The following is a 56,533-nucleotide window of genomic DNA, read 5'->3' as shown; positions in this document are numbered from 1 at the left end:
ATCATCGTCGATTTGCCGGAGCCGGAGGGGCCGGCGATGACGATGCGCTCGCCCTTCATGACCTTGAGGTTGATGTCGCGGAGAACGTGGAATTCGCCATACCACTTGTTCATGCCGATCAGTTCGACGGCGACATCGGTCGAGGACACGTTCAGTTTCTGTGCGGCGTCGGTTGCCATTGTGTTTTCCCCTTTATCTCTTGTGCCCAGTATCGAGACGGCGCTCGATGAAACTGGAATAACGCGACATGCCGAAGCAGAACAGCCAGAACACGAAGCCGGCGAAGATCAGGCCCGTGAGCGGCGTCACCGGCGTCAGCCAGGTCGTGTCGCCGAAACTGTTCTTCACCACGCCGAGCAGGTCGAACATATTGATGATCGACACCAGCGACGTGTCCTTGAACATGCCGATGAAGGTGTTGACGATGCCGGGGATGACCAGCTTGATCGCCTGCGGCATGATGATGAAGGTGATCTTCTGGAAATAGTTCAGGCCCAGCGAATCCGCGCCTTCATACTGTCCCTTCGGAATGGCCTGCAAGCCGCCGCGGATGACTTCCGCCATATAGGCCGAGGCGAAGATCGACACGCCGATCAGGGCGCGCAGGAACTTGTCCATCGGAGTGTCGCCCGGCTCGAGGAACAGCGGCAGAAGCACGCTGGCCATGAACAGGACGGTGATCAGCGGCACGCCGCGGATCAGTTCGATGAAGGCGACGCAGAAGCCCTTGACGATCGGCAGCGTCGAACGACGACCGAGCGCCAGGAGGATGCCGACCGGCAGCGACACGACGATGCCGACAAAGGACAGGATCAGCGTGACCATCAAGCCGCCCCAGCGGGCCGTTTCGACATGGGTCAGGCCGAACCAGCCGCCGAGCAGCAGCACATAGGCGACGATCGGCAGCACGACGAGCAGCGCGATCGCGTTCCAGCCCTTGAAGGGTACCTTCGGGATCAGGAACGGAACCAGCAGGCCGACGAACAGGATGGCGACCAGGATCGGCCGCCACAGCAGGTCGCGCGGATAGGATCCGACCATGAACTGCGTGAAGTAGTTGCCGACATAGGCCCAGCAGGCGCCGGACCAGCCTTCGGGCTGGATGCCGCCCTGGGCGGGCGTGGCGCAGACGGTGCGGTCCGATCCGGTCCATACCGCCTGGATCACCAGCCAGTTGACCGCGTGATAGAGGAACCAGACGACGAGCGCGCCGAAAGCGACGGTCAGAAGCGAATCCAACGGCGTCGCAAACAGGTTGCGGCGCACCCAGCCGGCTGACGTCGCCTCGCCCGCAGGCGGCTTGTCCGGCGTGAGGAACGTCTGGCGGACGTAAGCGTAATCGTTTGCCATCTCAGCGCTCCACCAATGCCATCTTCGCGTTGAACCAGTTCATGAACAGCGAGGTGATCAGACTGATCGACACATACATCACCATCCAGATCGCGATGATCTCGATCGAACGGCCCGACTGGTTGAGGATCGTTCCGCCCACCGCCACGAGATCGGCGTAACCGACGGCGATGGCGAGCGACGAGTTCTTGGTGAGGTTGAGATATTGCGAGGTGAGCGGCGGAATGATGATCCTGAGCGCTTGCGGCAGGACGACCAGCCGCGTCGTCAGGCCATGGCGGATGCCGAGGGCCTCCGCCGCCTCGCTCTGACCCTTCGGCACGCCGCGAATGCCGGCGCGGACGATCTCGGCGATGAAGGACGCCGTGTAGAAGGACAGCGCCAGATAGAGCGACAGAAATTCCGGGCCGACCACCATGCCGCCGTTCAGATTGAACTTGCCGAGCACCGGCGTATCGAAGCTCAGCGGCGCGCCGAGCGCGATAAAGGCCAGCAGGGGCAGGCCGATCACAGAGGCCAGACCGATGGTGATGGTGGGATATTGCTTGCCCGTCGCCATCTGCTTCGCTTTGGCCCAGCGGCTGAAGCCGAAGGCCAGCGCTATGCCGAGCAAAAGCGCGACGATGATCAGGCTCGAACCATCCCCGAACATCGGCGCGGGCATGAAGACGCCGCGATTGTTGAGATAGACCGAAAACGGCAGTTCGAACGATTCCTTCACCCCGGGCAGAATGTCGAGAACCAGCTTGTACCAGAAGAAGATGACCAGCAGCGGCGGAATATTGCGGAAAAATTCGACGTAGACCGTGCAGAGCCGAGCGATCAACCAGTTGTGGGACAACCGGCCGACGCCGACCAGCAGGCCGAGGATCGACGCCGTAATTATGCCGAAAAAGGCGACGACAAGCGTATTGACCAGGCCGACGAGCAGAGCGCGGAAATAGGTGGAGTCGCTGGTGTAGGCGATCAGGCTCTGCCCGACGTCGAAGCCGGCGCGGTTGCCGAGAAAGTCGAAGCCCGCCGTCATATTGGCGCGAGCCAGGTTTTCCGCCGCGTTGGTGACGGCGGTGTAGATGAAAGCGATGACGACGATCACCGTCACCGCCTGATAGACGTAACCGCGGACTTCCGGGTTATATAAAAGTGATTGCGACGGACGGTCGTCCGCGACGCGCGTTGCGGCGTCTGCTGCCATGCATTTTCCCCGTTTTTTCGCCGCTCTCTTAAGAGAGCTTATTCAGATATGTTCTAGGCGAAATCGGGAGGCGGCGCGCCGCCTCCCGGAGCATCGGTTTAGCGGATCGGCGGAGCGTATTGCAGGCCGCCCTTCGACCACAGGGCGTTCAGGCCGCGCGCGATCTTGAGGTTGGAGCCCTGGCCGACATTGCGCTCGAAGGATTCGCCGTAATTGCCGACGGCCTTGAGCACGTTGTAGGCCCACTTCTCGTCGAGGCCCAGATCCTTGCCGATCGTCTGGTCCTTTTCTTCGCCGAGGAAGCGCTTGATGTCCGGATTGGTGGACTTCGTCATCTCGTCGAGATTGGCCTGGGTGATGCCGAATTCCTCGCCTGTGACCATGGCGAAGTGGACGTAGGAGACGACGTCGAACCACTTGGAGTCGTTCTGGCGCACGGCCGGGCCGAGCGGCTCCTTGGAAATGATTTCCGGAAGGATGACGTGATCGGCCGGGTTGGCGAGCGACAGGCGGATCGAATACAGGCCCGACTGGTCGGTGGTGTAGACGTCGCAACGGCCGGCGTTATAGGCGGCGTCGACTTCTTCCTGCTTCTCGAACACCACCGGCTTGTATTCCAGCTTGTTGGCGCGGAAATAGTCGGCGAGGTTGAGTTCGGTGGTGGTGCCGGACTGGACGCAGACGGCGGCGCCGGACAGTTCCAGCGCGCTCTTCACGCCGATGTCCTTGCGCACCATGAAGCCCTGGCCGTCGTAATAATTGACGGCGCGGAAGTCGAAGCCCAACTGCGAGTCACGGCTGGCGGTCCAGGTGGTGTTGCGGGCCAGGACGTCGATTTCGCCGGACTGCAGGGCCGGGAAGCGGTCCTTCGCGGACAGGGCGGTGAACTTCACCTTGGTGGCGTCGCCGAACACGGCGGCGGCGATGCCGCGGCAATAATCGACGTCGAAGCCGGTGAAATTGCCGCTGGCGTCCTGCGAGCCGAAGCCGGCCAAGTTGGCGTTGACGCCGCACTGGACGAAGCCCTTGGCTTTGACGTCATCGAGCGTTCCCGCCTGAGAAGCGGCGGCGCCGAGCGCCACGATCGCTGCTCCGAGGACGCCGGTCAAAAGCTGTTTCGTCATGTTACGTACCTTCTTGTTTGTTGTTTCCCCGCCGTTTCTCGCCAGGGCGAAAACGGTCGTCCATCGGTTTCCCTTTCCGGTGGACGTCGCTCTAAGACAATCGTAAACGCTGCGTTAGTCAAGTGTTGCCGAGGCTTTTGCGTATATTTGTGCCAGAACCTCCGAGTTTGCGGAAAAATGTGCAGATCCGGACCTAAAAAAGAGGCCAAAAGGCGAATTTTTTTGCGTTTTCTGGCTGGTATGGAAATAAGCCGCGAAAAGACGAGGCGCCGTGCTTGACCGAAAAGCCCGGCCTGTGGAAATCCGGCTTCGACAGTGATGGAGAAAGAGCATGGTCAAGAACGTCGGCGAGGATGAATTGGGCGTCAATACGCGGCTCGCCCATCAGGGTTACAGCCCGCGCGATTATCACGGATTCGTCAATCCGCCCGTCGTTCACGCCTCCACCGTGCTGTTTCCCGACGCCAGGACGCTGGAGACCAGCGGCCAGCCTTATACCTACGGCACGCATGGCACGCCGACCACCGATGCCCTCTGCGCAGCTCTGAACGAACTCGAGGGTTCGGCCGGCACGATCCTGTTGCCGTCCGGTCTCGCGGCGATCACGGTGCCGTTCCTCGCCGTGCTCAGGCCCGGCGATCACATCCTCGTGGTCGATTCCGTCTATTTCCCGACGCGGCGCTTCTGCGGGACCATTCTGGCGCGCATGGGCGTCGAGACGGAATATTACGATCCCGAGATCGGCGCCGGCATATCCGACCTGATCCGCCCCAATACGCGTCTGGTTCATCTCGAGGCGCCCGGCTCCAACACATTCGAGATGCAGGATGTGCGCGTCATCGCCGATGCCGCCCATGCCGCGGGCGCCATCGTGTCGATGGACAACACCTGGGCGACGCCGCTTTATTTCAAGCCGCTGGATTTCGGGGTCGACATTTCCATCCACGCCGCCACCAAATATCCGTCCGGTCATTCCGACGTGCTGATGGGCACGGTGTCGGCCAATGAACAATGGTGGCCGGCGATCGACGAGATGAACATGGTGATGGGGCTCTGCGTCGGCGGCGACGACGCCTATCAGATCCTGCGCGGCCTTCGCACCATGGGCGTCAGGCTGGAGCGTCATCAGGAAAGCGCCCTGAAAGTCGCGCAATGGCTGGAGGCGCGCGACGACGTCGCCTCCGTGCTGCATCCGGCGCTGCCGAGCTTTCCGGGTCACGCCATCTGGAAGCGCGATTTCAAGGGCGCGTCCGGGGTGTTTTCCTTCGTGCTGAAGTCCGAGGCGACCAAGGCCCGGGAGAGGGCGCACGCCTTTCTCGACACGCTGAAACTGTTCGGCCTGGGCTATTCCTGGGGCGGGTATGAGAGCCTGGCGGTGCCGGTCAATCTCGGCGATCGCAAGATCCGCAAGGCGCCGGATGGAGGCGCGCTCATCCGCCTGCAGATCGGCCTCGAGGATGTCGTCGATCTCCGGCGCGATCTGGAGAACGGCTTCCGCGCCGCTTCCGGTATCTGAATGAGCGGGAGCCGGGCGATCAGCCCGGCGCCTTGTACCCGTAGAGCCAGTCGAGATCGGCGGCCACGCTTTCCGGCTTGCGCAGTCTCAGCACCATGTCGCGGGCGACGCGGACGGGACCGCGGGCGTGATAGGCGAATTTGTTGAAGGCCCCGCGCGACCGGACGCGCGCGACGCGCGCCTGCCGGCTGCGTTCGAAGAAGGCGAGCGCGTCGGCGAGGTCGACATTCGCCGAGGCGACGCCCGCCAGTTCATAGGCGTCCTCGATCGCCATCGCCGCGCCTTGCGCCGCAAAGGGCGTCATCGCATGCGCGGCGTCGCCGATCAGCACCTTGTCCTGGCCATCGGTCCAGCGGCCGTCGGAGACCCCGAACAGCGGCCACCAGGTGGGTTTCGGCGCATAGGAAAGCAGCGTCCGGATATCTCTGTGCCATCCGGCGAATTGCGTCGTCATTTCGTTGCGATGGGTGGGATTGCAGTCGGCGGCCCAGGTCTCGCCCGGATTTGCGCCGCTCGACAGGGCGACGACGTTGAAAGCGCCGGCGTCGCGCAGCGGATAGGCGACGATATGGGCGCGCGGGCCGACGAAGGCGGTCACGTTGCGCGGATTGAGAAAGGACGGCGCGTCCTTTTCCGGAATGATGAAGCGCCAGGCGACCATGCCGGAAAATTCCGGTTTTCCGGCCGACGGGATTGCGGCGCGGAAACGCGACCAGACGCCATCGGCGCCGATGGTCAGATCGGGCGCGCCGCCCAAGGCCCGAGCCAGCGCCTCGGGCGTGTCGTAGCCCGCCGACAGGCGCAGATCCACCAAAGGCTCGCTTTCCACCGCCTCGAGCAGCATTTTCTGCAGCGTCGCGCGGTGAATGGCGGCGTAGGGCGAGCCCCATCGGCTGGCGGCCAGCTGCTTGGCCGAAATCGCGGTGAGCGGCGCGAGCGTCGAGCCGGACACCAGACAGATATTGTCTGGCTCGCGCCAGACCGGGCGCAATTTCTCTTCGAGGCCGAGTTGGCCGAGAATGTAAGTGGCGTTGGGGGAGAGCTGGAGCCCGGCGCCGACTTCCTGAAGACGGGAGGCTTTTTCGACAACCACGGAAGAGACGCCCTTACGCGCGAAGGCGAGGGCGCTCACAAGTCCAGCGATGCCGGCGCCGACGATAGCGACGGTTTTCATTGTTTCTGATGATCCTGTCTTCGCATCCCCGAAGCGGACGCGATAAAGCGTTACGCAGCGCGCTCGATATAGACGCAACCGGCCGGATTGGACTGGTTGGCCTTGAGCGACGGGTCGTAGCGATACATGGTCGAGCAATAGGGACAGATCTTCTCGTTCTCGTCGCCCATGTCGATGAAGATATGCGGATGGTCATACGGCGCGGACGCGCCGGTGCACATGAATTCCTTGACCCCGATATTGATCGTCTTGTATCCGCCGTCATTCTGGAAGTGCGGAATGCTGTGCCCAGCCATGCATGTCTCCGAAGGCAATTTTATTTCGTGCTGCAACATAAACGTTCGGACGGCAAATGTGTAGGGTCAAAAAGCCGCAACAGGCCCGAAGGGGCATAAAATTCAAGCCGAGACAAAGCCCGTCATGCACCAGACCATTCCCGATTTCTCTCGCTTTCGTCATTCCGATCTGGACTTCGCCTATTTCGATGTCGGTCCCCGCGACGCGGCGCCCGTGCTGCTGATCCACGGTTTCGCCTCCTCGGCGCTGGTCAATTGGGTTCATCCCGGATGGGTTCAAACGCTTCTCAAGGCCGGCAGGCGGGTGATCGCCATCGACAATCGCGGCCATGGCGCCAGCGCCAAGCCGCATGATCCCGCCGCCTATCATCCGACCTTGATGGCGGACGATTCGGCGGCGCTGCTCGATCATCTCGAAATTCCCGAAGCCGATGTGATGGGGTACTCGATGGGCGCGCGGATTTCGAGTTTCCTGGCGCTCAACCATCCCGAACGGGTGCGGTCGCTGGTCTGGGGCGGGCTCGGCTACGGCCTCGTCGAGGGCGTCGGCGACTGGGATCCGATCGCGGAGGCCCTGCTAGCGCCCTCGCTCGACGACGTCACCCATGAACGCGGCCGGATGTTCCGCGCCTTCGCCGACAAGACGGGCAGCGACCGCGTCGCGCTCGCCGCCTGCATCTCGTCCAACCGCGTGCTGGTCACGGAAGCGGAGGTGGCCCGCCTTCTCCAGCCGGTGCTGATCGCGGTGGGCGCGAAGGACGACATCGCCGGCGATCCGCACAGGCTCGCCTCGCTCCTGCCCGACGGCCGCGCCATTGACATTCCCGGACGCGACCACATGCTGGCCGTCGGCGACCGTGTGTTCAAGCAGGCGGCGCTGGATTTCTATCAGGATCTCGACCGCTGAGGCGCCGCCTCAACGGCCGGTGAAGACGGGACGGCGTTTTTCCGCGAAGGCGCGCCGTCCCTCGGCGTAATCCTCGCTTTCGAACGTGGAGGCGCCGAGAACGTCCGCCTCGCGCTCAAGCCCGGCGTCGTCCTCCGCTGCCGCGCGCAAGGCCAGTTTGGCGGCGCGGATCGACAGAGGCGCATTGGCGACGATGCTTTCCGCCAGCGATTCGGCCGCAGCCTCGAGCGCAGCGAGATCCGGATGGACGGAGAGGAGAAAGCCTGCGGCCAGCATGTCCGCGGCGCTGTTGGTTTGTCCGGTGAACAGCAGACGCCGCGCCTGCTGCTGCCCCAGCGCGAGCGCGATGTCGCGCATCGCCGACGCCGGATAGGCGAGCCCGAGCCGCGCGGGCGGCACGGAGAAACGGGCGTCTTCCGTCGCCAGGCGAAGATCGGCCGCAGCGGCCAGGCCGAAGCCGCCGCCATGGCAGGCGCCCGAAATCAGCGCCACGACCGGGATCGGCGATTGACGCACCGCAGCGAAGGCGGCGACATTGACGCTCTCGTAGCGACGGGCGCTTTCCGCGTCCTTCCTGACGTCGGCAAACTCCGAAATATCGGCGCCGGCGGAGAAATGCGCGCCTTCGCCGGCGAGCAGGATCACGCGGGCGTCACGATGAACCGCCGAGGCGAAGGCCTCCGGAACCGCCCGCCACATGGCCAGGGTCAGGGCGTTGAGCCGGGCCGGTTGGGCGATGCGCAGATGCGCCACGCCGGCGTCGATTCCGAGGCGGATTTTACCCTCTGCAAACTGCAATTCCATTCCACCCGGCCCCCCATTTCAATAGACGCGGAGATGACCTATATTGCCGGCATTGAGGAAGCTCAAGGAGAGCCTGAAGTGGCCGCCACATCCGAATTCCGAGCCAACGACTCGGTCAAGAGCATGGACCCGATCTGGGACGCGCTGCGCCAGGAGGCGCGGTTCGCGGCCGAGAATGATCCGGTCCTCGGCACGTTTCTCTATTCGACGATAATCAATCACAAGACGCTCGAAGATTGCGTGATCTACCGCATCAGCGAGCGATTGGATCACGCCGACATTCCTTCGGTGCTGTTGCGCGCCGCCTTCGAGGAAATGCTCACGGATTGGCCGGAATGGTCGCGCATCATTCGCGTCGACATCCAGGCCTATTACGACCGCGATCCGGTCTGCACGCGGTTCATCGAGCCCGTTCTCTATTTCAAGGGCTTCCACGCCATCCAGACCCATAGGCTGGCGCATTGGCTGATGAAGAAAGGCCGCAAGGATTTTGCGCTTTATCTGCAGAGCCGGTCTTCCAGCGTGTTCCAGACCGACATCAATCCGGCAGCCCGGATCGGCAAGGGTTTCTTCCTCGATCACGCCACCGGCCTCGTGGTCGGCGAAACGGCCGTCATCGGCGACAATGTCTCGATCCTGCAGGGCGTGACGCTCGGCGGCACCGGCAAGGAAAGCGGCGACCGCCATCCCAAGGTTTCCGATGGCGTCCTGATCGGGGCCGGCGCCAAGGTGCTCGGCAACATCCAGATCGGCCATTGCTCGCGCATCGCCGCGGGTTCCGTGGTTCTCAAGCCCGTTCCGCCGAAGACCACCGTGGCCGGGGTGCCGGCGCGGGTGATCGGCGAAGCCGGCTGCTCGGAACCCTCGCGCTCCATGGATCATCTGCTGACCAGTTTCGAATAAAGCCGTGACAAGGCGACCGTCTCGCTTGCGGCTCACGCCATGGCGTGGCACAAGCGCGACGATCCGATCGCGAATATGGAGCAAGAGCTTTGAAAGCTGAAGAACTCAAGAAACTCGACGCCTATTTCAAGAAGACCCTGAACCCGGCGATCACGGTCAAGGCTCGTCCGCGCAAGGACGACTCGGCCGAAGTCTATATGGGCGATGAATTCCTGGGCGTGGTCTACAAGGACGACGAGGACGGCGACCTGTCCTACAATTTCTCCATGGCGATCCTCGACGTCGATCTCTGATCTCAGCCTGAACACGCTTTCCACAGCGAGCCCGCGCCGCCGATCTGGCCGGCGCGGGCTTTTGTTTTGCGCAGGATCTTCCCGGACATAAAAAAACCGGGTCCCGAAGGACCCGGCTGGCTTCAATCCTGCAGCGCCAATTCAGCGCTTGGAGACCGGCACGTAGTCGCGGAGCGGCGCGCCGACATAGAGCTGGCGCGGACGACCGATGCGCTGCTGCGGATCCTCAATCATTTCGTTCCACTGTGCGACCCAACCGACGGTGCGGGCGAGCGCGAACAGCACGGTGAACATCTCGGTGGGGAAGCCCATCGCCTTCAGCGTGATGCCCGAATAGAAGTCGATATTCGGGTAGAGCTTCTTTTCGATGAAATACTCGTCCGACAGCGCGATGCGCTCGAGCTCCATCGCCACTTCGAGCAACGGATCGTCCTTGACGCCGAGTTCGCCGAGCACTTCATGGCAGGTCTTCTGCATGATCTTGGCGCGCGGGTCGTAGTTCTTGTAGACGCGGTGACCGAAGCCCATCAGACGGAACGGATCGTTCTTGTCCTTGGCCTTGGCGACATAGTGCGGGATGCGCTCCACGGAACCGATCTCGGCCAGCATGTTGAGCGCGGCTTCGTTGGCGCCGCCATGGGCGGGGCCCCAGAGGCAGGCGATGCCGGCGGCGATGCAGGCGAAGGGGTTAGCGCCCGACGAGCCGGCGAGACGCACGGTCGAGGTCGAGGCGTTCTGCTCATGGTCGGCGTGCAGGATGAAGATGCGGTCCATGGCGCGCGCCAGAACCGGGTTCACCTTGTACTCTTCGCAGGGAACCGCGAAGCACATATGCAGGAAGTTGGCCGCGTAATCGAGATCGTTCTTCGGATACACGAAGGGCTGGCCGATATGGTACTTGTAGGCCATGGCGGCGATCGTCGGCATCTTGGCGATCATGCGCAGCGACGCGACCATGCGCTGATGCGGATCGGTGATGTCGGTGGAGTCGTGATAGAAGGCCGAGAGAGCGCCGACCGTGCCGCACATGACCGCCATCGGGTGGGCGTCGCGACGATAGCCGGTGAAGAAGCGGCTCATCTGCTCATGCACCATGGTGTGGCGCGTCACGCGGTTGTCGAAATCCTTCTTCTGGGCCGCCGTCGGAAGGTCGCCGTAGAGCAGCAGGTAGCAGACTTCGAGGAAGTCGCCCTGTTCGGCGAGCTGGTCGATAGGGTAGCCGCGATGCAGCAGCACGCCTTCGTCGCCGTCGATATAGGTGATCTTGGATTCGCAGGACGCCGTGGAGGTGAAGCCGGGATCGTAGGTGAAGGCGTTAGCAGCTTTGTAGAGCGGCGCGATGTCGACGACGTCGGGTCCGATCGATCCCGATCGCACGTTGAGCTCAACCTGTTTGCCGTCGAGCGAAATAACCGCTTTCTTATCAGCCATAATATCCTCCGTTCAGGATAGGGATGCAGCCACAAAGCCGCCACAATTTGAATGCGCGCTTTTGCTATCTGATTTCTTGAGCAAAGCCAACCATACCAAAGAGGTATTGCTGCGTTGCAGTTGAGGTTTTGGCACTGCAAAACCCGGAAATCAAAGAAAATATTTGTGAGAATGGATTAAATCGGTTCACACTTCGTTCAAGTTTGACCAAATTGCGGCCATGACGTTTTAACGTTGAAATTCGCAAACATCAGTTGCAATCTCTGCCGGGGGCCGGCGAGATGGCGCAAGCAGGCGAAGCGGAAAAACAGGCGGCGCGATGGATCGTCTCCGATGATCTCGACGTCGACTCGCGCCTGTTGCCGGGCGCGGTCGCGAAGCCCGGAGAGCTTGCGCCGGAAAGGCCGGCGTCGTCGATCGACCCTTGGGCGGCAAGACACGGACATCTCGATCGAATTCGCCTCGGCCTCCGCGACGAAGCCGATTACGGCCACATCTTTATCTGGGCGCCGGTTCTGTTCGGCGCGGGGGCGGCGTGGTGGTTTTCAGTCAGCGAGACCCCGGCGCTGGCGTCCGTCGTCTTGCTCCTGGTCGTCTCCGGGGCGGCGGCTCTGCTGGCGGGCGCCGGGCGACCAGGCCTAAGACGGCTGGCGGCGTCAACTCTTCTTCTGGCGGCGGGCGCGGTCTCCGCCGAGTGGGAGAGCCGGCGTGTCCACTCCGTGCTGCTCGACAGTCCGGTGACGACGACGATCCGTGGCCTGGTGGAGACGCGGGAAGCGGACGGGACCGGACGATGGCGCTACCGCATTCGCCTGCTGGAGACCGAAGAGCCCCGGCTCAAGCGTTCACCCGACATCGTGGCGGTGACCGGCGGGCGCGGCATGGCGATCGGGCTCGGAGAAGGGATCGAGGGCAGGGCGCGGCTGACGCCTCCCTCCGGGCCCGCTCTTCGCGGCCTGAATGATTTTGCCTTCGACGCCTATTTTTCAGGGATAGGCGCGCAAGGATTTTTCTATGGCGCGCCGAGCGCCTGGGAGCCGCCGACACCGGCTTTCCAGACCGATGTGTCCGCGCGGGTGCGCGGCTGGATCGAGCCGTTGCGGCTGGCGATCAGCGCGCGGGTCCGCTCGGTGCTTCCGGGCGACGCCGGCGCCTTTGCGGCGTCGATGGTGACGGATGACCGACGGGCGATTTCGAAAGAGACGACGGAGGCGCTCCGACTGTCCGGACTCGCCCACATCGTGGCGATTTCCGGATTGAACATGGCGCTGGCCGCCGGCCTGTTCTTTGTCGGGCTGCGCATAGCGCTCAGCCTGTCGCAGCGGATCGCCCATCTCTGGCCCGTGAAGCGCATCGCGGCCGTGGGCGCGCTGATCACCGTGACCGGATATTATCTGATCTCCGGCTTCGCCGTGTCCGCCGAACGCGCCTATGTGATGATGGCGATCATGCTGATCGCGGCGATCGCCGGACGCCGTGCGATCAGCCTGCGCAATGTGGCGCTGTCGGCGATGATCATCCTCGCCGTGACGCCCTCCGCCGTGCTGGGGCCGGGCTTCCAGATGTCCTACGCGGCGACGATCGCGCTGGTGGTCGGCTACGCCAGCTGGTCCCGACGCGGGGAGGGACCGCCTCTGGTCGAGGTCATGCCGCTCTTGCGCCCGATCGCGCCCGTCTGGCGCTTCTTCGCCGCCGTCTTCGCGACCTCGCTGATCGGCGGGCTGTCGACGGCGCTGTTCTCGGCCGAACATTTCCACCGTCTCGCCGCCTGGGGACTGCTCGCCAATCTGCTCGCCATGCCGGTGATCTCCTTCGTCGTCATGCCGTGCGGATTGGCGGCGCTGCTGCTGATGCCGCTCGGCCTCGATTGGCTGCCGCTGGAGATCATGGGCTGGGGTCTCGGCTGGGTCATCGGCGTCGCGCACTGGACCGCCTCGCTGGGCGGCGACTGGGTGACCGGGCGATTGCCGGGCTGGTTTTTCGGCTGTTCTGTCGGCGGCCTTCTGATCCTGGCGCTGTTGCGGAGCCGGCTGCGGTTGATCGGCTTTGCGGTTTACCTCGCGGCCGGCCTGGCGCTGGCTGCCTTGCCGGGAAGATCGCCGCCGCGCCTGATCATCCATGAAGGCGGTCGGCTGCTCGGCCTGACGACGGAGAACGGACTTTCGGTCAGCGAGCAGAAGCCGGAAGCCTTCATCGTCGATCAATGGCGGCGCGCGCTCCGCAAGGATGAGATCGTCAAGCCGGAGGTCACCGACCTGCTCGCACTGCCGCGGCCCGGCCGCGATGCGCCGCCGGTCGATCCCAGCGCTGTGCGGGAGAGGATGCGCGCCATGAAATCTGCGCTGCCCCGGGACCGGTTTCTCTGCGAGAAGAACGGTTTCTGCGCCGGACGCGTCATGGACGGCGTGACCGTGGTCGTCATTGCGAGAGCCGCCTTCGCCGGCGCGGCCTGTGACCTCTTCGAGATCGTGGTGGCGCCCGTCAGGTTGAATTTCGAAGAATGCCGCTCCGGCGCCCGCCTGGTGACGTTGGCGAGCCTTCGCCGCACGGGAACCTTGGAGCTCGCTGTCGAAGGAGAGGCGCTGAGCGAAACACCGGCGCTGTCCTCGATAAGTCGCTCCTGGCAACGCCACCGCGCTTATGACTGGCGGCAGGACAAATTCCTCGAATGAGGTTTACACGCCGTCGCGGAGCATGAGGATCCGGCAGGGCTCTTTCGCCTCGACCGCCGGCGCGTGGGGCGGGCGGATGATCAACGCCTCGGAATTGGCGAAGATCTTCATCTGCGAGGAGTCCTGCTTGCCGTAGGAGCGGACATGCAGCTGTCCGTCTTCGGCGCGCGTCAGCCGGGCGCGCAGATAATCCTGCCGATGGTCATTGGCCGCGAGCTCGGTTTCGGTGATGGCCGTCGCCAGACGGTTCGGCGGCGACCGTCGCGCCAGCTTGGCCAGCAGCGGTTCGAGAAACAACAGGCCGCAGACCATGCTGGAGACGGGATTGCCGGGCAGGCCGAGCACCTGGATGTCGCCGAGCGCGCCGACCATCAGCGGCTTGCCCGGCCGCATGGCGATGCGCCAGAAATCGAGCCGCATGCCGAGACCGATCAGCGTCGACTGGACGAGATCGTGATCGCCGACGGACGCGCCGCCGAGGGTGACGATGACATCGACGCCGCGCGCTTTGGCGCGCTCGACCGCTTCGACGATCGCTTTGGGATCGTCGGCGACGATGCCGAAATTCTCGACGTCAGCGCCAGCCCGGCGCGCCAGCGCCGCGATGGCGAAGACGCTGGAGGCGACGATCTGATCCGGTCCGAGTGTACTTCCGGGTTCGCGCAACTCGTCGCCGGTGGCGATGACGCCGACCAACGGACGCTCGTAGACGCTGACGTCGGCATGATTGGAGGCGGCGGCCAGCATCAGCCGGCCGGGATCGAGCAGCAGTCCTTCCGCCAGCACCGCTTCGCCTTCAGCAAAGTCCTGTCCGCGCGGACGGATATGACGGCCGAGATCCGGCAGGAAGGTCAGTTCGATCTTGCCAGCGTCGCGGCGGATCGCGTCTTCCTGCAACAGCACGGTGTCTGCGCCTTTGGGCACGGGCGCTCCGGTGAAAATGCGAACCGTTTGGCCGGCTCCGACCCCTCCCGAAAAAGAATGGCCGGCCGCCGATTCGCCAATCACTTCAAGGCGGTCGCCGATCTCCGCGACGTCGCCGCGCCGGAAGGCGTAGCCATCCATGGCCGAGGCGTCGAAAGGCGGCTGCGTCAGGCGCGAGATCACCGGTTCGGCCAGCACGCGCTGGTCGGCGGCCCAGATCGGCAGGGTTTCACGCGTTTCGATCGGGCGGGCGGCGGCGAGCAGACGGGCCTGCGCCTCTTCGACCGGGATCAGCGGCCCGGCCATCTCAGCCGGCGTCCCGAATGAAGTCGCCGGACTTGCCGCCGGACTTGCTCTTCAGCTTGATGTCGATGATCTCCATCGCCTTGTCGGCGGCCTTGGCCATGTCATAGATTGTCAGGCAGGCGACGGTCACAGCCGTCAGCGCTTCCATCTCGACGCCGGTCTTGCCGGTGAGCTTGACCATGGCCTCGACACGGAGGCCCGGCAGGTCGGCGTCCGGCGTGATGTCGACCGTCACCTTGCTGATCATCAGCGGATGGCAGAGTGGAATGAGATCCGAGGTCTTCTTGGCGGCCATGATGCCGGCGAGCCGGGCTGTGCCCAGCACGTCGCCCTTTTTGGCGTCTCCGGAGAGAATGAGAGCAAGCGTCTCCGGCCGCATCCGAACCGCGCCCTCGGCGATTGCAATGCGGACCGTCTCGGTCTTGTCGCCGACATCGACCATATGAGCCTCGCCGGATGCGCCGATATGGGTGAGGCTTTCGCTCATGTCACGCGGCTGCCGAAGGCGAGGCGAGACCGAGGAGCTCGCGGGTGGCTGCGGTCACGTCGGCCTTTCGCATCAGGCTTTCGCCGACCAGGAAGGTCGAGATGCCCGAGGCCTTGAGCCGGTGGCAATCCTCAAGCGTGAAGATACCGCTTTCACCGACCAGCAGGCGGTCGGCGGGAACCATGCCTGCGAGCCGCTCGGAGGTGGCGAGATCGACCTCGAAGGTGCGGAGATTGCGATTGTTGACGCCGATCAACCGCGACGTGAGCCTGAGCGCCCGCTCCATCTCGGCTTCGTCATGCACCTCGATCAGCACGTCCATGCCGAGCGCGAACGCCGTATCCTCAAGCGCTTTGGCCTCGTCGTCGGTCAGCGACGCCATGATGATCAGGATGCAATCGGCGCCCCAGGCGCGCGCTTCATAGACCTGATACGGCACGAAGAGAAAATCTTTGCGCAGCGCCGGCAAAGCGCAGGCCGCGCGGGCGGCGGTGAGAAACTCCGGCGCGCCCTGGAAGCTGGGCCCGTCGGTCAGCACCGACAGGCAGGCTGCGCCGCCCTGCTCATAGGCCTTGGCCAGCGCCGGCGGATCGAAATCGGCGCGGATCAGGCCCTTGGACGGGCTGGCTTTCTTGATTTCGGCGATCAGGCCGTAGAGGCCGGCGTCGCGCTTCTTCTCGAGCGCGGCGAGAAAACCGCGCGGGGCGTCCACGCCGGCGATCTTCGCCTTGAGGTCGTCGAAGGAGACCGTAGCCATGGCGGCGTCGATTTCCTGGCGCTTGTAGAGTTCGATCTTTCTCAGGATATCGGCCATGTCAGCCTCACGAATTGGATACGGTTATCAGCCGGTCGAGCGCGGCGCGCGCCGAGCCCGACGACAGCGACGTCTCTGCCAGCGTAACGCCTTCGGCGATATCCTTGGCCTTGCCGGCGACCACGAGGGCGGCGGCGGCGTTGGCGACGGAAATATTGCGATAGGCGTTGGTCGCGCCATTGAGGATTGCGCGCAAAGCGCCGGCATTGTGTTCGCCGTCGCCGCCACGGATCTCGTCGAGCGTGATCGGCTGCATGCCGAAATCTAAAGGCGTCAGCGTGAACTCGCGGATCTCGCCGTTTTGCAACGCGACGACCTGGGTTTCTCCCGTCAGCGTGATCTCGTCGAGACCCTCGCCATGCACCACCCAGACATCGGTCGAGCCGAGCCCCTTGAGGGCTTCGGCGACCGGACGAAGCCATTGCGGCGCGTAGACGCCGAGCAACTGCCGCTTGACGCCGGCGGGATTGGAGAGAGGCCCGAGCAGGTTGAAGATCGTCCGGGTGCCGAGCTCGACACGGGTCGGCCCCACGAATCGCATGGCGGAATGATGCTGCTGGGCGAACATGAAGCCTATGCCGGCCTCCGAAATGCAGCGCGCCGTCACCTCGGGCGTGATGTCGAGCTTGACGCCGAGCGCCGACAGCGCGTCGGCGGTGCCGGATTTGGAGCTCTGGGCGCGGTTGCCGTGCTTGGCCACCGGCACGCCCGCGCCTGCGGTGATGATCGAGGCCAGCGTCGAGATGTTGTAGGTATGCGCGCCGTCGCCGCCGGTGCCGACGATGTCGATCGCGTTTTCAGGCGCCTCGACCGCCAGCATCTTGTCGCGCATCGTGCTGACGGCGCCCTGGATCTCGTCCACGGTTTCCCCGCGCACGCGCAGGCCCATCAGGAAAGCGCCGATCTGGCTAGGAGTGGCACCGCCCGACATGATGATGTCGAAGGCGGATCGCGCCTCGTCCGTCGACAGAGGCTGCGAGGCGGCCACCTTGGCGAGAAAGGGTTTCAGATCGGCCATGGCTGTTCCCCCGGCTTAGCGGACCATCAACTGATTGGCGAGCGTGCGATTGACCGAGACGCCGAAATCCGACTGCAACTCGCTGACGAGCTGGTCGAGGAAATCGTCGCCGGCGCGCGCCGCAGCCTGCTTGATCTGCTCGGCGCTGTTGTCGAGCGCATCGGCGGTCGGCGTGTTCTGGACGTCGGTGACCTGCATAACGATCTGGCTCTGGCCATCCGCGCCGGCTGAGGCCGACACATGGCCTTCCGGCCCGCCGAACGCGGCATTGATCGCGGCGGCGCCGAGAACGGCGTCGTCCGCGCGGCGCTTGATGTCGGCCTTCGATTCGACGGCGATCTTCAGCGTCGCGGCGATGTCGGCGATCTTGGCGCCTTCGCGGATCTGCTTGGAGAGCTCCTCCGCTTTCTTGGCGAGGGCCAGCTGCTGTTGCTCGCGCGTCCAGTCCGCGACGACTTTTTCGCGCACTTCTTCGAGCTTGCGGTCGCGCTCCGGGGTCACGCCGTTGATCTCGAACCAGACATAGCCGCCATTGCTGAGATCGAGCGGCAGGGGCTCGACGCCTTCGTCGGTCTTGAAGGCCTCGGTCAGCAGGCGCGCCTGTTCCGGCAGGCCGGCGACGTCCTTGTCGGAGGGATCGCGGCCGCTGGCGTCGACGGCGTCGATCGTCACCGACTTCAGCTGCAGCTGGTTCGCGGACTCGGCCAGCGAAGCGCCCGACGCCCGCGTATCCTCGAAACGGTCATGCACGCCCTGAATCTCGTCATTGGCCCGCACCAGCGCGAGCTGCTTGCGGATGTCTTCCTTGACCGCATCCAGCGGCTTGACGACTTCGGGCTTGATGTTGGTCACGCGCAGGATGACCGGGCCGAGCAGACCGTCGGTCACCGGCGTCACGCCGCCTTCGGTCTTTACCGCAAACGCCGCTTCCGCCATCGCGGCTGTCGGAACCTTGTCGCGGCTGAAATCGCCGAGCAGCACGTCGGTCGCGGTCTTGCCCTGCTCGGTCACGAGCTGGTCGAAGGTGGTTCCGGCCGCGAGCTTGGCGGCCGCCGCGTCGGCCTGCGCCTTGTCTGCGAAGGTCAGTTGCTCGATCGTGCGCGTCTCCGGCGTGCTGTAGGCGTCGATATGCCTGTCGTAATCGGCCTTCACGTCCTCGTCGGTGACGGCGGTCACGTCGGCGATGTCGGCGGGCTCGAGCTTCACATAGGTGATCTTGCGATATTCGGGAGCGCGATATTTGCCCTTGTTGTCCTCGAACCATTTGCCGAGCGCGGCGTCGGTCGGCGCGCCGACCGGATCGATATTGGCGTTGGTGAGGATCAGATAATCGATCGTGCGGCGTTCGTTGCTGAAGTCCTCGAGCGCCTTGGTCAGCGTGGCCGGCGGGGTGAAGCCGTTGGCGACCGCATCGGCGATCTGCACGCGCACCGCCTCGCGCTCCTTGTTCTTGATGTAATCCTCGGCGCGGATGCGGGCGTCGTAGAGACGACGCTCCATCAGCTGACGGCTGAAGGCGCCGGAAGCGTCCTTGAAGGCCGGCTCTTCCTGGATGAGCTGCAACAGGCGGCTCTCGGACATGCCGAGCTTCATGTCGGAGGCGAGCTGGTCGAGCGCCGCGGCGGACGCCAGCTGGCCATAGACCGTGTTCTCGAGGCCGAACATCTTCGCCTGCTCCAGCGTCAGGCCCGGAATGCTCCGCTGCATCTGGCTGAAAACGCTGTTGAAGGTGAACTGGAATTCCGAATTGGACACTTTCTGGTCGCCGACGGTCACGACGGCGTCGTTTGCGCCCGAAAACATCGAACTGTGGACGCCCCAGATGCCGAAGGAGGCGACAAGGAGGATAAGCAGGGCCTTTGCGACCCAGGTTTTCGCGGCTTTACGCAGAAGTTCGAGCATCGGGCGTCCCAAATTGTTATTCTTGTCGCCTCAGAAAGGCGCGTCCGTGCGGCGGCCGGACGAAGGTTTAGGCTTTTACTCATGCGTCGGGCGGCGTGGCAAGCGTTAAAATGGCGGCGACAGGCGGCGCGGCGCGCTCGCCAAAGCAAAAAAAGCTGAGCATTTTTATACATCTGTGGCTTGCAGCGCGAATTAGAGATAACTGCTGCTTTACAAAAATATTATTGTATGATTTTTTGATCGCGGCTGGTGGAGCAGCCATCATTTGGGAGGAAATCATGAATAAGTTCAAAGCGCTTGCGAGCGCCACGGCTCTTGCTGTCTCGTTTTTCGCCGCTGGTCAGGCCATGGCTCTGACGGTGGGGTTCTCGCAGATCGGATCTGAATCCGGTTGGCGCGCTGCCGAAACGACGGTGACCAAGCAGGAAGCCGAAAAGCGCGGCGTCGATCTGAAATTCGCCGACGCGCAGCAGAAGCAGGAAAACCAGATCAAGGCGATCCGCTCCTTCATCGCCCAGGGCGTCGACGCCATCTTCGTGGCGCCCGTCGTCGCGACCGGCTGGGACGACGTGCTGTCCGAAGCCAAGGACGCCAATATCCCGGTGATCCTGCTCGACCGCACCGTCGACAGCGACAAGAGCCTCTACTTGACCGCCGTGACCTCGGACCTCGTCCATGAAGGTTCGGTCGCCGGCAAGTGGCTGGCCGACACCGCCAAGGACAAGCCCTGCAACATCGTCGAACTCCAGGGCACGACCGGTTCGTCGCCGGCCATCGACCGCAAGAAGGGCTTCGAGCAGGCCATCGCCGGCCATGACAACCTGAAGATCATCCGCAGCCAGACCGGCGACTTCACCCGCACCAAGGGCAAGGAAGTGATGGAAAGCTTCCTGAAGGCCGAAAACGGCGGCAAGAACATTTGCGCTCTCTATGCGCATAATGACGACATGGCCGTCGGCGCCATCGAAGCCATCAAGGAAGCCGGCCTGAAGCCGGGGACCGACATCCTCGTCGTCTCGATCGACGCGGTTCCGGACATCTTCAAGGCCATGGCCGCCGGCGAAGCCAACGCCACGGTCGAACTGACCCCGAACATGGCCGGCCCGGCCTTCGACGCGCTCGACGCCTATCTCAAGGACAAGAAAGAGCCGCCGAAGTGGATCCAGACGGAATCCAAGCTCTACACCCAGGCCGACGATCCGCAGAAGGTCTACGAATCCAAGAAAGACCTCGGCTATTGATCTGCCGCCGCGCCGCCGGATTTGCGTCCGGCGGCGCGGTCTCAATCGAGCACGCCCGCCATCGGCCGATTTCGGCGGATGGCGCGGCCGGCCGGAGCATTCCGCATGACTGCAGAGATTAAGCCGCTCCTTTCGGCGCGCGGCATGACCAAGACATTCCTGGGCGCCAAGGCGCTCGACGCCGTTGATTTCTCCCTGATGGGAGGCGAGGTCATGGCGCTGCTCGGTGAAAACGGCGCCGGAAAATCCACCCTCGTGAAATGCCTGACCGGCGCCTATCGACGCGACGCGGGCGACATTCTTCTCGACGGGGTGTCGATCGATCCCCGCGATACATTCGAGGCCCAGAGCCTGGGCGTCGGCACCGTCTATCAGGAAGTCAATCTCCTGCCGAACCTGACGGTCGCCGAGAACATGTTCCTCAATCGACAACCGCGCCGCTTCGGCCTGATCGACGGCCGGGCGATGAACGAGCGTTCCCGCGCCCTTCTGGCCGATTATGGCCTCGATATCGACGTGCGGCAGCCATTGTCGAGCTTTTCGGTCGCCGTGCAGCAGATCGTCGCCATCGCCCGCGCCGTGGACCTCTCCGGCAAGGTGCTGATCCTCGACGAGCCGACCGCCAGCCTCGACGCGCAGGAGGTCGAGGTGCTGTTCCGCATCGTCGACGATCTCCGCCGCAAGGGCCTCGGCATCGTCTTCATTACCCACTTCCTCGAACAGGTCTATACGCTCAGCGACCGCGTCACCGTGCTGCGCAACGGCAAGCTGGTCGGCGCGCGCCGCCTGGCGGATTTGCCGCGCAAGGACCTCGTGGCGATGATGCTCGGCCGCGAATTGACCGAGGAGACCAGCCATCACGCGCCGGAGCGCAAGCCCGATATCGAGGCGCGTTTCCGCTTCAAGGGGTTGGGACGTCGCGGCGACATCAAGCCTTTCGATCTCGATATCAGCCGCGGCGAAGTCGTCGGGCTCGCCGGGCTTCTGGGCTCCGGCCGCACCGAGACCGCCGAAGTGATGTTCGGCATCCGCCGCGCCGACCAGGGCGAGGTCGAGATCGACGGCAAGCCCGCGACCATCGCATCGCCCGAAGATGCGATCGCCCAGGGCTTCGGCTTCTGCCCGGAAGATCGCAAGACCGACGGCATCATCGGCGATCTCTCCGTGCGCGAAAACATCGTTCTGGCGCTGCAGGCCCGGCGCGGCTGGGCCAGGCCCCTGTCTCGGTCCGAACAGAACGCGCTCGCTGACCACTATATTCAGGCGCTCGACATCCGCACCGACGGACGCGAGAAGCCGATCAAGCTCTTGTCGGGCGGCAATCAGCAAAAGGCGATCCTCGCCCGCTGGCTGGCGACCAATCCGCAACTGCTGATCCTCGACGAGCCGACCCGCGGCATCGATGTCGGCGCCCATGCCGAAATCATCAAGCTGATCCGGGATCTCTGCCAGAAGGGCATGGCGCTCGCCGTCATCTCCTCGGAAATCGACGAACTCATCGCGTATAGTCAGCGCATCCGCGTGTTGCGCGATCATGAACATGTCGCCGAACTGACCGGCGAGCAGATGAGCGCCAGCGGCATCGTCGACGCGATCGCCGGCGTGCATAACGAAAAGGGTCTGGCGTCATGATCCGTCGCATACTTCCCCAGATCATCACGCTCGGCATCGTGCTCGCGCTCAACGTGATCCTGTTTCCCGACTTCTTCAACGTGACGTTCCAGAACGGCCGTCTCTATGGCAGCATCATCGACGTGCTCAATCGCGGCGCGCCCGTGGCGCTGGTTGCAGTCGGCATGACGCTGGTCATCGCGACCAAGGGCATCGACCTCTCGGTCGGCGCGGTCGTCGCCATCTGCGGCGCGGTCGCGGCCGCCGCCGTCACCAGCGGCTACCCGCTTCTGGTGACGCTGGCTCTGGCGCTTGGCGTCGGCTTGATCTGCGGGGTGTGGAACGGGGTTCTGGTCTCCATTCTCAATATCCAGCCGATCATCGCCACGCTCGTGCTGATGGTCGCCGGCCGTGGGGTGGCGCAGTTGATCACGGAAGGCGCAATCCTGACGTTCAACGCGCCCGGTCTGATCTTCATCGGCAGCGGATCGGCCTTCGGCCTGCCGATGCCGGTGGTGATCTGGGTTCTGTTCGGCGCGGCGGTGGCGTTGCTCGCCAGGCGCACGGCGCTCGGCCTGCTGATCGAGGCGATCGGCGTCAACCTGCGCGCCAGCCGTCTCTCGGGCGTCAAGACGACTGCGCTCGTGGTGCTGGTCTACGCGCTCTCCGGTCTCTGCGCCGCCATCGCCGGGCTCATCGTCGCCGCCGACATCAAGGGGGCGGACGCCAACAATGCCGGCCTGTGGCTGGAGCTCGACGCCATCCTGGCGGTGGTTGTCGGCGGCAATTCGCTTCTCGGCGGCCGCTTTTCCATTCTCGGGTCGTTGCTGGGCGCCATGATCATCCAGGCGATCAACACCGGCATTCTCACCTCGGGCTTCCCCCCGGAATACAATCTCATCATCAAGGCTGGACTGATCGTGATCATCCTGATCGTTCAATCGCCGCGGCTCGCCGATCTCGCCGCTCTTGTCAGGACCCGCAAGTCGGAGACGCGCGGATGAGAGCGAAGTATCTGCCGCTGGCGGCGACCACGCTGATTTTCCTGGCTGCTTATGCGATCTGCGCATTGCAGTTTCCCAACATCCTGTCGACCCGAGTGATCGGAAACCTGTTCACCGACAACGCTTTCCTGGGCATCGCCGCGGTCGGCATGACCTTCGTGATCCTGTCGGGCGGCATCGACCTGTCGATTGGCTCGGTGATCGCCTTCACCGGCGTCCTGATCGCCGTGCTGCTCAAGAACACCGATCTGCATCCGCTGCTCGTCTTCGCCATCGCGCTCGGCGTCAGCACGGCTTTCGGCGCAGCCATGGGGTCGATCATCCATTATCTCGAAATGCCGCCTTTCATCGTCACGCTCGCCGGCATGTTTCTCGCCCGCGGCATGTCCTTCGTGCTCACGATCGACTCCATTCCCATCGATCATCCGTTCTACAAGGCGCTCAAGAGCTTCTATTGGAAGATGCCGGGCGGCGGCAGGTTCACGGTGATCGGCGGGCTCATGCTGCTGGTTTTCGTCGCAGGCATCGTGATCGCGCACAAGACCCGCTTCGGCGCCAATGTCTATGCGCTCGGCGGCGGCGTGGCGACCGCGCGGCTGATGGGCGCTCCGGTGGCCTCGACCACGATCGGCATCTATGCGCTGTCGGGCTTTCTGGCCGGCCTGTCGGGCGTGGTCTACTCTCTTTATACGTCCGCCGGCTATTCGCTCGCCACGGTGGGCGTCGAACTCGATGCGATCGCGGCGGTGGTGATCGGCGGGACACTGTTGACCGGCGGGGCCGGCTTCGTCGCCGGCACACTGATCGGCGTCCTGATCCAGGGCTTGATCCAGACCTACATCACTTTCGACGGGACACTGTCGAGCTGGTGGACGAAAATCGTGATCGGGCTCTTGCTATTCGGCTTCATACTTATGCAAAAAGGCATATTGCTGGTCTCGAAAGTCGACAACAAAGGGTGAGGAGTTCGTCGTGCGAAGGGGAGTGCTGGAGGCCGTGTTCAGCGGCAAGAAAACGAGAACCAGCCATGCCCAGGTGGTGGATGAAATCGGCCGTTCGATCATCTCCGGCGATTATCCGGTGGGCGCGACGCTGCCGGGCGACCCCGAACTCGCCCAGCGCTTCAAGGTGTCGCGGACGGTTCTTCGCGAGGCGATGAAGACCCTGGCGGCCAAAGGGCTGATCGTGCCGCGGGCGCGCATCGGCACCAAGGTGACGCCGAGGAACCAGTGGAACCTGTTCGACTCCGACGTGCTGACCTGGCATTTCCAGATGGGCGTCGATGGCGATTTCCTCACCCATCTCAGCGAGATCCGAATGGCGTTCGAGCCGCACGGCGCGGCGCTCGCCGCCGAGAACGCCACCGAGGCGGATATCAAGGCGCTGTATCAACTGGCGCGCGACATGGGCGCCGAGGGGCTGACGCCCGAGACGCTTGCGCTGGCCGATCTGCGTTTTCACCTCGCCGTATCCGAAGCGTCCAAAAATCCGTTCATGCGCACCGTCGGAAGCCTGATAGAGGCGGCTCTGGTCGGCATCTTCAAATTGTCGTCTCCGGCCCCGGGAGACGAGCGCGGGGCGGAAGTCTCGGCGTCGCACACGCTGATCGTCGACGCCATCGCCGCCCGCGACGCCGCCGGCGCCGCCGAAGCCATGCGCCGCGTGATCATCGTGGGCCGCGACAGGATCAGCCACAAGGTGACCGGCGCCGAGCCTCTGGCAGAATTCGCCCCCGCATCTTGAAGATGACAGGGGGAAGCTTTAGGTTGGGCCGCAATTGAAATTGCCCTGGCGCCCCTAGTGACCGAAATTCTCATCATTCTACTCCTTCTCGTGATCAACGCGTTTTTCGCCATGTCCGAGATGGCGATCGTTTCCGCCAGCAAGCCCTTGCTCCGACAGAAAGCCAAACAGGGTCATCCCGGCGCCGCCCGCGCGCTCGGCCTTGCGGAGAATTCCGGTACTTTCCTCTCTACCGTTCAAGTCGGGATCACCCTGGTGGGCATCCTCGCCGGCACCTACGGCGGCGCGTCGATCACCGAGAAACTCGGTCCCGAACTCGACGTGATCCCGGCGATCGCGCCTTACGGCCACTTGGTGGCGGGGCTCATCGTCGTGGCGCTGATCACCTATCTGTCGGTGATCATCGGCGAGCTCATTCCCAAGCAATTCGCGTTGCGACACGCCGAGTCGATTGCGATCTTCGTCGCCGGCCCCATGACTGTGTTGTCGCGGATCGCCGCGCCGATCGTCTATCTTTTCGAGGCGTCGGCGCGATTGTTGATGAAGATCTTGGGTGTGACGGCCAAGGACAGCGACGAGGTGACCGAAGCCGAGGTGCAGGCGGTCTTGGCCGAAGGCGCCGAAAGCGGCGTGTTCGAAAAGTCCGAGCATGAAATGCTGCGCCGGATCATCAGCCTCGCCGACCGCTCGGTGAAATCGATCATGACGCATCGCACCGAGATCGTCGGCATCGATCTGAAGGCCAGCTTCGAGGATGTGGTGGAGCTGGTTCGGGACTCCGGCCATTCGCGCTATCCCGTCATTGACGAGGACAATGACGGCATCATCATCGGCGCCGTGCGCACCAAGGACGTGCTTGCGGCCGCCCAAAATCCGAAGGCCTTCCAGATGCAGGCCTATGTGCAGGAGATTCCGACGATTCCGGAAATGACGACCTGCCTGAAGGCCTTCGAGATCTTCAAGGCGGCCAACATCCACATGGCGATCATCGTCGACGAATATGGCTCCACCGAAGGCATCATCACCTCGTCGGACCTGCTTGAAGCCATCATCGGCATCCTGCCGTCGAATTACGACGACATCGACGACATTCTGGTGCGCGAGCGCGAGGACGGCTCCTGGCTGATCGACGGCCGCACGCCGATCCATGAAATGCAGCTGACCTTCGGACTGGACAATCTCTCGACGGAAGACGGCTACGAGACCATCGCCGGCTTCGTGGTTCAGGGCCTGCGCAAGAGCCCCGAGGAAGGCGACCATTTCGAAGCCTATGGCTACCGCTTCGAAGTCATCGACATGGACGGACGCCGTATCGACAAGATCCTGATGAGCCGCAGGGACGATCCATCCATCGGCTGAGCTTTGATCTTCCGGCGATATCCGCACAGCCGGGTTGTCACGCTCGGCTTGCCTAGAGCGCGGGAATGCGCTTGCTATGGCGCAAATTTCAGAGGGAGATTCGGAATGTCGGGAAAGGTTCTGGCCGTGGTTCTGGCGGCGGGCGACAGCACGCGGATGAAGTCGGCCAAGTCGAAGGTGCTGCACACGATCGGCAACCGACCGATGATCTCGCATGTGGTGGCGGCGCTGGACGAAAGCGGCGCCGACAAGATCGCCCTCATCGTCGGGCGAGACGGGGACGCGGTCGCCGCGGCGGCGTCGACCGGCAAGCTGCCCGTGACGGTGTTCGAACAGACGCAACGCCTCGGCACCGGCCATGCCGTGCTGATGGCGGCGAGTGAAATCGAGGCCGGCTATGACGCGGTGCTTGTCGCTTATGGCGATGCGCCGCTGATCGAGGCGGGTCCGTTGGCTGCCGCCCGCGCCAAACTGGATGAGGGATATGACCTCGCCGTCATCGGCTTCCGGACGCCGTCGCCTACCGGGTATGGGCGACTGCTCGAAAAGGACGGCGAACTCGTCGCCATCCGCGAGGAGAAGGACGCCAACGACGACGAGCGCCGGATCGATTTCTGCAATTCCGGCCTGATGGCGATCAATGGCGCCAAGGCGGCGTCGCTGTTGCGCAAGATCGGCAACAATAATGTGAAGGGTGAATATTATCTCACCGACCTCGTCGAGATCGTCCGCGCCGAGGGCGGCCGGTCGGCCACCGTCGAAGCGTCTTTCGAAATGGCTGCAGGCTGCAACAATAGGGCCGAACTCGCCGAACTCGAAGCCATCTGGCAGAAGCGCAAGCGGCGGGAATTGATGGTGTCGGGCGTGACGATGATTGCGCCCGAAACGGTGTTTCTCTCCTATGACACGGTGATCGGCCAGGACGTGACGATCGAGCCGAATGTCATCTTCGGACCGGGCGTGACGGTGGAGCCGAATGTGGTCATCCACGCCTTCTCGCATATCGAGGGCGCCTATATCTCCTCCGGCGCCTCCGTTGGTCCCTTCGCGCGGCTGCGGCCCGAGGCGAAGCTGCTCGCCAACGCCAAGGTCGGAAATTTCTGCGAAGTGAAGAAGGCCGAGATCGGCGAGGGGGCCAAGGTCAATCACCTGAGCTATATCGGCGACGCCGTGGTCGGCGCGCGGGCCAATATCGGCGCGGGAACGATCACCTGCAATTACGACGGCTTCAACAAATACGAAACCCGCATCGGCGCCGACGCCTTTATCGGCTCCAACAGTTCGCTGGTGGCGCCCGTGAGTGTGGGCGAGGGCGCGCTGACCGCCTCGGGAAGCGTCATCACTGAAAACGTCCCCGATGGCGCCGCCGCTTTCGGCCGCGCCCGGCAGGTGACCAAGGAAGGTTACGGCCGCGAGATCATGGCGCGCAACGAGGCGATCAAGAAGGCGAAGAAGGCGGCGAGCAAGGGCTGACCTTGCAACCAGGGCTGAAGTCGCGTATTTTCAGGAGTGGCAGGCGGAGCGCTAACTCCGCCTGCCGGGACTCACTTCCTATATGAGATCCGGAGAGACAAGGACCAGCCGCTCCGGCTTCTTCTAAGAGTAAGCGTTATGCTGTATGGCAATCGCCTCATGGCATAACCTCCGATTGGACGGCGAGGCTTTCGCCACAGCCGGGGGAGCCCGTCTCCCCCGGTCACGCCCCTGGTCTAGGCGCTGCTGCTTCCGCCGTCGCAAACATTCACAATTCAATCGCATAATCGCGATGGTTGCAACGCAATTCCTCTCGCTCGTTAACGCACGAAACCGAATTTGATGCGCTGCCCGTTGCCGCGCGTCGAAATTCCGGCCACAAGACGCAGCAAGACATCGGAAATTGGTAGAGACCAATTTCAGCTGAGACTGTGCGGGAGCGGAATATGTGCGGGATTGTCGGGATCGTGGGCGTGGAGCCGGTGGCGGCGCGGCTGGTGGATGCGCTCAAGCGGCTGGAATATCGCGGCTATGATTCCGCCGGCGTCGCCACCATCCATGACAACCGGCTGGAACGCCGCCGCGCGGAGGGCAAACTCGTCAATCTCGAACAGAAGCTGGCGGCCGAGCCGCTGGCCGGCAAGATCGGTATCGCGCATACCCGCTGGGCGACGCATGGCGCGCCGACGGAAACCAATGCGCATCCGCATTTCGTCGACGGCGTCGCCGTGGTTCACAACGGCATCATCGAGAATTTTTCCGAGATCAAGAAGGAGCTTGCCGCAGACGGCGTGAGTTTCACCACTCAGACCGACACGGAAGTCGTCGCCCAATTGCTGGCGAAATTCCGTCGCGACGGCATGGGCCGGCGCGAGGCGATGCACGCGATGCTGCGCCGGGTGACCGGCGCCTATGCGCTGGCGGTGATCTTTCAGGACGACCCCTCGACCATCATGGCGGCTCGCTCCGGTCCGCCGCTCGCGATCGGTTATGGCGACAAAGAGATGTTCCTGGGCTCCGACGCCATCGCGCTGTCGCCCTTCACCAATCGCATCGCCTATCTCGAAGACGGCGACTGGGCGGTGATCGGCGCCGGCGGCGCGCATATTTTCGATCTCGACGGCAATCCGGTGTCGCGGTCCATCCGCATTTCGTCAGCGAGCGCCTATCTGATCGACAAGGGCAATCACCGGCACTTCATGGAAAAGGAAATCTACGAGCAGCCGGAAGCCGTGTCGCATGCGCTCGGCCACTATGTCGATTTCACAGAAGGCGGCGTGCGGGAACTGAACGACGGCATAGACTTCGCCAAGCTCGATAGCCTGGCGATCACCGCCTGCGGCACCGCCTATCTCGCGGGCCTGACGTCGAAATACTGGTTCGAGCGCTATGCGCGGCTGCCGGTGGAAATCGATGTCGCCTCGGAATTCCGCTATCGCGACGCGCCGCTCGCCAAGGGATCGGCGGCGCTGTTCATCTCACAATCTGGCGAGACGGCGGATACGCTCGCATGCTTGCGCTACTGCAAGGAGCAAGGCCTCTCCATCGGCGCGGTCGTCAATGCCAAGGAATCGACCATCGCGCGCGAAGCGGATGCGGTGTTCCCGATCCTTGCCGGCCCGGAGATCGGCGTCGCCTCGACGAAGGCCTTCACCTGTCAGTTGACGGCGCTGGCGGCGCTCGCCATCCGCGCCGGACGCCAACGCGGCACGCTGACGGAGACGGAGGAGAAGGCGCTGGTTGGCCATCTCACTGAAATGCCGCGCATCATGAGCGCGGTGCTCAACCGTATCCAGCCGGAGATTGAGGCGCTGTCGCGCGATCTCTCCAAATTCAAGCATGTGCTCTATCTCGGCCGCGGCACCAGCTATCCGATCGCGCTCGAAGGCGCGCTGAAGCTCAAGGAAATCTCCTATATCCATGCCGAAGGCTATGCGGCGGGCGAACTCAAGCATGGTCCGATCGCGCTGATCGACGAGACCATGCCGGTGATCGTGATTGCCCCGCATGACCGCTTCTTCGAAAAGACCGTGTCGAACATGCAGGAAGTAGCGGCGCGCGGCGGCAAGATCATTTTCGTCACCGACGAGAACGGCGCCAAAGCCAGCGACCTTAAGACCATGGCGACGATCGTGCTGCCGGATATGGACGAGGCCATCCATCCGATGATCTTCTCGCTGCCGATCCAGCTTCTCGCCTATCACACCGCCATGTTCATGGGCACCGATGTCGACCAGCCGCGAAACCTCGCCAAGTCGGTCACGGTCGAGTGATCATAAAAATCTTGTGCGGCGCGGAAAAGTCGCGTTAAACAGGGGGCCTGATGACCCAGGATCCTCACACGCCAGACACCGCGCCGCATAAGCCGACTTTCGGCGTACGGCTCCGCAACAATTTTCTGACGGGCCTGATTATCTGCGCGCCGATCGCGATCACGATCTGGCTGACCTGGACGCTGATCCATTGGGCCGACAGCTGGGTCAAACCCTATATTCCCTATCGCTATAACCCTGAAAACTACATCAAATTCGCCATTCCAGGCTTTGGCCTGCTGATCGCGGTGATCATGATCACGTTGATCGGCACTTTCGCCAAGAACCTGATCGGCCGCTCGATCGTCGAATTCGGCGAATCGATCATGGATCGCACGCCGCTGGTTCGCTCGCTCTACAAGGCGCTGAAGCAGCTGTTCGAGACGGTGTTCGCCGAGCGCAGCACCTCGTTCAAGAAAGTCGGCATGATCGAATTTCCAGGGCCGGGAAGCTGGTCGATGGTGTTCATCGCCGCCGATGTGCGGGGCGGCGAACTCGAACATCGATTCCAGGAGAAGGGGTTCAGCGACATGGTGGCGGTGTTCCTGCCGCCGACCCCGGTCCCTACCGCGGGCTTTCTGATCTTTGTAGAGCGGTCCAAAATCATCGAACTCGACATGAGCCCGGAAGACGCCGCCAAGATGCTGATCTCGGCCGGCCTGATCGCGCCGGACTGGAAGCCGAAGGGCGATGTCCTGGAGAGCTGATCAGCCGGCATGCAGGAAGCGGATCGCTTCGTCGCGCCGGAAGAGATAGAGCAGGGTGCGGATCGCCTCGCCGCGCGGCGACGACAGTTCCGGATCGCGGTCGAGCAAATAATGCGCGTCCTTGCGGGCGATTTCGAGCAGGTCGCCATGCGCTTCGAGACTGGCGATGGCGAAGCCCGGCGTTCCCGATTGGCGTGTGCCCAGCAATTCGCCTTCGCCGCGCAGGCGCAGATCCTCTTCGGCGATGATGAAACCGTCTTCGGTCTCGCGCATGATTTTGAGCCGCGCCTCGCCATTCTGGCTGAGCTTGCCCTTGTAGACGAGGATGCAGCTCGACGCCTCCGATCCGCGTCCGACACGTCCGCGCAGCTGGTGCAATTGCGCCAGCCCGAAACGCTCGGCATGTTCGATCACCATGATGGTCGCGTCCGGCACGTCGACGCCGACTTCGATGACGGTGGTCGCCACCAGAAGGCGCGTCTCGCCATTTTTGAAGCCCATCATCACCGCGTCTTTTTCCGGCCCGCTCATTCGGCCATGGATCAGCGCGGCCTGCGCGCCGAAGCTTTTGGCGAGCACGGCATGGCGCTCCTCGACGCTCATCAGCTCGCTTTCCTCGTCTTCCTCGACGAGCGGGCAGATCCAGTAGATCTTCTTGCCCTCGGCGACGGCGGCGCGCATGCGGGCGATGATGTCGCCGATCCGCTCGCCCGGCACGATCACCGTCTGGATCGGCTTGCGGCCGGCCGGTTTGTCGGTCAGCTTGGAGACGTCCATGTCGCCGAAGGCGGCGAGCACCAGCGTGCGCGGAATGGGCGTCGCCGTCATCACCAGCATATGCGGCGATACGCCCTTGGCGGTGAGCCGGAGACGTTGATGGACGCCGAAGCGGTGCTGCTCGTCGACGACGGCCAGCAGCAGATTGGCGTAATTGACCGTATCCTGAAACAACGCATGGGTGCCGATAACGATCTGCGCCTCACCAGAGGCGATGCGGGCAAGGATTTCCTCGCGTTCGCGGCCCTTGGTGCGGCCGGTGAGGATTTCGATGGTGAGGCCGGTCATGCGCGCCATCTGGCTGATCGTGGCGTGATGCTGGCGGGCGAGAATTTCCGTCGGCGCCATCAGCACGGCCTGGCCGCCGGCCTCGACCGCCGCCAGCATCGACATCAGCGCCACCACGGTCTTGCCCGAGCCGACATCGCCTTGCAGTAGCCGGAGCATGCGGTCCTCGCCGGCCATGTCCCTGAGCACATCGGCGATCGCCGAGGTCTGGCTGCCGGTCAGCGAAAAAGGCAGGGCGGCCAGAACCTGGCTCGACAACAGGCCTGTCGGCTTGACCGGAACGCCCGGCGCCTTTCTCAGCTTCGAGCGCACCAACGCGAGCGACACCTGGCCGGCGAGGAATTCGTCATAAGCGAGCCTGCGCCGCACCGGCGCCTGCGGATCGATGTCGTGCTCGTCGCGCGGATGATGGATCAGGCGGAGCGCTTCCGAGGTCTGCAGAAAGCCCTGTTTCTGGATCAGAGACTCGTCGAGCCATTCGGGCAGAGCCGGCACGCGGAAAATGGCGGCTTCGATGGTCTTGCGCAGCACCTTGGGCGACAGGCCGGCGGTGAGGCCATAGACGGGTTCGACCAGCGGCAGCTTCTCGCCCTCGGACAATCGCGCCATGTGATCGGGATGGACCATGGAGGGCCGGCCGTTGAACCAGTCGACCTTGCCGCTGACCATGACGGTTTCATCGACCGGCAACGACTTTTCCAGCCAATTTCCCTTGGCGCGAAAGAACACCAGCGCTAGTTCCCCCGTATCATCCTGCAGGAACACCCGATAGGGCTGGTTCGACTGTCCCTTGGGAGGCGGCTGGTGGCGGTCGACGCGGGCGGTGACGGTGACGATTGCGCCCTGGGGCGCGAGCGCGATGCCGGGCTGTTTGCGGCGGTCGATCAGGCTGTGCGGCACATGGAACAGGAGATCGATGATCCGGCAGTCCTCCAGGCTCTCGCGGCCGAGCAGCCGGGCATAGAGCTCGCCGGTCTTTGCCCCGATGCCGGGCAGTGAGGCGAGGGGGGCGAACAGGGGATCGAGGATGGAGGGACGCATGCATGCAATTTCGGCTGTCGAAGGTGGATTTGCAAGGCTGACAAGCAAGTTTCCAAGGGATATAGACGGCCTCCTATCATGAGAGGATCACCACGCCGATGACTGGCACGACCTTGACCACCGCCGATCTCGATCCGCACCGCCGGCGCATCCTGTTTCGCGCCTGGCATCGCGGCGTCCGCGAGATGGACCTGATCCTCGGCCAGTTCGCCGACACCGAACTCAAGACGCTCGAGGGCGAGGAACTCGCCGAGTTCGAGCGCGTTCTCGGCGAAGACGATAATGATCTGTTCAAGTGGATTTCTGGAGAAAAGCCGATGCCCGAGCGTCTCAAGACGCCGCTGTTTGCGCGCATTCTGGCCTTTCGTCCCGAGGAAGCCTTCAAACCCGTGGTGTGACGACGGTTTCCGGCCCGTCGTCTTGTTTTCTATGCCGCTCCGCCATCTCTCCAGCCCGATAGCGATCTCAGTCGCCGGGGCACTCTCAAGGACATCTGCATGATCCCGGATTTCGATCCCCGGAAAATTCTCGCGGACGAGAAGAGCTTTTCGATCGGCCATGTGCCGCCGGGCATGGAGGCGCTGGTGCTGGCCGAACTCGCCCGCGCCGGAGGATCGATCGCCTATGTCCTCTCCGATGGCCAGAAAATCGCCGATCTCGAACAGATGATCGCGTTTCACGCGCCAGAAATTCCGGTGCTGGTGCTGCCGGGCTGGGACTGCCTGCCCTATGACCGCGTGTCGCCGGGAACCGATGTCTCCGCGCGGAGACTGGCGGCGCTCAGTGGGCTGATCCAGCATCAGGCCAAGCCGCATCCGGCCATCGTGCTGACCACGGCCAATGCGCTGGTGCAGAGATTGCCGCCGCGCGACGCGATCTCGGCCATGGGTTTTTCCGCCAAGCCCGGCCAGATGCTGAAGATGGACGAGATCGCGCTCCGCTTGGAAAAGAACGGCTTCGAGCGGGTGGCGACGGTGCGCGAGGTCGGCGAGTTCGCCGTGCGCGGCGGCATTCTCGATCTCTTCATGCCGGGCGAGACCGAACCGATGCGGCTGGATTTCTTCGGCGACACGCTGGAGACGATCCGCACCTTCGATCCCGCCAGTCAGCGGACGACAGGCCAGGTGAAACAGATTTCGCTTAACCCGATGAGCGAAGTGTCGCTGACGCCGGATATGATCAGCCGCTTCCGCAAGGCTTATCTCACGATGTTCGGCGCCGCCACCCGCGACGACGCGCTCTATCAGGCGATCTCGGAAGGACGTCGCTTCGCCGGCATGGAGCATTGGCTGCCGCTGTTCTATGAGACGCTCGAAACGCTGTTCGACTATCTCGCCGGTTTCCGGCTGACGGTGGATCACACGCTGCAGGAATCGGTCAACGAGCGCTCGACGCTGATCTCCGATTATTATGAGGCGCGACGCGACGCGGGATCGGGCAAAAAGGGACCGAGCCAGGGCGCGCCCTACAAACCCGTGCCGCCCGACCAGCTCTATCTCTCCGGCGAACAGGTGATGCTGGAGCTGCGGGGCCATGGCGCGATCCGCATCACGCCGTTCAACGAGCATGAAGGCGAGGCGCGCAAGGTGGTGGCGCTGTCAGCCCGTCCCGGCATGCGCTGGGCGCGCGCCGGCGAGCAGGAGGGCGAGGAGCGCATCAACGTGTTCGACGCCGCCGTGCGTCACATCGCCGATCACCGCGCCAAGGGCGACAAGGTGGTCGTCTCGGCCTGGACCGAGGGCTCGCTCGACCGTCTGCTGCAAGTGCTGCAGGAGCATGGGCTGGAGCGCGTCGTGCCGGTCGAGACCCTCGACGCCGCCATGAAACTGAAGCCGGGTGAGGCCGGCGCGACGGTGCTTTCGCTCGAAAGCGGCTTCGAATGCGGCAAACTGATCGTCATCGGCGAGCAGGACATTTTGGGTGACCGGCTCGTGCGGCGCGGCAAGCGCCGCAAGCGCAACGCCGATTTCATCACCGAGGCCTCGTCGATCGACGAAGGCTCGATCGTCGTCCATGCCGAGCACGGCATCGGCCGGTTCGTCGGGCTGGTGACCATCGAAGCGGCGGGCGCGCCTCATGAATGCCTGCAGCTCGAATATGCCGGCGGCGACAAGCTGTTCCTGCCGGTCGAAAACATCGAGCTCCTGTCGCGCTACGGCTCGGAGCAGACCGAAGCGCAACTCGACAAACTGGGCGGCGTCGCCTGGCAGGCGCGCAAGGCCAAGCTCAAGAAGCGGCTGCTCGACATGGCGGGCGGTCTGATCCGCATCGCCGCCGAGCGGCAGATGCGCCAGGCGCCGCCGCTGATCGCGCCCGACGGCGTCTATGACGAATTCGCCGCCCGCTTCCCCTATGACGAGACCGAGGATCAGGCCGGCGCGATCGACAGCGTCCGCGACGATCTCGGCGCGGGCCGGCCGATGGATCGTCTGGTCTGCGGCGATGTCGGCTTCGGCAAGACCGAAGTGGCGCTGCGCGCAGCCTTCATCGCCGCCATGAACGGCGCCCAGGTTGCCGTCGTGGTGCCGACGACGCTTTTGGCGCGGCAGCATTTCAAGACCTTCTCCGAACGTCTCAAGGGTTTTCCGCTCAAGGTGCGGCAGGCGTCACGCCTGGTGACGGCCAAGGAGCTGAACGAGACCAAGAAGGAGCTGGCGGAGGGAAAGATCGACGTCGTGGTCGGCACGCATGCGCTTTTGGGAGCAGGCGTCAAATTCGCCAATCTCGGCCTGTTGATCGTCGACGAAGAGCAGCATTTCGGCGTCAAGCACAAGGAGCGGCTGAAGGAGCTGAAGTCCGACGTGCATGTGCTGACGCTGTCGGCGACGCCGATTCCGCGCACCTTGCAGCTGGCGCTGACGGGCGTGCGCGAATTGTCGCTGATCACCACGCCGCCGGTCGACCGCATGGCGGTGCGCACCTTCATCTCGCCGTTCGATCCGCTGGTGATCCGCGAGACGCTGATGCGCGAGCATTTTCGCGGCGGCCAGAGCTTCTATGTCTGCCCGCGCATCTCCGACCTCGAGGAGATCCAGACCTTCCTGCGCGAGGCGGTGCCGGAACTCAAGCTGGCGGTCGCGCATGGCCAGATGCCGCCGGGCGAACTCGACGACATCATGAACGCCTTCTATGACGGCAAATATGACGTGCTGTTGTCGACGACGATCGTCGAATCGGGTCTCGACGTGCCGACGGCCAACACGCTGATCGTGCATCGCGCCGATATGTTCGGTCTCGCCCAGCTCTACCAGATCCGCGGTCGCGTCGGCCGGTCCAAGGTGCGCGCCTTCGCGCTGTTCACGCTGCCGGTCAACAAGACGCTGACCACGATGGCCGACAAGCGGCTGAAAGTGCTGCAGTCGCTCGACACGCTCGGCGCGGGCTTCCAGCTCGCCAGCCATGACCTCGACCTGCGCGGCGCGGGCAACCTGCTCGGCGACGAACAGTCCGGCCATATCAAGGAAGTCGGCTTCGAACTCTATCAGCAGATGCTCGAAGAGGCGGTGCTGGAGATCAAGGGCGAGGAGCAGGTGAGCGACAGCGGCTGGTCGCCGCAAATCGTCACCGGCGTCTCCGTGATGATCCCCGAGAGCTATGTGCCGGATCTGCATCTGCGCATGCAGCTCTATCGCCGCCTCGGCGAACTCAGCGATCTCAAGGAAATCGACAGCTTCGGCGCCGAGATGATCGACCGCTTCGGCCAGATGCCGGCCGAAACCGAGCATCTGCTCAAGATCGTCTACATCAAGACGCTCTGCCGCACGGCCAATGTCGAGAAGGTGGAAGCGGGTCCCAAGGGCCTCGTCGTGGTGTTCCGCGACAGGATCTTCCCCAATCCGGCCGGCCTGGTGCAGTTCATCTCAAGGCAGGGGACGCTCGCCAAGATCCGACCCGATCATTCGCTGTTCCTGGCCCGCGACCTGCCCAAGCCCGAAAAGCGCATGGCTGCCGCCGCCATGCTGATGACGCAGCTCGCGGAGATCGCCGGACAGGGCAAGTAAGCGGAGACCCGAACGGTCAAACGAAAACAGCCGCCGGATTGGCCGATCCGGCGGCTGTTCTCATGAGCGCGGCAAGATGCGCTCAATTCAAGATGTCAGGCTCAATTCAGGAAGTCGGGTTCCTGGCGCGACAGCAGGATCTTGAGATCCTCGAAATGCCGTTCGGACTGGCCGGGATAATCCTCGATTTCCTCGGCGACCTTTTCGGCAACCTCGTCGGAGAGAATTCTAAGCTTCTGCCCGGTCTGCAGCGCCTTGATATAGGTCTCGGCGGCGCGTTCGAAATAATACATGCGGTTGAACGTGTCGGCGACGCTGTCGCCGATCACCAGCACGCCGTGATTGCCCATGATCATCACGCGATGCTTGGGGTTCTGCATCAGCCGGGCGCAGCGCGCGCCTTCGTCTTCGAAGGCCAGCCCGCCGTAATCATTGTCGATCACATAGCGGTTGAAGAAGGTGGCGCAGTTCTGGTCGATCGGCAGCAGCCGGCTGTCGGCGAGCGAGGCGAGCACGGTCGAATAGATCGAATGCACATGCATCACGCAGCGCGCATGCGGCAACAGGCGGTGGATCGAGCCGTGCAGGCCCCAGGCTGTCGGATCCGGCGCGTCCGGGCGCTCCATGGTCGAGGGATCGTTGGCGTCGAGCAGAAGCATGCTGGAAGCGGAGATCAGCGAGAAATGCTTCTGGTTGGGATTCATCAGAAACTGGCTGCCGTCGTCATTGACGGCGAGCGAAAAGTGATTGGCCACGGCCTCGTGCATGTTGAGCCGGGCGGTCCAGCGGAAGGCGCAGGCGAGATCGACGCGCTCTTCATAGAAGGGCAGGTTGTCATGGCGATGGACGGTCGCGAGAGTGGCGGACATGGCGAGTTCCCTTTGTATTTTCTCGACAAAAAGAATGAACCCAAGCCGCGCTCACGTCAACGAAGCCGGCGGCCGAAACCGCCGGCTCTCACGCAAAGAATTCTGGGTCAGAGCACCAGCCGGAATTTTGCGTAACCGTCCTTGCCGTCGCCCGCGTCTTCGATTTTGACGTCCTTGATGCTTGTCAGGAAATCACGCGCCTTGGGGCCGGTTTCGAAGACGGCGGTCGCGCCGGAGACCGGGGCGAAGCGCCAGTTGCCGTCGGCGGTCGGGTTGATCGTGCCTTCGCGCATGATGTAGCGCACAAGCACGTCGCGGTTGGTGTCCGGTGCGGCCTGGATCACCTTGTCGTCCTTGATGTCGGGGAAATTGCCGCCGCCGCCGGCGCGGTAATTGTTGGTGGCGACAGCGAATTTCTGCGTGGGATCGATGGGCTTGCCTGCGAAAGCAAGATTCTTGATACGGCTGGCCTCGGCGTGCACGACATTGCCGTCGTGATCGTATTTCGCCGGCTGGCTGACATCGATTTCATAAGTGACGCCGTCGATCACGTCGAAATTATAGGACGGGAAATCCGGATTGATCAGATCGACATCCTTGGCGCCCGGCTGGACGCGGTTGAAGATGCCGGCCGACATCTCCAGCCAGTTCTTCACCTGCTCGCCGGTGATCGCCACGACGCGCAGCGTGTTGGGATAGAGGTAGAGATCGGCGACGTTCTTGATGGCGATGTCGCCGGCTGCGACATTGGTGTAGTAATCAGGGCCGCCGCGCCCGCCCGATTTGAACGGCGCGGCCGCCGACAGGAGCGGCAGATCCTTGAATTCGCCGTCCTTCAGGAGATCCTTCACATACCACATCTGGGCGTTGTTGACGATCTGCACCGATGGATCGTCGGCCACCAGCGCGAAATAGGAAAACAGCGGCGCCGATGTCTTGCCGACCGGACGACGCACATAAGCCAGTGTCGCCTCATGCTCGGGTTTGACCGCTTCGATGATCTCCGGCTTGTCCCGGACGTCGGCTATGACTTTCTTGTCCTCGCGATGATAGATAGGGCGGGCTTCGCAGGTGAAGTCGACGATCTTCCATTTGCCGCCATCCTGCTCGATGAGCAGGTCGATCAGCCCGAGATGCGAACCCCAGAAACCGCCCATCACCGCCGGCTTGCCCTGCAGCGCGCCTTTGACGGGATCGACGCCCGCCATGCCGTCCCAGGTCTTCGGGCCGGGGAAGACGAGATGCTGATGGCCGGTGAAGATCGCGTCGACGCCCTCGACGCCGGCGAGGTAAAGCGAGGCGTTCTCCATCCGCTCTTTTTCGCCGGTCGCGTCGATGCCGGAATGCGACAGCGCCACGACGATGTCGGCGCCGTCTTCCTTCATCCGGGGAACCCAGGCGCGAGCGGCTTGGACGATGTCGCGGGTATTGGCCTTTCCCTCGAGATTCTTGGAATCCCAGACCATGATCTGCGGCGGCACGAATCCGATAAAGGCGACCTTGATCACCGCCTCCTTGCCCGCGCCATCCTTGATCGTCTTCTCGATGATCCTGTAGGGCGGGAAGAACAGCTCGTCCTTCTGGGGATCGGACGCCAATTGACCCTTGGTCAGATTGGCGCAAACATAAGGGAAGTTGGCGCCTTTGACGGTGGCGAACAGATAATCGAGGCCGTAATTGAATTCGTGATTGCCGAGCGTGCCGCAGTCATAGCCGAGCAGGTTCATGGCCTTGATCACCGGATGGACCTGGCCGTCGTTCATGCCGCGCTCATAGGCGATGTAATCGCCGAGCGGATTGCCCTGCAGGAAATCGCCATTGTCGATCAGCACGGAATTGCTGGCCTCGGCGCGAATGGCGTCGATGATCGAGGCGGTGCGGGCCAGACCCTGCTTGTCGTCGGGACCGTCGGCGTAATAGTCGTAAGGGTAAAGCGCGACATGGATGTCCGTCGTTTCCATCAGCCGGAGATGCGCCTGGTTGGCGGCGGCGCGGGCGGCGAAGGGATGCAGCATCACCAAGGCCGCGCTGGAGGCGATGCCGGCGAGCACGCTACGGCGATTGGCGAGAAAGGGATCTTTGAACAGCATCGGCTTATCCTTTGTGACCATCATCGGTAAGGCTCGTTGGAAAAGAGAGCCTGAACGGGCTACGCCGCTATTGTGACGGCATTATCTCGCCGCAGCGAAAAGACGCAGGCGCCGCCCTCTGGCGAAACAAGGCGGAAGGCGGTATAGGCCGAGCGAGGCTCGGGATTGGCGAGATTGAAAGCCTTTTCCCTGTGAGCCGGTTCTGGTGGAAATCCCTACCTTCAAGTTCCGCTTTGAATGGTCTATCAGCCCCGCCAGAGTTAGAAAATACGTCCGAGGATCGAAGCTCCATGAACGCGCCCGCCACCAATCCCGAGATCGTTTCCGCCATTCCGGCGGGCGTCTATGCCGAGACGGTCACCGCCGTTCAGCATTACACCGACCGGCTGTTCCGCTTCCGCATGACGCGGCCGCAGGATTTCCGTTTCCGCTCGGGCGAATTCGCGATGATCGGCCTAATGGTCGAGGGCAAGCCCGTCTATCGCGCCTATTCGATCGCCAGCCCGGCCTGGGATGAGGAACTGGAATTCTTCTCGATCAAGGTGCCGGACGGCCCGCTCACCCAGCATCTGCAAAATGTGCAGGTCGGCGACACGGTGCTGATGCGCAAGAAATCCACCGGCACCCTGGTCAACGATGCGCTGCTTCCTGGCAAGCGGGTCTATATGTTCTCGACCGGCACCGGCATCGCGCCCTTCGCCAGCCTGATCCGCGATCCCGAGACCTATGAGAAGTTCGAGGAAGTCATCCTTTGCCACACGACGCGTGAGGTGGCGGAGTTAAAATACGGCTTCGACCTGATCGAGGAGATCAGGAACCACGAATTCCTGAGCGAGATCGTCGGCGACAAGCTCAAGCACTATGCCACCGTGACCCGCGAGGACTATCCCTTTCAGGGCCGCATCACCGACAATATCCGGTCGGGCAAGATGTTCGCCGATCTCGGCGTGCCGCCGATCGACCCGGCCATCGATCGCGGCATGATCTGCGGCTCTGCCGCCATGCTCAAGGAAACCAAGCAGTTGCTGATCGATGCGGGCCTCAATGAAGGCGCCAACAACAAGCCGGGCGAATTCGTCATCGAACGCGCCTTCGTCGATTGACGCCGAGCCGCGGCGTGGGCGACGCGATCCACGAGATGGCGAGCGTCGACGACCGCAGGCCGCCGCCCGACATCGTCGTCGGCTGTTTTGACAGCTGGCGGCATTGATCCTAAGACACCGCCATGCGCGTCACATCCGAATTCTTCGTTTCCGCCCTGATCCGCCGCGTCTTCTCCTCGGGCGGCTTTGCGGCCGTGGAGCGCAAGGGGGCGGCGGAAGCCGGGGCGATTTTCATCCGTACCCGCGGTCGCGATGGTCGGGAGACGCTCTATGGCCCGGCGCCGCAAAGTCTGTTCGACGCCGAGACGTCCGGCGACCGCCGCTTCGAGATCCGCGTCCGCAACGGCGAGGGGGCCGATGTCGAAGCCGTCATCGCCCGAGAGGCGAAATTCGATCCGGATCTCTGGCTGGTCGAGCTGGAGACAGACAATGTCGAAGGGCTGCTCACTGTGGATCACGACCCGGCGCATTAACCTATCATAAGCGGCGCGCCGGTATTGTCGTCCCATCCGGGGACGATCATGACGATTGCCATCACGAAAAATATGAAAACCACTCTGGTCGCCAATATCAGCGGCGAGGAATGGATCCTGTCGACGGGCGTGACCATCGCAACGTCCGGCCTGGCGATCGACGCCTCCTCGGCCGCCGGCGGACGCGTGTTCAAGATCCAGGGAACCTTGTCCTCGACCCATGGTCCGCTCTGGACGCTGGGCGCAGCCTCTCAATCCGGCGTAGACGCCGGCGACGATATAAAGATCGAAAGTACGGGTGTGCTGAACAGCGGCGGGGCGGGTTTGTCGGTCCTGAGCGGCGGCCTGACTTTCGGCAATGCGGGCGCGATCGCGGCCAAGGGCGTCGCCCTCGACCTTCACGGCGTCGACGCGACGGTCACCAATGATGCGACGATCGTCTCGACCCGTGCGCGCGCGATCTTCAGCCGCGCCGCTGACGCTTCGATCAACAACAACGGATCGATCAAAGCCTTCGGCGACTGCATCTCATCCTCGGGCAGCGACGCCGACCTGATCAATTCGGGCGCGCTCACATCCTCACACGGCCGAGGCGTCGCCTCGACAGGCAGGGCCGCCGAGATCGTCAACCACGGCAAGATTTCCGCCGACAGCGATGGCGTGTTTTCGAGCGCCGCCGGCGCGCTGATCTCCAATGACGGCGTGGTCATCGGCCGCGCCGCCGCCATTCGCTCTACAGGCGACAATGCGACCATCACCAACACCGAGAGAATGTCGGGCGCGACTTACGGCGTCTATTCCTCCGGCGACGATGTCGTCCTCACCAATCAAAAGACCATCAGCGGTGCAAAGACCGGCGTCGCACTGATGGGGGACGACGCCGTGCTGACCACCTCGGCCACACTGTCGGGAAAGGTGGCGCTGCTTGTCGTCGGCGACGGCGCCGTGATCACCAACGAAAACATCATCCGCGGCGCCTCGTCCACCGACGCCGCAATCCGGATAACGTCGACAGGCGTCACCGCCATCACCAACGCCGCCAACATCACCGCAGCCTCCGGCGTGGCCATCCAGGCCGGCGCGGGAATCGAGAAAATTCTCAACACCGGGACGATCGACGGCGACGTAAAACTGGGCGGGGGCGACGACTGGTTCAGCAGTCTGACGGGCGAGGTGAAAGGCAAGGTTCATGGCGGCGGCGGCGATGACATCTATGCCCTGGGCGGATCGGTGCGCATCGTGGAACGCAAGGGCGAGGGAATCGATACCGTGCAGATCTCCTATTCCCACGCGCTCGGCGCCAATGTCGAAAATCTGGAGCTGACAGGTTCGGCTGCCGCCGATGGAACCGGCAACAGTCTCGCCAATCGAATCACCGGAAATCGCGGCGACAACCAGTTGACAGGCAAAGGCGGCGACGATGTCTTCGTATTCGAGAGCGGCTTCGGTCACGATGTGGTGACGGATTTCGATCCCGGCCGCGACAGGATCGACCTGAGCGGCGCGGGCGACTTCTCTTCCTATGCGGATCTCAAAAGCCACATGATCGCGCATGGCGACGATGTGGTGATCGCTGCCGACGGCGGAGATAGGATCACGCTGCAATCGATCAGACCAGGTGAACTGCACAAGGCTGATTTTCTGTTGTGACCATGCATGTGCGGCGCGCGGGAGTGTTTCCCCGCGCGCCGCACAGCGCCCCCGTGATGGGATGTGGCGCGGCTGGTCCGCCAACAAACCGCGCCATCAACAGGTATGCCCTCTACGCTTTCGGTCCCCGCCGAGATGGCGCATGCGTTACCTGCCATGATGATTCTATAAGTCGCTTTCGCGCCGGACATGTTGATCTGAAGCAAATTTTGGCGATCGGAGGCGCGGTCGTTTTCAAAAGTCGAAACGCCCCGTCGTAAGGCGGGTTCAGATCCGCAGTCCGTCGATCAGATCGCCCATCGCGCGTTCGGCCTCGCTCGCATCGCCGTTCAGCAGCGCCCTGATCACCCGCACATGCAGGCTGACCGAGAGGTCGAGCGAGGCCTGGTTGGCGCTGTGATACCAGTAGCGCCGCGAATGGGTCTGCAACGCGCCGAGCGCCTGCGACAAAAATGGATTGGGGCAGGTGTCCTCCAACACCTCGTCGAACACTTTATCGGCCGCGAGAAAACCGTCCTTGTCGCCGGTCACCGCGCACTCTGTCATGGCCTTGGCGCAATCGATCAGCCGTTGTCGTGCTTCAGGCGTGATGACATCCGCCATCAGCTTCGCCGCCAGCGGTTCGAGTTGCCGTCTTGTCTGCAGCACCATCGCCGGATGATTCGCATTGAGCGCCGCGATCTGAAGTCCCGCCCGCGGTTTTATACTGATCAGCCCCTGCCATTCGAGCTTCTGGATCGCCTCGCGCACCGGCGTGCGGCCGAGGCCGAGCTCGGTGATCAACTGCTTTTCCGTCACCAGCGAGCCTGGAGCCAACCGCAGCGTCACGATCAGGCTCTCGAGCTTAAGATAGGCGAGACGGCTCTGGGACGGCGTCGATGATACGGGCTCGTCGGGCATGGCTGGCATCCAATTTGATATATCAGATCGGTCGCACATCGGACGGCGAATGTCAAACCAGCTGATATATCAATGATGTTAGGAAAATATTCAAGCGATGGCGACTGCCGCTGGCGCGCGGTTTTGCAATGTTCAATAAAATTGATCAGTCGACGAATTGCTCGGCGAGGATCCGGTCGGACCAGGAATGATCGGGGTCCGAAAGGAGCCGCGTCGTCCGCCCTTCGGACTGGGTGACGCGCACGGAAATCACCGATTTGACCTCGGTGTTGTCGGCGACCGCATTGACGGGACGTTTGTCCGGCTCGAGCACGGTAATGTCGACGGTCAGTTTTTCCGGCAGCAGCGCGCCGCGCCAACGGCGGGGACGGAAGGCGCTGACCGGCGTCATGGCGATCAGCGGCGCTTCGAGCGGCAAGATCGGCCCATGGGCGGAGAAATTATAGGCGGTGGAGCCGGCTGGCGTCGACAGCAGCAGTCCGTCGCAGATCAGCTCCGCCAGCCGCTCGCGCCCATCCACCGTCACTTTGAACTTGGCCGCCTGATAGGATTGCCGAAACAGCGAGACTTCGTTGATGGCGTAAGCGAGCGATTTGCCGCCATCGGCGTTGATCGTCTGCATTTTCAGTGGCCGGATCTCGTTGCACACGGCCTTCTCGATCCGCTCGATCAATCCGTCCTTGGTATAGGAGTTCATCAGGAAGCCGACCGAACCGCGATTCATGCCATAGGCCATCTTGCCCGTATCCATGATGGCGTGCAGCGTCTGCAGCATGAAGCCGTCGCCGCCGAGCGCCACCACGACATCGGCTTGCTCCATCGGCACGTGATCATAGAGCGCGGCGAGTTCGGCCCGAGCCGCTTCGGCCTCGTCGGTGGCGGAGGCGGCAAAGGCGATGGACTTGAAGTTTCGGGGCATGACGCGCTCAAAAACGGGATCGGGAGGAAATTGCTACATGAAATCGACCGGGATCAAAAGGCCTTGAAATTCCATAGTTTCGCTTCAACGGGCGTATTTTTCCGCCTTCGGCGTTTGACGCGCGGCGCCGCTTTCAGCAAAAGAACCGCCACGCGACCGCCTATCATGGCGGGACAAGGAGACGCGGATGCGCAAAATTCTCGTGATCGGCATCGGAACCGGCAATCCCGAACATGTCACCATCGAAGCGATCAATGCGCTGAACAGCGCCGATGTGCTGTTCATTCCCACCAAGGGCGCCAGGAAGGCCGATCTCGCCGAGACGAGGCGCGAGATCATTCGCCGCTATGTCACCAATCCCACGACCCGCAGCGTCGACTATGCGCTGCCGGTGCGCGACGCCACCGAACCCAGCTATCAGCGCGGCGTCGACGACTGGCACGCCGCCATCACCCGGATCTATGAAGACCTGTTCCTCTCCGAACTCGGCGAGGATGGCGTCGGCGCCTTTCTGGTCTGGGGCGACCCGATGCTGTATGATTCGACGCTGCGCATTCTCGAACGTGTGCGCGCGGCGGGCGGCGTCGAATTCGAGGTGAAGGTGATCGCGGGCATCACCTCGATCCAGGCGCTGTGCGCCGCGCATCGCATTCCGCTCAACCTGGTCGGCAAGCCGGTGGAGATCACCACCGGACGGCGGCTGGCGGAAAATTTTCCCGACAAAAGCCAGGCGTCGGTGGCGATGCTCGACGGCGAGCAGGCCTTCGCGAAGATCGACGATCCCGAGGCGGAAATCTTCTGGGGCGCCTATCTCGGCTCCGAGCACGAAATCGTTATTTCCGGCAATCTTCAGGAGAAGAAACAGGAGATCCTGGAGACCCGGGCCGCGGCTCGCGCCGAGCATGGCTGGATCATGGACATCTATCTGCTGCGCAAGGGCGCGGATTTCGATGACGAGGCTTGACCTCGCGCAAGGCGCTCCCTTGCCCGGCATTTAGAAAAGGCGTTTAACTCGTGCCCATGATGGATGACGCCATGATCCTCGCGCTCTCGCCGAACGCCGCACAGCATTTTCCCCTGCCGCCGATCCGGCGCGGCGAATGTCCGACGCTGTCTCAGCCGATGCCGACCGGCGACGGTCTGCTGGCGCGTCTCAGACCGGTGAATTCTGCGCTGACCTTTTACCAGCTCGCCGCGCTCGCGGAGGCGACAAAGCGTTTCGGCAATGGCCTGATCGAGATCACCGCCCGCGGCAGCCTGCAGGCGAGAGGCCTGAAGCCGGAAACGGTGGCCGATTTCGAGACGGCGGTGCTCGCGTCCGGGGTGATACCGACCCGCGGGCTCGGCGTCGAGACGCCGCCGCTCGCCGGGCTCGATCCGGATGAGCTCATCGATGTCAGGCCGATCGCCGCCGAACTGCGCGGCCGCGTCGCAGCCTTTGAACCGCCGCTCGCGCTGGCGGCCAAGCTGGCCGTGACCATCGACGGCGGCGGACGGTTTCATCTCGGGGCGGTGACGGCGGATATCAGACTGACGGCGTTCCGCGATTCGGGCGGGCAGATCCGCTTCGTCGTGTCCTGCGGCGGCACGGCGGCGAAAGCCCGGCGTCTGGGCATCGTCGAGGAAGGGCAGGCGGTCGACGCCGCGCTCCATCTCCTGACAATGTTGCATGCGATGGGGCCGGGGGCGCGCGGACGCGACCTGCCGGACGATGCCCTTTCCGCGCATTATACGACGCGGATCGATCTTCGGGCGATCGAGCTGTCGATGCAGGCGCCGCCGCTTCTCGGCCTTCATCCTATCGAAGACGGCGGCGTGGCGCTGGGCCTATCGTTCGCCTATGTCCAGGCGCAGACCGCCGCGATTAAGGCCTTGTGCGATCACGCCGCCCGGCTCGGCGTTGGTGAGATGAGGCTCGCGCCCGACCATGGCTTCCATGCGCTCTGCCCCTCGCAGGAGGTCGCGCGCGCCTTGCGTCAGGCCGCCGCCGACCTCGGCTTCTGGACCGACTCTGCCGATCCGCGCCGCGCGATCGCGCTCTGCGCGGGCGCGACCGGCTGCGCCTCGGCCTATTTCGACACGCGGGCGCTCGCCGATCGCCTCGTCGCCATTGCGCCGGAGTTGCTCGACGGCTCGTTCACCCTGCATTTGTCGGGCTGCGCCAAGGGTTGTGCGCATCCAGCCGCTTCTGTATTGACGCTGGTGGGTGCGTCAACAGGCTATGGGCTTGTCGTAAATGGGGCGGCTTCGGCCTCGCCATCCGCCTATAGTGCTGAAAACGACATTGGGAGCGCATTTGGACGCCTGGCGTCCATGGTGCGGGACAGCAGAGAGGATGGCGAATCGGCCGCTCAGTGCCTTACACGGCTCGGAGCGCGGCGCATCGCCTCGGCTCTGCAATTGGACGGGACATGACCGAATACGACTATATCCGCGACGGGAACGCCATTTACGAGCAGTCCTTCGCCATCATCCGCCGCGAGGCGGATCTGACGCGTTTCTCCGAAGCCGAGGCCGATCTCGCCGTGCGCATGATCCATGCCGCCGGCATGGTCGAGGCGGTCGAACATTTTCATTTTTCGCCTGGATTCGTCGACGCCGCCCGCGACGCGCTGAAATCTGGAGCGCCGATCTTTTGCGACGCCGAAATGGTGGCGCGCGGCGTGACCGCAGCCCGGCTGCCGGCCAATAACGACGTGATCTGTACGCTGCGCGATCCGCGCACCGCCGAGATCGCCAAGGAAATCGGCAACACCCGCTCGGCGGCGGCGATCCAGCTCTGGGGCGAGCGCATGGCGGGCTCCGTCGTGGCGATCGGCAATGCGCCGACCGCGCTCTTCTATCTGCTCGAACTTCTGCGCGACGGCGCCGTGCCCAAGCCGGCTGCGATTGTCGGCATGCCGGTGGGCTTTGTCGGCGCGCGCGAATCCAAGGATGCGCTGGCGGACAATTCCTATGGCGTGCCCTTCGCCATCGTGCGCGGCCGCCTGGGCGGCAGCGCCATGACGGCTGCGGCGCTGAACTCGCTGGCGAGGCCGGGCTTGTGAGCGCGCCGGGACGACTGATCGGCGTCGGCACCGGCCCCGGCGACCCCGACCTGATGACCGTCAAAGCGGTGAAGGCGCTCGCGTCGGCCGATGTCATGGCCTATTTCGCCAAGGCCGGACGGCGCGGCAATGGCCGCAGCATCGTCGACGGCATCGTCCGCGACGACATCATCGAACTGCCGCTCTATTATCCGGTGACCACGGAAATCGAGAAATATGAGAACGGCTATATCAGCCAGATCAACGATTTCTACGAGGAGTCGGCGGTGCGCGTGGCCGAGCATCTCGACGCCGGCCGCACCGTGGCGGTGCTGAGCGAAGGCGATCCGCTGTTCTACGGCTCCTATATGCATCTGCATGTGCGGCTCGCCCATCGCTATCCGACCGAGGTCATTCCAGGCGTCACCGCCATGTCGGGCTGCTGGTCGCAGGCGGGCGTGCCGATCGTGCAGGGCGATGATGTCCTGTCTGTTTTGCCGGGTACGATGCGCGAGCTGGAATTGGTTCGCCGGTTAAACGACACCGAAGCGGCGGTGATCATGAAGGTGGGTCGCAACCTGCCGAAGATCCGCCGGGCGCTGGCGGAGACCGGCCGCATCAATCAGGCCGTCTATGTCGAACGCGGCACCATGGCCAACACCCAGATGATTCCGCTCGCCCAGAAGCAGGACGACGCGGCGCCCTATTTCTCGATCGTGCTCGTGCCGGGCTGGAAGGACAAGCCATGACCGGCGCCAAGGGCACGCTCTATGTGATCGGCACCGGCCCCGGCTCGCCCGAGCAGATGACGCCTGAAGCCGTGGCGGCGGTGGAGAAGGCGACGGAATTCTTCGGCTATTTCCCCTATATCGACCGTCTGTCGCTCCGCGCTGACCAGATCCGCGTCGCCTCCGACAATCGCGAGGAGCTCGACCGCGCCAATGCGGCGCTGACACGCGCAGCCGCCGGCGTCGATGTCGCGGTTGTTTCGGGCGGCGATCCCGGCGTCTTCGCCATGGCCGCCGCCGTCTGCGAAGCGATCGAAAAGGGGCCTGAAGACTGGCGCGAGATCGATCTCGTCATAACACCCGGCGTCACGGCGATGCTGGCCGTGGCAGCCCGTTCCGGCGCGCCGCTCGGCCATGATTTCTGCTGCATGTCGCTGTCGGACAATCTCAAGCCTTGGGACGTCATCACCCGGAGGCTGCGACTTGCCGCCGAAGCCGGCTTCGTGATCGCGCTCTACAATCCGATCAGCAAGGCGCGGCCCTGGCAGCTGGGCGAAGCCTTCACGCTGCTGGCCGAGATTCTGCCGCCGACGACGCCGATCATTTTCGGCCGCGCCGCCGGCCGCCCGGATGAAAAGATCGTGGTCAGGCCGCTGTCGGAGGCCGAAGCCGGCATGGCCGACATGGCGACCTGCGTGATCATCGGCTCGCCGGAAACCCGCATCATCACTCGGCCGGGCAAGTCCGATCTCGTCTATTCGCCGCGTTACTTCGCTGGGGCCAAAGCGTGATCGATGAAGGCCAACGCGCTTTCGACCGTCGCGACGCAAGCGGCGCCGTCAATGCGTTTGCGCTCGACTATGACAACCGGAAGCCCGAGACGGCGGGCCGCCTCGATCTTGGCATAGGTCGCCGCGCCGCCGGAGTTTTTCGACACGACCACATCGATGGCGTATTCTGTGAGCAGGTTTATTTCATCATCCAGCGAGAAGGGACCGGTCGCAAGAATGTAGCGGCAATCCGGCGCCGCGATCGGCGGATCGATAGGGTCGACGCTGCGGGCGAGATAAAAATGCTGCGGCGCGCGCGAAAACAGATGCGCCTCCTGCCGGCCGATGGCGAGAAAGACCCGTCGCGGCGCGACGCCGATCATTTCTACCGCGTCTTCGATCGACGCGACGATGCGCCAGTCGTCTCCCGGTTCCTCCACCCAGCCGGGACGACTGAGGCAGAGCAGCGGCGTTCCGACCAGACCAGCCGCGGCAATGGCGTTGGGCGTCATGCGTTGGGCAAAGGGATGGGTCGCGTCAACAAGCAGAGCGATGTCTTCCGCTTTCAGATGAGCCGCCAGTCCCTCGACGCCTCCAAATCCGCCGTGACGGGTATTGACCGGCAACGGCCTAGGCTCCTGCGTGCGGCCGGCCAGCGACACGGTGACGTCGAGATCCTTGCGCGGCGCCAGCGCTTCGGCCAATTTGCGCGCTTCCGTCGTGCCGCCGAGAATGAGGATTTTGGAGGCCGCCATGTCTGAAAACATCCTTTCGACGCCCTGGCTCGAAATTATCGGCCTCGGCGAAGACGGTATAACCGGGCTCGGCGACGAGGCCAAGCACAGGATCGCGGCCGCCGAAATCGTTTATGGCGGCGCCCGCCATCTCGAGCTCGCCGCAACGCTGATCACGGGCGAGGGCCGGCGCTGGGCTTCGCCCATCGACCTCTCGGTTCAGGAAATCAAGGGCCTGCGGGGCCGCCGCGTCTGCGTGCTCGCCTCCGGCGACCCGTTCTTTTTCGGCATGGGCGCGACGCTCTCGCGCAGCATCGACGCACGTGAGATGCGAGTCGTCCCGCATCCGAGCGCCTTCAGCCTGGCGGCCTCCCGGCTCGGTTGGCCGCTGCAGGATCTGGCGCTGGTGTCGCTGCATGGTCGTCCGATCGATCTCATCCGCCCACATCTGCAGCCCTGCGCGCGCATTCTCGCGCTGACCTCCGATGAAAAAGGGCCTGCTGAACTCGCGTCGCTTCTGACCGAAAGCGGCTTCGGCGCCTCCCGGCTGTTCGTGCTCGAGGCGCTTGGCGGCGACAGCGAGCGGTTGACCGCCATGCGCGCCGACGCCTATGCGCTCACATCCGTGAACCCGCTCAATATCTGCGCGGTCGAGGTGGAGGCGGGCGAGGGCGCCCGCGTGCTGCCGCTCGCGCCGGGCCTAAACGATTCGCTGTTCGAGCATGACGGACAGATCACCAAGCGCGAGGCGCGCGCGCTCACGCTGTCGGCGCTGTCGCCGCTCAAGGGCGAGTTGCTGTGGGATATCGGCGCGGGCTCCGGCTCGATCGCCATCGAATGGATGCTGCGCCATCCCGCCATGCGCGCCATCGCTATCGAAGGGCATGCGGAGCGCGCCGCCCGCATCCGCCGCAATGCGGCCGCCTTCGGCGTTCCCGGTCTGGCGACGGTCGAGGGACAGGCGCCCGTTGCGCTTTCGGGCCTGCCGACGCCGGACGCGATCTTCATCGGCGGCGGCGGCTCGGAACCGGGCGTGATGGATGCGGCGATCGCCGCGGTCAGGCCGGGCGGAACACTGGTCGCCAATTCGGTGACCTTGGAAATGGATGCGGTTCTCTTGGCGGAACATGCGAAGCACGGCGGATCGCTGACGCGGATCGAACTGTCGCGCGCCTCTCCCGTGGGCGCGATGACCGGCTGGCGGCCCGCCATGCCGCTGACGCAATGGCGCTGGGTGAAGCCGAATAACTGGAAAGACGAGACATGACGGTACATTTCATCGGCGCCGGCCCCGGCGCGGCCGATCTCATCACTTTGCGCGGCGCGCGCCTGATCGGCGAATGCCCCGTCTGCCTCTATGCCGGCTCGATCGTATCGCCGGAGCTGTTGTCTTATTGCCCCGAAGGCGCGCGCATCGTCGACACGGCGCCGATGTCGCTCGACGAGATCGAAGCGGAATATCTCAAGGCGGAGGAAGCTGGCCAGGATGTGGCGCGGCTGCATTCCGGCGATCTCTCGGTCTGGAGCGCGGTCGCCGAACAGATGCGCCGGCTGGATCGGCACGGGATCGCCTATACGCTGACCCCGGGCGTGCCGTCCTTCGCCGCCGCCGCTGCCGCGCTTGGCCGTGAACTGACCATTCCCTCCGTGGCGCAAAGCCTGGTGCTGACCCGGGTGTCGGGCCGCGCCTCGCCGATGCCGGGCAAGGAAAGGCTGGAAGTCTTCGGCGAGAGCGGCGCCACGCTCGCCATCCATCTCGCCATTCACGCTTTGCCGCAGGTGGTGGCGGAGCTGATGCCGCTTTATGGCGCCGACTGCCCGGTCGCCATCGTCGTCAAGGCCAGCTGGCCGGACCAGCGAATCGTCAGGGGCACGCTCTCGACCATCGAGGCCCTGGTGCAGGAAGATCCGATCGACCGCACGGCGCTGATTTTCGTTGGGCCGGGGCTGGCGGCGGAGGATTTTCGCGAGAGTTCGCTCTACGATCCCGACTACCAGCGTCGCTTCCGCGGCCGCGACGGGTTCTCACTGTAAAAGAATCGAAAGGGCCGGCGCGAGGCCGGCCCTTCAGATCAATTGCTTTCGACCGAGACGCCGTTTTCGTTGAGCTTCAGCTCCACGCCTTCGGGTTTGCTTTCCTCGCGATAGGCGTAGACCGAAAATCCGATCACCGCGACGACAAGTGCGCCGATGATCAGATAAAGCGCATTGTTCCTGCTCATGAGCGCTCCCTCAGAAACGCCATTTCGAGCGCGGCGGCTCGGAAGCGCTTGCCGCGCCCGCGAGATAGCCGATGGCTGCGCCGATCAGGCCTGCCGTGACCGCGATGGACGTCGCCGTGCCCGGGTGCGCGCGGACTGTTTCCATCGCGTCTTCGCCCTGGACACGCAGCGTGTGGGCGGCGCGACGCGCCTGTTTCGACGCCGAGCGCAGGCGCGGTCGCGCTGCATCCGCCGCATCGCTCGTCATCCCCGACAGAGCTTCCGAAATATCGGAGATCTGCTCGCGGAGCGTAGCGAGCTGTTGCTCCAGGGCCTGTCGGCCATTCGACAAAGTATCGTCCTTCATGATCCACCTCGTTTGTTCCCCGGATCAACGCGGAGGCGTGAAGGTGGTTCCGAGAAAATTTCGGAAAATCGCGATCGAAACGTAAGAGGGAGCGAATCGCCGCGGGTAAAGCACCGGAATTCGTGGGTTCTGACGCGAATTCGGGCAAATAACGAAGAAGGCGGGCTACCCATATCGGGAGACCCGCCTCGACTGCTTGAATTCGGTGGTGCCCCCAGCAAGACTCGAACTCGCGACCCCCTGATTACAAATCAGGTGCTCTACCAACTGAGCTATAAGGGCATCCGCGCTCGGAATAGCAGATTCACTCTTCGTGTAAAGCAGAAAATGGTCTCCGTCGCGCCGGCCTGCGCCGTCAGAGAACGGATTGGATGAAGTCGTCGACCATCGCCGTGTAGCCGCTGGCCACGCCGAGTTGGGCGTTGACGTCGCCCGAGGAGACACTCTGAGGCGAGACCGTCACGGAGACGCCCTTCCGTTCCGCCGCAGACGCGAAGGCTCGCGCCTTGCCGCAGGAATCGCTGGCGCTTTCGGCGGAGCATACGACCATCATCGGCAAGCCGCTCGTCGCCAGAAGGTCGGTCGGCGAGGAATCCTCCCAATATTCGAGATTGGAGCCGAAGGCGGTGGCATAGACGGCGGAATGGTTCGATTGCATGATTGCCGGAATGTCGAGCGCCGGCGTTTCCAGCACCACCGCCGCAGTCCAGGGCTTGGCCCCCTGGTCGGCGGCGAGCGAGGGATTGGAGGAGAGAAGGGCGGTCAGGTGGCCGCCGGCCCCGGCGCCCATCAGCACGATCTTGCCGGCGTCGGCGGACCAGTTGGCTGCGTTCTTCTGCACCGAAGCGAGCGCGAGCGCCACGTCGGCGGCCTGGATCAAGGGATCTTTCTTGGGGAGCAGCCGATAATTAATCGAGACGAAGACATAGCCTTTCGCGACCCAGTAGCCGGCTTTGGCGACCGCGACGGCGGACTCCTGCTTGTCGCCGCCCGACCAGTCGCCTCCATGCACCATGACGATCACCGGCGCCGAGGATCGCGATTCGGGAAGATAGACGTCGTATTTCTGGTCGTCGTCGAGACCATAGGGAATATCGACATTCACCGTCGCGCCCGACACGCCCTGATAGCCGTCCCGAAAGGACTGCGTCAGCGGATCGGATTGGAAATCGAGAAGAGGGTTGGTCGAGGCGGCGATCGCGGGAGCTCGAAGGACGAGCGGCGCAGCCAGCAAAAAGGCCACAGCGCCGAAAATGCGTGCGAAGCGATAAGGGGTCATGCTCGATAATCCATGTTCAACTTGCGCGTCATGCGCTATCCCATCCTCAGTAGAGGTAAGATGCGCGCCCATCGCAACCGAGACCTTTGAAACTGGTTGCGATCGGGTTTCGGGAGAGGATGAGACATGACGTTTCTGCATCGATTCGGAACACTCTCACGCAAGGGCGGGCTGACGCTGGCCGCAAGCCTGATGCTCGCGACCGGGCCTGCCTTCGCTCAGGAACAACCGTCAGACGATCAGGCCCAGGAACCGATGGATGTCGCCGACATCGTCACCATCTCCTGCCAGGACGGAACAGAGCTTCATGGCGTGTTCACCGAGGCCGGCGTCGACCTCACCCTGACGGACGGAAAGAAGGTCAGTCTGCCGGAAGCCGAGACCGAAGAGGGGTTTTCCTTCACCAACGGCGCCTATACGCTGGCGGGCGACGAGGAGACGCTGAGCTTCACCACGGGCAAGAAGGCGCCGGTGGCCTGCGACATCAAGGATGACGGCCCGCCGTCGAAATTCGACGCGCCGCTGTTCATCGACACCGAACCGCTTCCCGCCGACAAGGCCAATCCGGACATACAGCCGCAGGTCAACTGCTATCGATTCCCGGGCTATATGGTCAAGGAAGTCGATCTGGGCGAAAAGGGCGCCGAAAGCCTGTCCATCGCGCCGCAAACCGCGGCGTGCAAGAAAGACGCGGGCAAGGACGAAAAGCCGGTCAAAGACGAGACCGCCGGTTATTTTCTCGGTTCAAAAGGCAAATTCGTGTTTTTCCAGGCGCCCGACAGCGTCAACGGCGGCCTGCCTTTCGTGGTCTATGATCAGTCGGCGATGAAGCGGCTGTTCGAAGACGCCTTCGCCGGCCAGGATTTTTATGACATCGCGGTGGATGGCGACAAGATCACGCTGACCTTCGACCGCGTCTATTCCGCCTCCTGCTCGCTCTATTCCGGCGACGCGACCTGCCTGGGCGAGGTCAAGCGCGCCACGGGTCTCGGCGAGGTCGCGCCGATTCCGGATTGCAAGGCGGAGTATGATCAGGAGAAACAGGCCAATCCGGACGCCGCCGCCGAGATCGACAAGGTCCCGAGCGTGGTGACCTACAAGGCCAAGCTGGTCTGGGACGGCGCGGCGGCGGCCATTACGCCCGAAGCGGGACCTACCGTCTGCCATCTGGCGTCGTGAGGCGATTGCGCCCGTCCGTTGCGGCCGGGCGCGCCGGCTTTATTTCATGAGATGCGTCCGCGCCGCATAAAGCGAGATCGCCGCGGCGTTCGAGACGTTCAGCGACTTGATCGCGCCGGGCATATCCAGCCGGGCAAGCGCGGTGCAGGTGTTGCGCGTCTTCTGGCGCAGGCCCTTGCCTTCCGCGCCCAGCACCAGCGCCACCTTGTCCTTGGAAAAAGTCTGTTCGAGCGGCTGCGGCCCTTCCGAGTCGAGACCGATCGTCTCGAAGCCGAGGCGGTGCAGCTCTTCCAGCGCGTCGGCCAGATTGGTGATCTGGATATAGGGGATGAGTTCGAGCGCGCCGGAAGCCGACTTCGCCATCACACCCGATTCCGCCGGCGAATGTCTCTCCGTGGTGACGACGGCGGCGGCGTCGAAGGCGACGGCCGAGCGCAGGATCGCCCCGACATTGTGCGGATCGGTGACCTGGTCGAGCACCAGAATCAGCGGCCGATCCTTGAGCGAATCGAGCTTGCGCACCGGGAGAGGGCGCGTCTCCAACAGCACGCCTTGATGGATCGCGTCGTCGCCCAGCAATTTGTCGATATCCTGCGGGCTGACGATCTCGATCGGAAAAGGCTGCGCCTCGACGTCGCTGATCTCCAGCCTGGCCAGCGCATTCTTCGTCGCCTTGAGAGAGAGGAGCTTGCGTGAGGGATTGTCGAGGGCCGCGCGCACGGTGTGTATGCCATAGAGCCAGACGAGGTCGCCGCCCGGCAGCGCCGGCTTTTTATCCACAGGCCCCTTGCGCTTGAAAGCCGGGGCGGGAGGCAGTTCGCCGCGCTCGCGCTTCTGGTCCCGCACGGCGCGCCGGAGGTTTGCGTAATGCGTATCTTTCGGGGTCTTGGTGTCTTTGCTCATGAAATCACAGTCTTTTTGGGAGGCGCCGCGTCGTATGCCGGTTTTGTGAATAGCCGACAAAAAATTTGGAAAGCCATGTTGACAGTTTTCGGTTGGGCGGTCATATACCCCCCACGAACGCAGCGAACAACTGCTTTCGAGAATGCTTGGTCGCTTGATCCGGACGACGAAAAACGGAGAGATGCCCGAGTGGTTAAAGGGGACGGACTGTAAATCCGTTGGCTCAGCCTACGTTGGTTCAAATCCAACTCTCTCCACCATTCGTCATCGGATCGCGAGGCGGGTATAGCTCAATGGTAGAGCAGCAGCCTTCCAAGCTGAATACGCGGGTTCGATTCCCGCTACCCGCTCCAGTCTCTTCTTCATGCATCTTTTGAATTCCGGTGTGTAACTGCTTGGCCGCGGCGGGTTTTTCGCATCGCGGGTTTTTCCCCGGTTCGGCGATCCAAACGCCGCGAATCGGTCTGACCGGCCCTTCATCCTTTCTCAACGATTTTGCTTGCGCTCCTGCGTCGAAACCTCTAAACGGCTGCGCAATCCGGCGTGGACCCATGCGCTGGCAGGCCCGTCCTTTGATCTCGAGGAAGCAAGAATGGCAAAAGGTAAGTTTGAGCGGAATAAGCCGCACGTGAACATTGGCACGATCGGTCACGTCGACCACGGCAAGAC

General features: G+C 63.4%; 51 protein-coding genes and 3 tRNA genes (1 of these 54 cut by a window edge). 29 read left to right on the top strand and 25 right to left on the bottom strand.

Annotated features, from left to right (window positions below; genetic code table 11):
- The 4 genes from OCK01_RS23355 to OCK01_RS23340 form a co-directional block, all read right to left on the bottom strand.
- Positions 1-179, bottom strand: the beginning of a protein-coding gene (locus OCK01_RS23355) for an amino acid ABC transporter ATP-binding protein (protein ID WP_182826393.1). It extends 595 nt beyond the left edge of the window; 179 of the gene's 774 nt are visible here — the first part of the coding sequence; the start codon lies at positions 177-179; the stop codon falls past the left edge of the window.
- Between the two features lie 13 nt (positions 180-192).
- Complete coding sequence (locus tag OCK01_RS23350) at positions 193-1,350, bottom strand: amino acid ABC transporter permease (protein ID WP_182826392.1); 1,158 nt, start codon at positions 1,348-1,350, stop codon at positions 193-195.
- A 1-nt stretch (position 1,351) separates the two neighbouring features.
- Complete coding sequence (locus OCK01_RS23345; RefSeq protein ID WP_263826051.1) at positions 1,352-2,545, bottom strand: amino acid ABC transporter permease; 1,194 nt, start codon at positions 2,543-2,545, stop codon at positions 1,352-1,354.
- A 98-nt stretch (positions 2,546-2,643) separates the two neighbouring features.
- Positions 2,644-3,669 carry an amino acid ABC transporter substrate-binding protein gene (locus OCK01_RS23340; protein WP_263826050.1) on the bottom strand — a complete coding sequence of 342 codons (1,026 nt, stop codon included), beginning with the start codon at positions 3,667-3,669 and terminating at the stop codon, positions 2,644-2,646.
- Positions 3,670-4,000: 331 nt separating this feature from the next.
- Between OCK01_RS23340 and OCK01_RS23335 the strand changes: the two genes are divergently transcribed.
- Positions 4,001-5,185, top strand: a complete 1,185-nt coding sequence (locus OCK01_RS23335; RefSeq protein ID WP_263826049.1) for a cystathionine beta-lyase — start codon at positions 4,001-4,003, stop codon at positions 5,183-5,185.
- Positions 5,186-5,204: 19 nt separating this feature from the next.
- Here OCK01_RS23335 and OCK01_RS23330 read toward each other — a convergent pair whose 3' ends face one another.
- Positions 5,205-6,359 (bottom strand): FAD-dependent monooxygenase, encoded by a 1,155-nt coding sequence (locus tag OCK01_RS23330; protein ID WP_263826048.1) that lies wholly within the window; start codon positions 6,357-6,359, stop codon positions 5,205-5,207.
- 50 nt (positions 6,360-6,409) lie between these two features.
- The gene (locus tag OCK01_RS23325; RefSeq protein ID WP_182826390.1) at positions 6,410-6,655 is read right to left on the bottom strand and encodes a zinc-finger domain-containing protein; all 246 of its coding nucleotides are present in this window, start codon (positions 6,653-6,655) and stop codon (positions 6,410-6,412) included.
- Positions 6,656-6,779: 124 nt separating this feature from the next.
- On the opposite strand from OCK01_RS23325, the gene OCK01_RS23320 reads away from it, so the two are divergent.
- Positions 6,780-7,562, top strand: a complete 783-nt coding sequence (locus OCK01_RS23320) for an alpha/beta fold hydrolase (protein WP_263826047.1) — start codon at positions 6,780-6,782, stop codon at positions 7,560-7,562.
- Positions 7,563-7,571: 9 nt separating this feature from the next.
- On the opposite strand, the gene OCK01_RS23315 is transcribed toward OCK01_RS23320, so the two are convergent.
- Entirely contained in the window at positions 7,572-8,366 is a 795-nt protein-coding gene (locus OCK01_RS23315) for an enoyl-CoA hydratase-related protein (protein ID WP_263826046.1), read from the bottom strand.
- Between the two features lie 123 nt (positions 8,367-8,489).
- Between OCK01_RS23315 and cysE the strand changes: the two genes are divergently transcribed.
- Together cysE and OCK01_RS23305 are read left to right on the top strand one after the other, a co-directional pair.
- The gene (gene cysE, locus OCK01_RS23310; RefSeq protein WP_246697507.1) at positions 8,490-9,269 is read left to right on the top strand and encodes a serine O-acetyltransferase; all 780 of its coding nucleotides are present in this window, start codon (positions 8,490-8,492) and stop codon (positions 9,267-9,269) included.
- Positions 9,270-9,358: 89 nt separating this feature from the next.
- Positions 9,359-9,562, top strand: a complete 204-nt coding sequence (locus OCK01_RS23305; RefSeq protein WP_182826386.1) for a DUF3126 family protein — start codon at positions 9,359-9,361, stop codon at positions 9,560-9,562.
- Between the two features lie 141 nt (positions 9,563-9,703).
- Here OCK01_RS23305 and gltA read toward each other — a convergent pair whose 3' ends face one another.
- Complete coding sequence (gltA, locus tag OCK01_RS23300; protein WP_263826045.1) at positions 9,704-10,993, bottom strand: citrate synthase; 1,290 nt, start codon at positions 10,991-10,993, stop codon at positions 9,704-9,706.
- A gap of 281 nt (positions 10,994-11,274) precedes the next feature.
- Here gltA and OCK01_RS23295 point away from each other — a divergent pair, with 281 nt between their 5' ends.
- On the top strand, positions 11,275-13,665 hold the full coding sequence (locus OCK01_RS23295) for a ComEC/Rec2 family competence protein (protein ID WP_263826044.1): 2,391 nt from the start codon (positions 11,275-11,277) through the stop codon (positions 13,663-13,665).
- Positions 13,666-13,668: 3 nt separating this feature from the next.
- Here the strand turns inward: OCK01_RS23295 and glp are convergent, their stop codons facing one another.
- The 6 genes from glp to OCK01_RS23265 form a co-directional block, all read right to left on the bottom strand.
- On the bottom strand, positions 13,669-14,895 hold the full coding sequence (glp, locus tag OCK01_RS23290; protein ID WP_263826043.1) for a gephyrin-like molybdotransferase Glp: 1,227 nt from the start codon (positions 14,893-14,895) through the stop codon (positions 13,669-13,671).
- Position 14,896: 1 nt separating this feature from the next.
- The gene (gene moaC, locus OCK01_RS23285) at positions 14,897-15,382 is read right to left on the bottom strand and encodes a cyclic pyranopterin monophosphate synthase MoaC (RefSeq protein ID WP_263826042.1); all 486 of its coding nucleotides are present in this window, start codon (positions 15,380-15,382) and stop codon (positions 14,897-14,899) included.
- A 1-nt stretch (position 15,383) separates the two neighbouring features.
- Entirely contained in the window at positions 15,384-16,196 is an 813-nt protein-coding gene (gene trpC / locus OCK01_RS23280; RefSeq protein WP_263826041.1) for an indole-3-glycerol phosphate synthase TrpC, read from the bottom strand.
- 7 nt (positions 16,197-16,203) lie between these two features.
- A complete protein-coding gene (gene trpD / locus OCK01_RS23275) occupies positions 16,204-17,214 on the bottom strand; it encodes an anthranilate phosphoribosyltransferase (protein ID WP_263826040.1) in 1,011 nt (336 codons plus the stop codon).
- A 15-nt stretch (positions 17,215-17,229) separates the two neighbouring features.
- Entirely contained in the window at positions 17,230-19,116 is a 1,887-nt protein-coding gene (locus OCK01_RS23270) for a peptidylprolyl isomerase (RefSeq protein WP_263826039.1), read from the bottom strand.
- A 79-nt stretch (positions 19,117-19,195) separates the two neighbouring features.
- Positions 19,196-19,396: a hypothetical protein gene (locus OCK01_RS23265; RefSeq protein ID WP_263826038.1), complete on the bottom strand. Its 201-nt coding sequence runs from the start codon at positions 19,394-19,396 to the stop codon at positions 19,196-19,198.
- Here OCK01_RS23265 and ytfQ point away from each other — a divergent pair.
- The 9 genes from ytfQ (at position 19,395) to OCK01_RS23220 (ending at position 30,566) form a co-directional block, all read left to right on the top strand.
- Positions 19,395-20,357: a galactofuranose ABC transporter, galactofuranose-binding protein YtfQ gene (gene ytfQ / locus OCK01_RS23260; RefSeq protein ID WP_137156115.1), complete on the top strand. Its 963-nt coding sequence runs from the start codon at positions 19,395-19,397 to the stop codon at positions 20,355-20,357. The two genes, OCK01_RS23265 and ytfQ, sit on opposite strands and share 2 nt — an antisense overlap.
- Before the next feature lie 105 nt (positions 20,358-20,462).
- The gene (gene ytfR / locus OCK01_RS23255) at positions 20,463-21,989 is read left to right on the top strand and encodes a galactofuranose ABC transporter, ATP-binding protein YtfR (protein ID WP_263826037.1); all 1,527 of its coding nucleotides are present in this window, start codon (positions 20,463-20,465) and stop codon (positions 21,987-21,989) included.
- Positions 21,986-22,972: an ABC transporter permease gene (locus OCK01_RS23250; protein WP_263826036.1), complete on the top strand. Its 987-nt coding sequence runs from the start codon at positions 21,986-21,988 to the stop codon at positions 22,970-22,972. Before ytfR ends, OCK01_RS23250 begins: the two co-directional genes overlap by 4 nt.
- Entirely contained in the window at positions 22,969-23,934 is a 966-nt protein-coding gene (gene yjfF / locus OCK01_RS23245) for a galactofuranose ABC transporter, permease protein YjfF (protein WP_182826380.1), read from the top strand. The genes OCK01_RS23250 and yjfF overlap by 4 nt, the downstream gene beginning before the upstream one ends.
- Before the next feature lie 10 nt (positions 23,935-23,944).
- Positions 23,945-24,715, top strand: a complete 771-nt coding sequence (locus OCK01_RS23240; RefSeq protein ID WP_182826379.1) for a FadR/GntR family transcriptional regulator — start codon at positions 23,945-23,947, stop codon at positions 24,713-24,715.
- A gap of 57 nt (positions 24,716-24,772) precedes the next feature.
- A complete protein-coding gene (locus OCK01_RS23235; RefSeq protein WP_263826035.1) occupies positions 24,773-26,074 on the top strand; it encodes a hemolysin family protein in 1,302 nt (433 codons plus the stop codon).
- Positions 26,075-26,179: 105 nt separating this feature from the next.
- On the top strand, positions 26,180-27,547 hold the full coding sequence (glmU, locus tag OCK01_RS23230; RefSeq protein ID WP_263826034.1) for a bifunctional UDP-N-acetylglucosamine diphosphorylase/glucosamine-1-phosphate N-acetyltransferase GlmU: 1,368 nt from the start codon (positions 26,180-26,182) through the stop codon (positions 27,545-27,547).
- Between the two features lie 446 nt (positions 27,548-27,993).
- A complete protein-coding gene (gene glmS, locus OCK01_RS23225) occupies positions 27,994-29,820 on the top strand; it encodes a glutamine--fructose-6-phosphate transaminase (isomerizing) (protein ID WP_263826033.1) in 1,827 nt (608 codons plus the stop codon).
- A 50-nt stretch (positions 29,821-29,870) separates the two neighbouring features.
- Positions 29,871-30,566 (top strand): DUF502 domain-containing protein, encoded by a 696-nt coding sequence (locus tag OCK01_RS23220; RefSeq protein ID WP_263826032.1) that lies wholly within the window; start codon positions 29,871-29,873, stop codon positions 30,564-30,566.
- Here the strand turns inward: OCK01_RS23220 and recG are convergent, their stop codons facing one another.
- A complete protein-coding gene (recG, locus tag OCK01_RS23215) occupies positions 30,567-32,672 on the bottom strand; it encodes an ATP-dependent DNA helicase RecG (protein WP_263826031.1) in 2,106 nt (701 codons plus the stop codon).
- A 98-nt stretch (positions 32,673-32,770) separates the two neighbouring features.
- Between recG and OCK01_RS23210 the strand changes: the two genes are divergently transcribed.
- Both OCK01_RS23210 and mfd read left to right on the top strand, forming a co-directional pair.
- Positions 32,771-33,070, top strand: a complete 300-nt coding sequence (locus OCK01_RS23210) for a succinate dehydrogenase assembly factor 2 (RefSeq protein ID WP_263826030.1) — start codon at positions 32,771-32,773, stop codon at positions 33,068-33,070.
- A gap of 99 nt (positions 33,071-33,169) precedes the next feature.
- Complete coding sequence (gene mfd, locus OCK01_RS23205; RefSeq protein ID WP_263826029.1) at positions 33,170-36,673, top strand: transcription-repair coupling factor; 3,504 nt, start codon at positions 33,170-33,172, stop codon at positions 36,671-36,673.
- A gap of 101 nt (positions 36,674-36,774) precedes the next feature.
- Here the strand turns inward: mfd and OCK01_RS23200 are convergent, their stop codons facing one another.
- Together OCK01_RS23200 and OCK01_RS23195 are read right to left on the bottom strand one after the other, a co-directional pair.
- A complete protein-coding gene (locus OCK01_RS23200) occupies positions 36,775-37,542 on the bottom strand; it encodes a class II aldolase and adducin N-terminal domain-containing protein (protein WP_263826028.1) in 768 nt (255 codons plus the stop codon).
- 107 nt (positions 37,543-37,649) lie between these two features.
- Entirely contained in the window at positions 37,650-39,632 is a 1,983-nt protein-coding gene (locus OCK01_RS23195) for a bifunctional 2',3'-cyclic-nucleotide 2'-phosphodiesterase/3'-nucleotidase (protein ID WP_263826027.1), read from the bottom strand.
- Positions 39,633-39,922: 290 nt separating this feature from the next.
- Here OCK01_RS23195 and OCK01_RS23190 point away from each other — a divergent pair, with 290 nt between their 5' ends.
- The 3 genes from OCK01_RS23190 to OCK01_RS23180 all read left to right on the top strand — a co-directional run bounded on the left by OCK01_RS23190 (position 39,923) and on the right by OCK01_RS23180 (position 42,858).
- On the top strand, positions 39,923-40,735 hold the full coding sequence (locus tag OCK01_RS23190) for a ferredoxin--NADP reductase (protein WP_263826026.1): 813 nt from the start codon (positions 39,923-39,925) through the stop codon (positions 40,733-40,735).
- 122 nt (positions 40,736-40,857) lie between these two features.
- Positions 40,858-41,208: a DUF1491 family protein gene (locus OCK01_RS23185; protein ID WP_263826025.1), complete on the top strand. Its 351-nt coding sequence runs from the start codon at positions 40,858-40,860 to the stop codon at positions 41,206-41,208.
- A gap of 48 nt (positions 41,209-41,256) precedes the next feature.
- Positions 41,257-42,858, top strand: coding sequence for a hypothetical protein (locus tag OCK01_RS23180; RefSeq protein WP_263826024.1), 1,602 nt, complete (start codon positions 41,257-41,259; stop codon positions 42,856-42,858).
- Positions 42,859-43,125: 267 nt separating this feature from the next.
- On the opposite strand, the gene OCK01_RS23175 is transcribed toward OCK01_RS23180, so the two are convergent.
- Both OCK01_RS23175 and OCK01_RS23170 read right to left on the bottom strand, forming a co-directional pair.
- Complete coding sequence (locus OCK01_RS23175; RefSeq protein WP_182826366.1) at positions 43,126-43,758, bottom strand: GntR family transcriptional regulator; 633 nt, start codon at positions 43,756-43,758, stop codon at positions 43,126-43,128.
- Positions 43,759-43,903: 145 nt separating this feature from the next.
- Entirely contained in the window at positions 43,904-44,677 is a 774-nt protein-coding gene (locus OCK01_RS23170) for an NAD kinase (protein ID WP_263826023.1), read from the bottom strand.
- Positions 44,678-44,864: 187 nt separating this feature from the next.
- Here OCK01_RS23170 and cobF point away from each other — a divergent pair, with 187 nt between their 5' ends.
- The 5 genes from cobF to OCK01_RS23145 are packed head-to-tail and all read left to right on the top strand — an operon-like array spanning position 44,865 to position 49,222.
- Entirely contained in the window at positions 44,865-45,641 is a 777-nt protein-coding gene (gene cobF, locus OCK01_RS23165) for a precorrin-6A synthase (deacetylating) (protein WP_263826022.1), read from the top strand.
- Positions 45,642-45,697: 56 nt separating this feature from the next.
- Positions 45,698-47,092: a precorrin-3B synthase gene (gene cobG / locus OCK01_RS23160; RefSeq protein WP_263826084.1), complete on the top strand. Its 1,395-nt coding sequence runs from the start codon at positions 45,698-45,700 to the stop codon at positions 47,090-47,092.
- On the top strand, positions 47,089-47,724 hold the full coding sequence (locus OCK01_RS23155) for a precorrin-8X methylmutase (protein ID WP_263826021.1): 636 nt from the start codon (positions 47,089-47,091) through the stop codon (positions 47,722-47,724). Before cobG ends, OCK01_RS23155 begins: the two co-directional genes overlap by 4 nt.
- Positions 47,721-48,452, top strand: coding sequence for a precorrin-2 C(20)-methyltransferase (locus tag OCK01_RS23150; RefSeq protein ID WP_263826020.1), 732 nt, complete (start codon positions 47,721-47,723; stop codon positions 48,450-48,452). The genes OCK01_RS23155 and OCK01_RS23150 overlap by 4 nt, the downstream gene beginning before the upstream one ends.
- Positions 48,449-49,222, top strand: coding sequence for a precorrin-3B C(17)-methyltransferase (locus OCK01_RS23145; RefSeq protein ID WP_263826019.1), 774 nt, complete (start codon positions 48,449-48,451; stop codon positions 49,220-49,222). Before OCK01_RS23150 ends, OCK01_RS23145 begins: the two co-directional genes overlap by 4 nt.
- Here the strand turns inward: OCK01_RS23145 and OCK01_RS23140 are convergent.
- Entirely contained in the window at positions 49,198-49,956 is a 759-nt protein-coding gene (locus OCK01_RS23140; protein ID WP_263826018.1) for a cobalt-precorrin-6A reductase, read from the bottom strand. The genes OCK01_RS23145 and OCK01_RS23140 overlap by 25 nt on opposite strands.
- On the opposite strand from OCK01_RS23140, the gene cbiE reads away from it, so the two are divergent.
- Both cbiE and cobM read left to right on the top strand, forming a co-directional pair.
- On the top strand, positions 49,955-51,202 hold the full coding sequence (gene cbiE, locus OCK01_RS23135) for a precorrin-6y C5,15-methyltransferase (decarboxylating) subunit CbiE (RefSeq protein WP_263826017.1): 1,248 nt from the start codon (positions 49,955-49,957) through the stop codon (positions 51,200-51,202). The two genes, OCK01_RS23140 and cbiE, sit on opposite strands and share 2 nt — an antisense overlap.
- Positions 51,199-51,969: a precorrin-4 C(11)-methyltransferase gene (cobM, locus tag OCK01_RS23130; RefSeq protein WP_263826016.1), complete on the top strand. Its 771-nt coding sequence runs from the start codon at positions 51,199-51,201 to the stop codon at positions 51,967-51,969. The genes cbiE and cobM overlap by 4 nt, the downstream gene beginning before the upstream one ends.
- Before the next feature lie 38 nt (positions 51,970-52,007).
- Here cobM and OCK01_RS23125 read toward each other — a convergent pair whose 3' ends face one another.
- From OCK01_RS23125 to OCK01_RS23110, 4 genes are all read right to left on the bottom strand, one after another.
- Positions 52,008-52,157: a hypothetical protein gene (locus tag OCK01_RS23125; protein WP_182826356.1), complete on the bottom strand. Its 150-nt coding sequence runs from the start codon at positions 52,155-52,157 to the stop codon at positions 52,008-52,010.
- Positions 52,158-52,167: 10 nt separating this feature from the next.
- Positions 52,168-52,503: a hypothetical protein gene (locus OCK01_RS23120; protein ID WP_182826355.1), complete on the bottom strand. Its 336-nt coding sequence runs from the start codon at positions 52,501-52,503 to the stop codon at positions 52,168-52,170.
- Between the two features lie 206 nt (positions 52,504-52,709).
- Positions 52,710-52,785, bottom strand: a tRNA-Thr gene (locus tag OCK01_RS23115).
- Between the two features lie 73 nt (positions 52,786-52,858).
- Positions 52,859-53,782: an alpha/beta hydrolase gene (locus tag OCK01_RS23110; protein ID WP_263826015.1), complete on the bottom strand. Its 924-nt coding sequence runs from the start codon at positions 53,780-53,782 to the stop codon at positions 52,859-52,861.
- A gap of 126 nt (positions 53,783-53,908) precedes the next feature.
- Between OCK01_RS23110 and OCK01_RS23105 the strand changes: the two genes are divergently transcribed.
- On the top strand, positions 53,909-54,961 hold the full coding sequence (locus OCK01_RS23105; protein WP_263826014.1) for a hypothetical protein: 1,053 nt from the start codon (positions 53,909-53,911) through the stop codon (positions 54,959-54,961).
- A gap of 39 nt (positions 54,962-55,000) precedes the next feature.
- Here the strand turns inward: OCK01_RS23105 and rlmB are convergent, their stop codons facing one another.
- Complete coding sequence (rlmB, locus tag OCK01_RS23100; protein WP_263826013.1) at positions 55,001-55,864, bottom strand: 23S rRNA (guanosine(2251)-2'-O)-methyltransferase RlmB; 864 nt, start codon at positions 55,862-55,864, stop codon at positions 55,001-55,003.
- A gap of 175 nt (positions 55,865-56,039) precedes the next feature.
- Here rlmB and OCK01_RS23095 point away from each other — a divergent pair.
- Together OCK01_RS23095 and OCK01_RS23090 are read left to right on the top strand one after the other, a co-directional pair.
- A tRNA-Tyr gene (locus tag OCK01_RS23095) sits at positions 56,040-56,124 on the top strand.
- Between the two features lie 19 nt (positions 56,125-56,143).
- Positions 56,144-56,217: transfer RNA gene (locus OCK01_RS23090), tRNA-Gly, on the top strand.
- Positions 56,218-56,533: the final 316 nt, after the last annotated feature.

Source organism: Rhizobium sp. TRM95796 (genome assembly GCF_025779995.1).
Classification (GTDB): Bacteria; Pseudomonadota; Alphaproteobacteria; order Rhizobiales; family Rhizobiaceae; genus Rhizobium_E.
Note: the sequence above shows the minus strand (reverse complement) of the source record. Positions and strands in the feature narration are given on the sequence as shown.

Bases quoted from the DNA above. Each gene is read 5' to 3' on its own strand.
- OCK01_RS23295 (WP_263826044.1), top strand. From the start codon at position 11,275: ATGGCGCAAGCAGGCGAAGCGGAAAAACAGGCGGCGCGATGGATCGTC.
- OCK01_RS23210 (WP_263826030.1), top strand. From the start codon at position 32,771: ATGACTGGCACGACCTTGACCACCGCCGATCTCGATCCGCACCGCCGG.
- OCK01_RS23350 (WP_182826392.1), bottom strand. From the start codon at position 1,350: ATGGCAAACGATTACGCTTACGTCCGCCAGACGTTCCTCACGCCGGAC.
- recG (WP_263826031.1), bottom strand. From the start codon at position 32,672: ATGCGTCCCTCCATCCTCGATCCCCTGTTCGCCCCCCTCGCCTCACTG.
- OCK01_RS23140 (WP_263826018.1), bottom strand. From the start codon at position 49,956: ATGGCGGCCTCCAAAATCCTCATTCTCGGCGGCACGACGGAAGCGCGC.
- yjfF (WP_182826380.1), top strand. From the start codon at position 22,969: ATGAGAGCGAAGTATCTGCCGCTGGCGGCGACCACGCTGATTTTCCTG.
- OCK01_RS23175 (WP_182826366.1), bottom strand. From the start codon at position 43,758: ATGCCCGACGAGCCCGTATCATCGACGCCGTCCCAGAGCCGTCTCGCC.
- trpD (WP_263826040.1), bottom strand. From the start codon at position 17,214: ATGGCCGATCTGAAACCCTTTCTCGCCAAGGTGGCCGCCTCGCAGCCT.
- glmU (WP_263826034.1), top strand. From the start codon at position 26,180: ATGTCGGGAAAGGTTCTGGCCGTGGTTCTGGCGGCGGGCGACAGCACG.
- OCK01_RS23145 (WP_263826019.1), top strand. From the start codon at position 48,449: ATGACCGGCGCCAAGGGCACGCTCTATGTGATCGGCACCGGCCCCGGC.
- cobM (WP_263826016.1), top strand. From the start codon at position 51,199: ATGACGGTACATTTCATCGGCGCCGGCCCCGGCGCGGCCGATCTCATC.
- OCK01_RS23270 (WP_263826039.1), bottom strand. From the start codon at position 19,116: ATGCTCGAACTTCTGCGTAAAGCCGCGAAAACCTGGGTCGCAAAGGCC.
- cbiE (WP_263826017.1), top strand. From the start codon at position 49,955: ATGTCTGAAAACATCCTTTCGACGCCCTGGCTCGAAATTATCGGCCTC.
- OCK01_RS23220 (WP_263826032.1), top strand. From the start codon at position 29,871: ATGACCCAGGATCCTCACACGCCAGACACCGCGCCGCATAAGCCGACT.
- OCK01_RS23180 (WP_263826024.1), top strand. From the start codon at position 41,257: ATGACGATTGCCATCACGAAAAATATGAAAACCACTCTGGTCGCCAAT.
- OCK01_RS23155 (WP_263826021.1), top strand. From the start codon at position 47,089: ATGACCGAATACGACTATATCCGCGACGGGAACGCCATTTACGAGCAG.
- glmS (WP_263826033.1), top strand. From the start codon at position 27,994: ATGTGCGGGATTGTCGGGATCGTGGGCGTGGAGCCGGTGGCGGCGCGG.
- OCK01_RS23125 (WP_182826356.1), bottom strand. From the start codon at position 52,157: ATGAGCAGGAACAATGCGCTTTATCTGATCATCGGCGCACTTGTCGTC.
- OCK01_RS23340 (WP_263826050.1), bottom strand. From the start codon at position 3,669: ATGACGAAACAGCTTTTGACCGGCGTCCTCGGAGCAGCGATCGTGGCG.
- OCK01_RS23320 (WP_263826047.1), top strand. From the start codon at position 6,780: ATGCACCAGACCATTCCCGATTTCTCTCGCTTTCGTCATTCCGATCTG.
- trpC (WP_263826041.1), bottom strand. From the start codon at position 16,196: ATGGCCGATATCCTGAGAAAGATCGAACTCTACAAGCGCCAGGAAATC.
- OCK01_RS23265 (WP_263826038.1), bottom strand. From the start codon at position 19,396: ATGATTTCCTCCCAAATGATGGCTGCTCCACCAGCCGCGATCAAAAAA.
- mfd (WP_263826029.1), top strand. From the start codon at position 33,170: ATGATCCCGGATTTCGATCCCCGGAAAATTCTCGCGGACGAGAAGAGC.
- cobF (WP_263826022.1), top strand. From the start codon at position 44,865: ATGCGCAAAATTCTCGTGATCGGCATCGGAACCGGCAATCCCGAACAT.
- OCK01_RS23185 (WP_263826025.1), top strand. From the start codon at position 40,858: ATGCGCGTCACATCCGAATTCTTCGTTTCCGCCCTGATCCGCCGCGTC.
- rlmB (WP_263826013.1), bottom strand. From the start codon at position 55,864: ATGAGCAAAGACACCAAGACCCCGAAAGATACGCATTACGCAAACCTC.
- ytfR (WP_263826037.1), top strand. From the start codon at position 20,463: ATGACTGCAGAGATTAAGCCGCTCCTTTCGGCGCGCGGCATGACCAAG.
- OCK01_RS23335 (WP_263826049.1), top strand. From the start codon at position 4,001: ATGGTCAAGAACGTCGGCGAGGATGAATTGGGCGTCAATACGCGGCTC.
- ytfQ (WP_137156115.1), top strand. From the start codon at position 19,395: ATGAATAAGTTCAAAGCGCTTGCGAGCGCCACGGCTCTTGCTGTCTCG.
- OCK01_RS23195 (WP_263826027.1), bottom strand. From the start codon at position 39,632: ATGCTGTTCAAAGATCCCTTTCTCGCCAATCGCCGTAGCGTGCTCGCC.
- OCK01_RS23325 (WP_182826390.1), bottom strand. From the start codon at position 6,655: ATGGCTGGGCACAGCATTCCGCACTTCCAGAATGACGGCGGATACAAG.
- OCK01_RS23250 (WP_263826036.1), top strand. From the start codon at position 21,986: ATGATCCGTCGCATACTTCCCCAGATCATCACGCTCGGCATCGTGCTC.
- OCK01_RS23330 (WP_263826048.1), bottom strand. From the start codon at position 6,359: ATGAAAACCGTCGCTATCGTCGGCGCCGGCATCGCTGGACTTGTGAGC.
- gltA (WP_263826045.1), bottom strand. From the start codon at position 10,993: ATGGCTGATAAGAAAGCGGTTATTTCGCTCGACGGCAAACAGGTTGAG.
- OCK01_RS23105 (WP_263826014.1), top strand. From the start codon at position 53,909: ATGACGTTTCTGCATCGATTCGGAACACTCTCACGCAAGGGCGGGCTG.
- OCK01_RS23110 (WP_263826015.1), bottom strand. From the start codon at position 53,782: ATGACCCCTTATCGCTTCGCACGCATTTTCGGCGCTGTGGCCTTTTTG.
- OCK01_RS23315 (WP_263826046.1), bottom strand. From the start codon at position 8,366: ATGGAATTGCAGTTTGCAGAGGGTAAAATCCGCCTCGGAATCGACGCC.
- moaC (WP_263826042.1), bottom strand. From the start codon at position 15,382: ATGAGCGAAAGCCTCACCCATATCGGCGCATCCGGCGAGGCTCATATG.
- cysE (WP_246697507.1), top strand. From the start codon at position 8,490: ATGGACCCGATCTGGGACGCGCTGCGCCAGGAGGCGCGGTTCGCGGCC.
- OCK01_RS23200 (WP_263826028.1), bottom strand. From the start codon at position 37,542: ATGTCCGCCACTCTCGCGACCGTCCATCGCCATGACAACCTGCCCTTC.
- OCK01_RS23170 (WP_263826023.1), bottom strand. From the start codon at position 44,677: ATGCCCCGAAACTTCAAGTCCATCGCCTTTGCCGCCTCCGCCACCGAC.
- OCK01_RS23120 (WP_182826355.1), bottom strand. From the start codon at position 52,503: ATGAAGGACGATACTTTGTCGAATGGCCGACAGGCCCTGGAGCAACAG.
- OCK01_RS23190 (WP_263826026.1), top strand. From the start codon at position 39,923: ATGAACGCGCCCGCCACCAATCCCGAGATCGTTTCCGCCATTCCGGCG.
- OCK01_RS23345 (WP_263826051.1), bottom strand. From the start codon at position 2,545: ATGGCAGCAGACGCCGCAACGCGCGTCGCGGACGACCGTCCGTCGCAA.
- glp (WP_263826043.1), bottom strand. From the start codon at position 14,895: ATGGCCGGGCCGCTGATCCCGGTCGAAGAGGCGCAGGCCCGTCTGCTC.
- cobG (WP_263826084.1), top strand. From the start codon at position 45,698: ATGATGGATGACGCCATGATCCTCGCGCTCTCGCCGAACGCCGCACAG.